At 61.0% G+C, this 53589-nt stretch carries 63 protein-coding genes and 6 tRNA genes (1 of these 69 only partly in view); 5 read left to right on the top strand and 64 right to left on the bottom strand.

What is annotated here, in order from left to right:
* Positions 1–28: 28 nt before the first annotated feature.
* Positions 29–1366, bottom strand: coding sequence for a trigger factor (tig, locus tag ABEA23_RS11500; protein WP_345478154.1), 1338 nt, complete (start codon positions 1364–1366; stop codon positions 29–31).
* Between the two features lie 80 nt (positions 1367–1446).
* Positions 1447–1520 (bottom strand) — tRNA-Pro (locus tag ABEA23_RS11495).
* 254 nt (positions 1521–1774) lie between these two features.
* Here ABEA23_RS11495 and ABEA23_RS11490 point away from each other — a divergent pair.
* Positions 1775–2035 carry a helix-turn-helix transcriptional regulator gene (locus ABEA23_RS11490; protein WP_345478153.1) on the top strand — a complete coding sequence of 87 codons (261 nt, stop codon included), beginning with the start codon at positions 1775–1777 and terminating at the stop codon, positions 2033–2035.
* 92 nt (positions 2036–2127) lie between these two features.
* Here ABEA23_RS11490 and ABEA23_RS11485 read toward each other — a convergent pair whose 3' ends face one another.
* The 3 genes from ABEA23_RS11485 to ABEA23_RS11475 all read right to left on the bottom strand — a co-directional run bounded on the left by ABEA23_RS11485 (position 2128) and on the right by ABEA23_RS11475 (position 5978).
* Positions 2128–2730 carry a hypothetical protein gene (locus ABEA23_RS11485; RefSeq protein ID WP_345478152.1) on the bottom strand — a complete coding sequence of 201 codons (603 nt, stop codon included), beginning with the start codon at positions 2728–2730 and terminating at the stop codon, positions 2128–2130.
* A 174-nt stretch (positions 2731–2904) separates the two neighbouring features.
* On the bottom strand, positions 2905–5202 hold the full coding sequence (locus ABEA23_RS11480) for a YqaJ viral recombinase family protein (RefSeq protein WP_345478151.1): 2298 nt from the start codon (positions 5200–5202) through the stop codon (positions 2905–2907).
* A 2-nt stretch (positions 5203–5204) separates the two neighbouring features.
* Complete coding sequence (locus ABEA23_RS11475) at positions 5205–5978, bottom strand: F0F1 ATP synthase subunit B family protein (RefSeq protein WP_345478150.1); 774 nt, start codon at positions 5976–5978, stop codon at positions 5205–5207.
* Between the two features lie 29 nt (positions 5979–6007).
* Here ABEA23_RS11475 and ABEA23_RS11470 point away from each other — a divergent pair, with 29 nt between their 5' ends.
* From ABEA23_RS11470 to ABEA23_RS11460, 3 genes are read left to right on the top strand one after another with little or no spacing between them, the layout of a single operon-like run.
* A complete protein-coding gene (locus ABEA23_RS11470; RefSeq protein ID WP_345478149.1) occupies positions 6008–7090 on the top strand; it encodes a DNA cytosine methyltransferase in 1083 nt (360 codons plus the stop codon).
* On the top strand, positions 7087–7980 hold the full coding sequence (locus tag ABEA23_RS11465) for a hypothetical protein (RefSeq protein WP_345478148.1): 894 nt from the start codon (positions 7087–7089) through the stop codon (positions 7978–7980). The genes ABEA23_RS11470 and ABEA23_RS11465 overlap by 4 nt, the downstream gene beginning before the upstream one ends.
* The gene (locus tag ABEA23_RS11460) at positions 7977–8510 is read left to right on the top strand and encodes a DNA N-6-adenine-methyltransferase (RefSeq protein WP_345478147.1); all 534 of its coding nucleotides are present in this window, start codon (positions 7977–7979) and stop codon (positions 8508–8510) included. Before ABEA23_RS11465 ends, ABEA23_RS11460 begins: the two co-directional genes overlap by 4 nt.
* 76 nt (positions 8511–8586) lie before the next feature.
* Here the strand turns inward: ABEA23_RS11460 and ABEA23_RS11455 are convergent, their stop codons facing one another.
* From ABEA23_RS11455 to ABEA23_RS11370, 18 genes are all read right to left on the bottom strand, one after another.
* Positions 8587–9177 (bottom strand): hypothetical protein, encoded by a 591-nt coding sequence (locus ABEA23_RS11455; RefSeq protein WP_345478146.1) that lies wholly within the window; start codon positions 9175–9177, stop codon positions 8587–8589.
* Positions 9170–9778 (bottom strand): hypothetical protein, encoded by a 609-nt coding sequence (locus tag ABEA23_RS11450; RefSeq protein WP_345478145.1) that lies wholly within the window; start codon positions 9776–9778, stop codon positions 9170–9172. The genes ABEA23_RS11455 and ABEA23_RS11450 overlap by 8 nt, the downstream gene beginning before the upstream one ends.
* Positions 9778–10317, bottom strand: a complete 540-nt coding sequence (locus tag ABEA23_RS11445) for a nuclease-related domain-containing protein (RefSeq protein ID WP_345478144.1) — start codon at positions 10315–10317, stop codon at positions 9778–9780. Before ABEA23_RS11445 ends, ABEA23_RS11450 begins: the two co-directional genes overlap by 1 nt.
* A 74-nt stretch (positions 10318–10391) precedes the next feature.
* Positions 10392–10661, bottom strand: a complete 270-nt coding sequence (gene nrdH, locus ABEA23_RS11440; RefSeq protein WP_345478143.1) for a glutaredoxin-like protein NrdH — start codon at positions 10659–10661, stop codon at positions 10392–10394.
* A gap of 93 nt (positions 10662–10754) precedes the next feature.
* Positions 10755–11075, bottom strand: a complete 321-nt coding sequence (locus ABEA23_RS11435) for a hypothetical protein (protein ID WP_345478141.1) — start codon at positions 11073–11075, stop codon at positions 10755–10757.
* Entirely contained in the window at positions 11072–12280 is a 1209-nt protein-coding gene (locus ABEA23_RS11430; protein WP_345478140.1) for a DNA cytosine methyltransferase, read from the bottom strand. Before ABEA23_RS11430 ends, ABEA23_RS11435 begins: the two co-directional genes overlap by 4 nt.
* A 56-nt stretch (positions 12281–12336) precedes the next feature.
* Positions 12337–13008 (bottom strand): DNA cytosine methyltransferase, encoded by a 672-nt coding sequence (locus tag ABEA23_RS11425; RefSeq protein WP_345478139.1) that lies wholly within the window; start codon positions 13006–13008, stop codon positions 12337–12339.
* Between the two features lie 130 nt (positions 13009–13138).
* Positions 13139–13212 (bottom strand) — tRNA-Arg (locus ABEA23_RS11420).
* 202 nt (positions 13213–13414) lie between these two features.
* Positions 13415–13488, bottom strand: a tRNA-Arg gene (locus ABEA23_RS11415).
* A 111-nt stretch (positions 13489–13599) separates the two neighbouring features.
* Positions 13600–14523, bottom strand: a complete 924-nt coding sequence (locus ABEA23_RS11410) for a hypothetical protein (protein ID WP_345478138.1) — start codon at positions 14521–14523, stop codon at positions 13600–13602.
* A 98-nt stretch (positions 14524–14621) separates the two neighbouring features.
* On the bottom strand, positions 14622–14768 hold the full coding sequence (locus ABEA23_RS11405; RefSeq protein ID WP_345478137.1) for a hypothetical protein: 147 nt from the start codon (positions 14766–14768) through the stop codon (positions 14622–14624).
* Between the two features lie 316 nt (positions 14769–15084).
* Positions 15085–15801: a hypothetical protein gene (locus ABEA23_RS11400; RefSeq protein WP_345478136.1), complete on the bottom strand. Its 717-nt coding sequence runs from the start codon at positions 15799–15801 to the stop codon at positions 15085–15087.
* 914 nt (positions 15802–16715) lie between these two features.
* On the bottom strand, positions 16716–16874 hold the full coding sequence (locus ABEA23_RS11395; protein ID WP_345478135.1) for a hypothetical protein: 159 nt from the start codon (positions 16872–16874) through the stop codon (positions 16716–16718).
* A 97-nt stretch (positions 16875–16971) separates the two neighbouring features.
* The gene (locus tag ABEA23_RS11390) at positions 16972–19053 is read right to left on the bottom strand and encodes a DEAD/DEAH box helicase (RefSeq protein ID WP_345478134.1); all 2082 of its coding nucleotides are present in this window, start codon (positions 19051–19053) and stop codon (positions 16972–16974) included.
* A complete protein-coding gene (locus tag ABEA23_RS11385; RefSeq protein ID WP_345478133.1) occupies positions 19050–19235 on the bottom strand; it encodes a hypothetical protein in 186 nt (61 codons plus the stop codon). Before ABEA23_RS11385 ends, ABEA23_RS11390 begins: the two co-directional genes overlap by 4 nt.
* The gene (locus ABEA23_RS11380; RefSeq protein ID WP_345478132.1) at positions 19235–19474 is read right to left on the bottom strand and encodes a hypothetical protein; all 240 of its coding nucleotides are present in this window, start codon (positions 19472–19474) and stop codon (positions 19235–19237) included. The genes ABEA23_RS11385 and ABEA23_RS11380 overlap by 1 nt, the downstream gene beginning before the upstream one ends.
* A 42-nt stretch (positions 19475–19516) precedes the next feature.
* Positions 19517–20314, bottom strand: coding sequence for a DOMON domain-containing protein (locus ABEA23_RS11375; RefSeq protein ID WP_345478131.1), 798 nt, complete (start codon positions 20312–20314; stop codon positions 19517–19519).
* Between the two features lie 23 nt (positions 20315–20337).
* Positions 20338–22056, bottom strand: coding sequence for a P-loop NTPase family protein (locus ABEA23_RS11370; RefSeq protein WP_345478129.1), 1719 nt, complete (start codon positions 22054–22056; stop codon positions 20338–20340).
* 141 nt (positions 22057–22197) lie between these two features.
* Here ABEA23_RS11370 and ABEA23_RS11365 point away from each other — a divergent pair, with 141 nt between their 5' ends.
* Positions 22198–23253 (top strand): hypothetical protein, encoded by a 1056-nt coding sequence (locus ABEA23_RS11365; protein ID WP_345478128.1) that lies wholly within the window; start codon positions 22198–22200, stop codon positions 23251–23253.
* A gap of 81 nt (positions 23254–23334) precedes the next feature.
* Here the strand turns inward: ABEA23_RS11365 and ABEA23_RS11360 are convergent, their stop codons facing one another.
* The 41 genes from ABEA23_RS11360 to ABEA23_RS11160 form a co-directional block, all read right to left on the bottom strand.
* Positions 23335–23775, bottom strand: a complete 441-nt coding sequence (locus ABEA23_RS11360; RefSeq protein WP_345478127.1) for a hypothetical protein — start codon at positions 23773–23775, stop codon at positions 23335–23337.
* 81 nt (positions 23776–23856) lie between these two features.
* A complete protein-coding gene (locus tag ABEA23_RS11355; protein ID WP_345478126.1) occupies positions 23857–24750 on the bottom strand; it encodes a hypothetical protein in 894 nt (297 codons plus the stop codon).
* Between the two features lie 60 nt (positions 24751–24810).
* The gene (locus ABEA23_RS11350) at positions 24811–25335 is read right to left on the bottom strand and encodes a hypothetical protein (protein ID WP_345478125.1); all 525 of its coding nucleotides are present in this window, start codon (positions 25333–25335) and stop codon (positions 24811–24813) included.
* Between the two features lie 10 nt (positions 25336–25345).
* Positions 25346–27913, bottom strand: coding sequence for a lytic transglycosylase domain-containing protein (locus ABEA23_RS11345; RefSeq protein WP_345478124.1), 2568 nt, complete (start codon positions 27911–27913; stop codon positions 25346–25348).
* An 8-nt stretch (positions 27914–27921) separates the two neighbouring features.
* Positions 27922–28365 (bottom strand): hypothetical protein, encoded by a 444-nt coding sequence (locus ABEA23_RS11340; RefSeq protein WP_345478122.1) that lies wholly within the window; start codon positions 28363–28365, stop codon positions 27922–27924.
* Positions 28366–28448: 83 nt separating this feature from the next.
* Positions 28449–28883, bottom strand: coding sequence for a hypothetical protein (locus ABEA23_RS11335; protein ID WP_345478121.1), 435 nt, complete (start codon positions 28881–28883; stop codon positions 28449–28451).
* 127 nt (positions 28884–29010) lie between these two features.
* Positions 29011–29343: a hypothetical protein gene (locus ABEA23_RS11330; RefSeq protein ID WP_345478120.1), complete on the bottom strand. Its 333-nt coding sequence runs from the start codon at positions 29341–29343 to the stop codon at positions 29011–29013.
* 24 nt (positions 29344–29367) lie between these two features.
* A complete protein-coding gene (locus ABEA23_RS11325) occupies positions 29368–30774 on the bottom strand; it encodes a hypothetical protein (RefSeq protein WP_345478119.1) in 1407 nt (468 codons plus the stop codon).
* Between the two features lie 62 nt (positions 30775–30836).
* Positions 30837–31775, bottom strand: a complete 939-nt coding sequence (locus tag ABEA23_RS11320) for a metallophosphoesterase family protein (protein WP_345478118.1) — start codon at positions 31773–31775, stop codon at positions 30837–30839.
* A gap of 65 nt (positions 31776–31840) precedes the next feature.
* A tRNA-OTHER gene (locus ABEA23_RS11315) sits at positions 31841–31908 on the bottom strand.
* Positions 31909–32062: 154 nt separating this feature from the next.
* Positions 32063–32136 (bottom strand) — tRNA-Thr (locus ABEA23_RS11310).
* An 81-nt stretch (positions 32137–32217) separates the two neighbouring features.
* Complete coding sequence (locus ABEA23_RS11305; RefSeq protein ID WP_345478117.1) at positions 32218–32688, bottom strand: hypothetical protein; 471 nt, start codon at positions 32686–32688, stop codon at positions 32218–32220.
* A gap of 32 nt (positions 32689–32720) precedes the next feature.
* On the bottom strand, positions 32721–32942 hold the full coding sequence (locus tag ABEA23_RS11300) for a hypothetical protein (protein ID WP_345478116.1): 222 nt from the start codon (positions 32940–32942) through the stop codon (positions 32721–32723).
* Positions 32939–33721, bottom strand: coding sequence for a PIN domain-containing protein (locus ABEA23_RS11295; protein ID WP_345478115.1), 783 nt, complete (start codon positions 33719–33721; stop codon positions 32939–32941). The genes ABEA23_RS11300 and ABEA23_RS11295 overlap by 4 nt, the downstream gene beginning before the upstream one ends.
* Entirely contained in the window at positions 33718–33939 is a 222-nt protein-coding gene (locus ABEA23_RS11290; RefSeq protein ID WP_345478114.1) for a helix-turn-helix domain-containing protein, read from the bottom strand. Before ABEA23_RS11290 ends, ABEA23_RS11295 begins: the two co-directional genes overlap by 4 nt.
* Before the next feature lie 24 nt (positions 33940–33963).
* Positions 33964–34047 (bottom strand) — tRNA-Tyr (locus ABEA23_RS11285).
* 149 nt (positions 34048–34196) lie between these two features.
* A complete protein-coding gene (locus ABEA23_RS11280; protein ID WP_345478113.1) occupies positions 34197–37499 on the bottom strand; it encodes an FtsK/SpoIIIE domain-containing protein in 3303 nt (1100 codons plus the stop codon).
* Complete coding sequence (locus tag ABEA23_RS11275; protein WP_345478112.1) at positions 37499–37927, bottom strand: hypothetical protein; 429 nt, start codon at positions 37925–37927, stop codon at positions 37499–37501. The genes ABEA23_RS11280 and ABEA23_RS11275 overlap by 1 nt, the downstream gene beginning before the upstream one ends.
* A gap of 43 nt (positions 37928–37970) precedes the next feature.
* Entirely contained in the window at positions 37971–38159 is a 189-nt protein-coding gene (locus ABEA23_RS11270) for a hypothetical protein (protein WP_345478111.1), read from the bottom strand.
* Positions 38160–38190: 31 nt separating this feature from the next.
* Positions 38191–38637, bottom strand: a complete 447-nt coding sequence (locus tag ABEA23_RS11265) for a hypothetical protein (protein ID WP_345478110.1) — start codon at positions 38635–38637, stop codon at positions 38191–38193.
* A 198-nt stretch (positions 38638–38835) separates the two neighbouring features.
* Positions 38836–39459 carry a hypothetical protein gene (locus ABEA23_RS11260; RefSeq protein WP_345478109.1) on the bottom strand — a complete coding sequence of 208 codons (624 nt, stop codon included), beginning with the start codon at positions 39457–39459 and terminating at the stop codon, positions 38836–38838.
* Between the two features lie 58 nt (positions 39460–39517).
* The gene (locus ABEA23_RS11255) at positions 39518–39817 is read right to left on the bottom strand and encodes a hypothetical protein (protein ID WP_345478108.1); all 300 of its coding nucleotides are present in this window, start codon (positions 39815–39817) and stop codon (positions 39518–39520) included.
* 41 nt (positions 39818–39858) lie between these two features.
* The gene (locus ABEA23_RS11250) at positions 39859–40530 is read right to left on the bottom strand and encodes a hypothetical protein (protein ID WP_345478107.1); all 672 of its coding nucleotides are present in this window, start codon (positions 40528–40530) and stop codon (positions 39859–39861) included.
* 286 nt (positions 40531–40816) lie between these two features.
* Positions 40817–41560, bottom strand: coding sequence for a PDDEXK family nuclease (locus ABEA23_RS11245; protein ID WP_345478106.1), 744 nt, complete (start codon positions 41558–41560; stop codon positions 40817–40819).
* Positions 41560–41946, bottom strand: coding sequence for a hypothetical protein (locus ABEA23_RS11240; protein WP_345478105.1), 387 nt, complete (start codon positions 41944–41946; stop codon positions 41560–41562). Before ABEA23_RS11240 ends, ABEA23_RS11245 begins: the two co-directional genes overlap by 1 nt.
* Before the next feature lie 254 nt (positions 41947–42200).
* Positions 42201–42596, bottom strand: coding sequence for a hypothetical protein (locus tag ABEA23_RS11235; RefSeq protein ID WP_345478104.1), 396 nt, complete (start codon positions 42594–42596; stop codon positions 42201–42203).
* Complete coding sequence (locus tag ABEA23_RS11230) at positions 42593–44656, bottom strand: ATP-binding protein (protein ID WP_345478103.1); 2064 nt, start codon at positions 44654–44656, stop codon at positions 42593–42595. The genes ABEA23_RS11235 and ABEA23_RS11230 overlap by 4 nt, the downstream gene beginning before the upstream one ends.
* A 126-nt stretch (positions 44657–44782) precedes the next feature.
* Positions 44783–45085 carry a hypothetical protein gene (locus tag ABEA23_RS11225; RefSeq protein ID WP_345478102.1) on the bottom strand — a complete coding sequence of 101 codons (303 nt, stop codon included), beginning with the start codon at positions 45083–45085 and terminating at the stop codon, positions 44783–44785.
* A 34-nt stretch (positions 45086–45119) separates the two neighbouring features.
* Positions 45120–45350 carry a hypothetical protein gene (locus tag ABEA23_RS11220; RefSeq protein WP_345478101.1) on the bottom strand — a complete coding sequence of 77 codons (231 nt, stop codon included), beginning with the start codon at positions 45348–45350 and terminating at the stop codon, positions 45120–45122.
* Positions 45351–45362: 12 nt separating this feature from the next.
* Entirely contained in the window at positions 45363–46043 is a 681-nt protein-coding gene (tmk, locus tag ABEA23_RS11215; RefSeq protein ID WP_345478100.1) for a dTMP kinase, read from the bottom strand.
* Positions 46044–46246: 203 nt separating this feature from the next.
* The gene (locus ABEA23_RS11210) at positions 46247–46558 is read right to left on the bottom strand and encodes a hypothetical protein (protein ID WP_345478099.1); all 312 of its coding nucleotides are present in this window, start codon (positions 46556–46558) and stop codon (positions 46247–46249) included.
* 117 nt (positions 46559–46675) lie between these two features.
* Entirely contained in the window at positions 46676–47764 is a 1089-nt protein-coding gene (locus tag ABEA23_RS11205; RefSeq protein WP_345478098.1) for a DUF2637 domain-containing protein, read from the bottom strand.
* Positions 47765–47791: 27 nt separating this feature from the next.
* Positions 47792–48166, bottom strand: coding sequence for a hypothetical protein (locus tag ABEA23_RS11200; protein WP_345478097.1), 375 nt, complete (start codon positions 48164–48166; stop codon positions 47792–47794).
* Complete coding sequence (locus ABEA23_RS11195) at positions 48163–49617, bottom strand: hypothetical protein (protein WP_345478096.1); 1455 nt, start codon at positions 49615–49617, stop codon at positions 48163–48165. Before ABEA23_RS11195 ends, ABEA23_RS11200 begins: the two co-directional genes overlap by 4 nt.
* 22 nt (positions 49618–49639) lie before the next feature.
* Positions 49640–50098: a hypothetical protein gene (locus ABEA23_RS11190; protein WP_345478095.1), complete on the bottom strand. Its 459-nt coding sequence runs from the start codon at positions 50096–50098 to the stop codon at positions 49640–49642.
* Complete coding sequence (locus tag ABEA23_RS11185; protein ID WP_345478094.1) at positions 50095–50778, bottom strand: hypothetical protein; 684 nt, start codon at positions 50776–50778, stop codon at positions 50095–50097. The genes ABEA23_RS11190 and ABEA23_RS11185 overlap by 4 nt, the downstream gene beginning before the upstream one ends.
* Positions 50775–51107, bottom strand: a complete 333-nt coding sequence (locus tag ABEA23_RS11180; protein WP_345478093.1) for a hypothetical protein — start codon at positions 51105–51107, stop codon at positions 50775–50777. The genes ABEA23_RS11185 and ABEA23_RS11180 overlap by 4 nt, the downstream gene beginning before the upstream one ends.
* Positions 51095–51964 (bottom strand): hypothetical protein, encoded by an 870-nt coding sequence (locus tag ABEA23_RS11175; protein ID WP_345478092.1) that lies wholly within the window; start codon positions 51962–51964, stop codon positions 51095–51097. The genes ABEA23_RS11180 and ABEA23_RS11175 overlap by 13 nt, the downstream gene beginning before the upstream one ends.
* A 45-nt stretch (positions 51965–52009) precedes the next feature.
* Positions 52010–52561 (bottom strand): hypothetical protein, encoded by a 552-nt coding sequence (locus ABEA23_RS11170; protein WP_345478090.1) that lies wholly within the window; start codon positions 52559–52561, stop codon positions 52010–52012.
* Between the two features lie 36 nt (positions 52562–52597).
* A complete protein-coding gene (locus ABEA23_RS11165) occupies positions 52598–53128 on the bottom strand; it encodes a hypothetical protein (protein WP_345478089.1) in 531 nt (176 codons plus the stop codon).
* Positions 53129–53159: 31 nt separating this feature from the next.
* Positions 53160–53589 carry the 3' portion of a hypothetical protein gene (locus ABEA23_RS11160; protein ID WP_345478088.1) on the bottom strand. It continues 5 nt past the right edge of the window, so only the last 430 of its 435 coding nucleotides appear in the window; the start codon falls outside the window, past its right edge; the stop codon is at positions 53160–53162.

Below are 53589 nucleotides of genomic sequence, written 5' to 3'. Positions count from 1 at the left end.
GGGGCATCGCGCAATGACTAGCGAGGAATTACTGCTCCTCGGACTCCGCAGCTTCCTCGGCGTCCTGCTCATCGGCAGGGGTCACGAAGGAGGTCAGGTCAACAGTGTTGCCCTCAGTGTCGGTGACCTTAGCCAGCTCCAGGACCTTCGCCAGTGCCTTACGGCGGCGAACCTCACCCATGATCATGGGGATCTGGCCGGCCTGATCCAGCATCTGGGCGAACTGGTTGGGCTCCATACCGTACTGCTGAGCAGTGGCAACCAGGTACTCGATGATTTCGCCCTGGTCGACGCCGATCTCTTCCTTGTCAGCGACCAGGTCCAGGATGACCTCGTTGCGGAAGGCCTCTTCGGTCTGCTCGCGGATCTCATCGCGGTGCTCGTCGGTGTCGTGATCGTCGCCCTCGGAGTGACCCTGGGAGCTGAAGTGCTGCTCCACCTGGGTATCGACGACGGATGCCGGAACCGGAACCTCCACCAGAGAGAGCAGCTTCTCCAGGACCTTGTCGCGGGCTTCAACGCCCTGCTCCTGGATCAGGTTCTCTTCTGCCTTCTTCTTCAGGTCTTCTTTGAGTTCATCAATGGTGTCGAACTCAGAGGCCAGCTGAGCGAACTCGTCGTCGGCCTCGGGCAGCTCGCGCTCCTTGACTGCAGTCAGGGTGACCTTCACAGAAGCTTCAGCGCCGGAGTGCTCGCCGCCCTTAAGGGTGGTCTCGAAGGTAGCGTCCTCGCCAGCGGAGAGACCTTCCAGGGCCTCGTCGATGCCATCGAGCATGGTGCCGGCGCCGACCTGGTAGGACAGCCCGGTAGCGGAATCCACCTCTTCGCCGTCGACGGTGGCCAGCAGGTCGATGGTCACGAAGTCATCAGTTGCGGCCGGGCGCTCCACCTCTTTGAGGGTGCCGAAGCGGCTGCGCAGAGCATCCAGTTCCTTCTGCACGGCATCATCGTCAGCTTCGCGAGCCTCAACCTCGACCTCAAGGCCAGCGTAATCAGGAAGTTCGACCTTTGGTCGGATGTCCAGCTCACCGGAGAATTTCAGAACACCTTCATTGGTCTTCACGTCCGGGATCTCTTCCATCTCAACCTCAGGGCGGGAGAGCGGGATCAGCTCAGCGTCAGCAAGACCGGCCTGGTAGAACTCCTGCAGACCGTCATTGATGGCCTGCTGGATCACGAATTCGCGACCGACCCGTTGGTCAATGATGGCGGCCGGAACCTTACCCTTGCGGAAGCCCGGGACCTGAACCTGCTGGGCAACGCTCTGGTAAGCGGCCTTAATCTTGGGCTCGAGCTCCTCGCTCGAGACCTCGACCGTGAGCTTGACTCGAGTCGGGTTCAGTTCTTCGACGGTGCTTTTGACCACGTGGGGGCTCCTGGAAGGTGTTCGGGGTTATTCGGATGCATCGCACCGGAGACATTCGCAGCCGATGCGATTCTTCACCGTCGGGACAACAGGATTTGAACCTGCGGCCTCCCGCTCCCAAAGCGGGCGCTCTACCAAGCTGAGCTATGTCCCGATCGCATTCACAGCAGCGATCCTGATTTCCTTGGATTCTCGCGGATATTCGCGGGTCTCTCCGGTCTTCAAGGCTACCGCCGTACCTACAGCGGAATAGCCTATAGGTTCACGCCCGTTCACGCCATTTCACCCCATTTCACCCAGAGCGAGTGTCATTAAAGTGTCACGATTTCACTCCACTTCACTGCATCTCACTGCGCTGATGTGACGCGGCTACCTGCGCCAAGGGGGCATGCGGCCGCAATAGGGACTATGACATCTACCACCACTGCCGGTTCAGCGACGAAGGGCACTCGCAAGCAGCTGACAAAAGATGACCTCCCCAGGCTGATGACGGCTGATGAGACAGCGCAGGCCCTCGGTATCTCGCGAGGGACCCTGTATAACTGGCGTGCTGCTGGCCGGGGACCTAAAGCAGTTCCGTGGAGCAACCGTCTGCATTTCCTGCCTGAGGATGTCCAGGCGTGGATGCAGGATGAGATGAAGAAGGCGCGTCGGATGGTGCGCCGCTGACCCAAGCACTATCCGGGCACCTTTCTGCACTGCGCAACGGATGGACTCTTCGGAACGAATGCCAGGAGAATTGTGCCGTGCGGGAGCTGGTTTTATCTCCGGATAATCGAGGCGGTGATGCTGTCAATATAGAGATCATGTGTAACGTTGGCAGGCTCACCAAAAGCGAGTCGCATCCAGGTCTCGCGACCGAAGTCACTGGGAACTCTGAAACGGAGAGTTACATCGGTCCACTCCGAATATTCCCTCCTCAGAATGTCTAAATAGTCATAGCGAGGGCTGCTGTGCAGTTTGCCGGCGGCGAGCCTGAAGTTTGCGCCGTTGCCATCACCAACTGTTCCTCGAACCCTCATGGTGGCAACAATGACATCACCAGCCTGCAGCTCCGACGGATTCAGCACTAACGGGCGAGCGATACGCAGCGGACCTCTCACATGCAGCGCTTTCCCGCTGGGCGTGTCTGCCGGCACAACGTCGAAGCTCTGCCCTCGTGCCCCCGGATCTGCCCCGCCGCCTCCATCGACCCAGTGGCAGATACTCCCGAACGAATCAGGGTCCTCGCAGGTGAAATCAGTGAGGAAGCTATCCGGGGTGATGCTCCATGTCTTGAACACGCTACCGGCCTGCGCCTCAGCGTTCCATGAAGCTTCGGTGGTGATCACGGGCAGGGTCACCACCGTGAGACAGGCGGTCATTGCAGCAACAGCTCTCACCCGGGGTGCTCGGTGAGGCTTGGCTGGTCGTTGGCGGAGGATCTGCGGGCTGGTCACATTTACTCCCCTATGTGCATGACGGCGGTCATCCACCGCAGGCCCTGTCAGTGTCGGTCACGTTCCGCCGCGACAGATCAGGGACGTTCTTCCGCGTGCTCAGATGGTCTGGAATTTCCGCGGGATGGATGCGTGGTAAACGTCAGGACGTTCAGCTTTGAGCCGCTCAGCATCCAGGGTGCGGCGCTCCACCTTTTTCATGGAGGAATAAGTCTTCATGAGGTTCTTCTCTGGGGTTTCCTTGTCCAGGGCCTTCAATATGGTGCCGCTGATCTTCTTCTGGGGCCGATTGCTCACCAGGATCTTGCCCTCGGTGTCAACGACCTTCTCAGCGGTGCCTGCCAGTGCTTTCAGCCTCTCCCGGGTCTCTTCGCGTTGTGCGCTGAGCTCCTCGACGCGCTCTGTGGCACTGCGGTGGACGGCAATGTCCTCACGAACACCGACAGCCTCATCCTCAGTGATGGTGCGGGTGCTGCCGGTGGGTGCTTTAGCAGCGTGGCGAGTCTCTAGGGCCAGATCAGCTGCGTCTGGTGCTGGACGGGTGCTGGAAACCCGGCAGTTCTCCAGGTAGTCCACACGCTCCGTCAGACGGCTGATAGCCTCCTCATCGCGTGCGACCTCCACGATGAAGCTCTTGCCCGATTCCACGTTCATTCCAATGCCGTAGCCATGCTGGCGACCGGTGACGGCCATGCACTGCTGGAGCTGCCACCAGGCGGTTTTCGGGATGGACCCTGCCTCCCAGTCCTCGGCCACCTTGGAGTGGTTGCGGAAGGACTTGATCTCCAGCACTCCCCCATCGGCGGTGAGCCGGTCTACGTTAGCCCGGAAGTAGTCGCGGCTCTTAGCGGCCATGGTGCCAGCACGACGCGTACGGATCCCGGTCTTGGCTTCGAACTCCTCAGCGATAAGAGGCTCCACTGCGTGTCCGACGGCGGTGTAGTGGTTGCCGGTGAAGCTCACTGGTGCGGCATCGGTCTTCTCGTCGTAGACGGTGGCAATTCCCCCGTAGCTGGAGTCTCCCATGATTTTTGCCGCGTCGGAGCCTCCGTAGCCCTTGGTGCGCTCGGCGTGCCAGCGGGGATCGTTGTGATCGACATCTGCCGGCAGGACAAGTCGAGCGTCGGGGCACCGCCGGTCACCCAGATCATCACCTGGCTTCTCTCCCTTGGGGGCACCGCGCAGTCGCTTGACTCCAGGGATCGGGTCAGCCAGTCTCGGTGTTCGGGGATCCAGAGTCCGCTGGGTCGCCGCCCACGCAGTGTCAGGATCATCCTCGACCAGCTTGTCAGCATCGATGACCGTGGAGTTGCCTTCGACTGTGCTGATGTAGTGCTCAACCAGGGACTCATCGAATGCCCTCAGGGAGGTCAACGAGGGTGAGGCCAGGCCCTTCTTCGTGGCCTTATGAGTGTTGGACACGAGCACCTGATCATCGCTGACCAGCCGCTCGGCCCCTCGGAGGGCGTATAGAAGCCTGGCCTGGGCGGCATCTCGTGCCTGCTCGACATCCTTAAGCTCAGCCTCCGTCGAAGCCAGTGCCTGCAGTAGCTGCGCAGTCTCTTCGGATTCATCCGGTGAGAGCTGCCGAGTTTCACCGCGAGGAAGCTTGTCGAACCAGATATCCTCCCGGCCCTCTGGCTCAGGGGCCTCCCCACGGTCATAGAGATCCCAGTAGTGCTCAATGCCGGTGCGCAGGCCATCGATGGCGTTGTCATCACGCTCGACGCGGATAGTGTGCATCTCGCCGGTGCCCACGTTGTAGCCGACTGCATAAGCATGGCCCTTGCCCGTCACCGCCATATCCTGCTGAGCCGCCCAGTACTGCTCAGAAGGCAGCTGGCCGGTGCGCCAGGTGTGCGCATCAGTGGAGCCACTGCGGTAGCACCGCACAGTGACGGTTCCCCCGTCGGAGGTGAAAGCATCCACATCCGCCAGCATTTCGGGAAGGTCTTTGGAGGCCAGTAGGCCAGCCCGACGGGTTGCCAGCCCCCGCTGTTCTTTGAACTTCTCCAGGGCCATCGGCTTGTAGACGTTCTGATCAATCCACGTTCGATGCCCGTGGACCTGGGAGTAATCACCCTTTCGCCCCAGAACTGCTCCGGGGCCTCCATAAGAGGTCATCCCCAGTAGCTGGGCAAGTTCAGAGGAGAGAACGCCGGTGCGTGCCACGTCTTCGACATTCTGCTGATCAGCGTCAACTGTCAGCACCTTCTCCGCGTCGGGGTGGGCGTAATAGTCCGGTGTGGTGACCTCAACGTCCAGGCCCCAAATATCGTCAGTGCCATCCATGAGGGTCACGGCGGATTCTCCTTGCGCACCGGTCCGGCCTTTCGCCTGCGAGGTGCCCTTGATCTTGTACTGATTGGTGCCGATGCCGCCGCCGGTCTTGGACATGGTCAGGACTCCTTCGGGCTGTAGATCGCGTAGGGCAGACCGCCCTGGGTGTGGGCTTGTGCGGTGAGGTAGTTCCCACGTGCATCGCGGTACATCACCTGCCCTGGCTGGATGCGTATGTACGCCGTGTGGGATCGCAGCGATCCTTGTGCTCTGACGTGGAACGCCAGGCTGTCCTCGCTGACATTGATGAGAGTGCGCGTGATGGGTTCGCGGGAGGGTCCGATGAGGAAGCGGACGTCGTGCTCTCCCCAGTTGGCGATCTCCTGTAGCGCCTCGCTACCGGGCACCACTGTCGAGCCCGCGCCGTAGCCCTGCGAAGCAAGAGCCTCCGAGATTCTCTGGTAGCTCTCACCCCAACTGATCGCTTTTGGGTGCGAAGAGGCGATACCACTGGCCAGCCGAAGGTTCTGTCTTTGCTTCAGCTGGGCGAGGTCAATTCCCGGGGCGACGCTTTGCTCCAGCTCCTGCTGGGCAGCACGAAGCTCGCGGTTCAAGTGGTTGCGCCCCTCAGCAGTCGCAGCAGCACGCTTCATGGCCTGTAGGTAAATCTGCTCGGCCTTATCGCGGGCATCACTGAGCCGCTGGTCATCAGGCAGATACTCCGCGCGCTCCACCGCATCTCGAAGGTCTGCACGTGCCACTGCATAGGCGAGCAGGGTCGCTTCGCTGTCTGGGTACAGCGGATTCCCTGTCGTGGCCACGGCCAACGGGGTGCTGGGTGTTCCAGCAGGTGTTTCCATACTGCTGTCTGTGGCCGGGGTTGAGCTGTCCATGGTCTCTATTGCGGCCGCAATAGCTGGGGGTGGATTACCTCTATAGACTCGGCGAACTGTTCTCCGGACCCGGCGGCCTTGGACTCGGTGCCTCATGGGCCAGCGCGAGGGTGGAAGGCGCAGCAATTGAGCACGCCTGGGCCAGTGACTACGACCTGGACACTTGTCAGACCTACTCGCGCAACGTCATCGGCGGTGAGGGAACCGAGTGGTCCTTCCTACCCCCGAGTGTCATCCATGCGGATATCCGCGAGTACGACATCTCCTCTCTGCCGCCCATCGATGCATTGGCTTTCGGCGCTCCATGCAACGATTTCAGCCAGATTGGTGAGAAGAAAGGGTTCCAAGGCGACTTCGGGCCGCTCTATTCATATGGCGTTCAAGTTCTGAAGTCTCACAAGCCCCGGTGGTTTCTCTTCGAGAACGTCGGCGGTATTCGTGGAGGAAACTTCGAACGCATCTGCGCCGATTTTGAGGCCGCTGGTTATCGTCTCTATCCGCACTATTACGATTTCTCCCTTTATGGTGTCCCGCAGAAGCGCAGGCGCGTCATTGTCGTGGGCATCCGCAATGACCTCGACGTTGAGTTCAAGGTCCCCGCACCTGTGGAGGCTGATATCTCGGTGCGGACCGCGCTCTGCGGGATCCCGGCAGACGCCGGCAACCATGAGCCCACCCGCACCAGTCCCACGACGGTGGCGCGATTGCGATGCATCAATCCGGGCCAGAACGCCTGGACGGCTGAGCTGCCTGAGCACCTTCGGATCAACACCAACACCAAGATCCCCTCGATGTATCGCCGCCTGGACCCGGAGAAGCCCAGCTATACGGTCACTGGCGGCGGTGGCGGGGGCTATCACATCTATCACTGGGACGAGCCTCGCCCCTTGACCAGCCGAGAACGGGCACGCCTGCAGTCTTTCCCCGATGACTTCGTCTTTGTCGGCGGTAAGGAGTCGGTGCGCAAGCAGATCGGCATGGCTGTGCCGCCGCGTGGAGCTGCGGTGATCTTTGAGGCAATACTGAAGTCCTTCACCGGCGAAGAGTACGCCTGGGTGGAGTCGAACATGCCTCGGGTCTCCCCCACCGCGCTCAAGGCGGTGGCGGCATGAGCTTTCACCACGAGAACGTCATCTGGCAGTCGCCGGACATGACCTGGAATCTAGGCTTCTACGAACGCATCCCGGGCAACACTACGGACCCGGACTACGACGCCGAGTGGGACGACGACTTCGACCACAATGCGTTCCAGTTTGTCTCCACGGGACACCCCACATCGGAAGCGGCACGGCGCTCCTGGAAGGGGTCCAACCCCGGAAGTAGCTGGGAAGTCCCCTACTGCGATGCGAAGGCCGATGAGATTGAGCGGCTTGAGGACCTCACCGCAAAGAAGTGTGAAGCAGAGAAGGGGCGCAAGCCAGACGGCACCATCTATCTGGGTGGTCGAACTGTCGGCTATCAGGGGCCACCGAAGTCCCGAACGCTGAAGTCAGTGAAACGTGAGCGTGATGCTGCGGTCGAAGCGTGGGCATCTGACCATGTTCGGGGATATATCCAGAACCTTCACAACATTGATACTCGGACGGCACTTGATGCGCGGATCGAGAAGATGTTGCCTCAGGCTACCGATGCTGACCGGGACGCATATGAGGCTGAGGACGCGGCCCATCGTCAGCGACTGTTGAAGCTGGTGGAGAGCGCTGAGCTTGATCGAGTAAAGCAAGCTCAGCACAACCGCAGATTCGGATTCTCACGCTCTGTGGGTGAGCGCATGGGTCGCCAGCGCCGGGCTGAGGAGGAGATTCGTGAGCTGATCACCGCTTCTGAGGCCTCGGCCAGGAAGCGCCAGAAGCAGCACAAGAAGTCCAAGAAGAGCGCTGAGTCCTCTCGCTCCTCCCGGGTGAAGGCTCGTCCCGCGGTGAAGTCCACTGGCTTCTGCGGGAAGCGAACTCGGTCTGGCGCACCGTGCCGCAATTCGTCGAACTGCCCGGTGCACGGATGAGCGCCGCACAGTCCCGCGTCACCGGCATGGGCGGTCATCACAGTGCTCGGGCGCAGAAGGATGAATGGCTGACTCCCCCGGAGATCACCCAGGCACTGGGGCCGTTTGACCTGGACCCTTGCTCCCCCATCAATCGGCCCTGGGCAACTGCGCAGAGGCACCTGACGATTGAAGATGACGGGCTTGCCAGCCAGTGGCTGCCGTGGGAGTTCGTCTGGTGTAACCCGCCCTATGGTCGGGAGACCTGGAAGTGGCTGGCGAAGCTGGCTGATCATCCTGCTGGCGGCATCGCCCTGATCTTTGCACGAACGGAGACCAGCGGCTTCTGCGCTGAGGTCTGGGATAAGGCTGATGCGATCTTCTTCTTCGATCAGCGGCTGTTCTTCCATCACGTCGATGGCACACGGGCCTCGGCCAACTGCGGTGCCCCGTCCTGCCTTGTCGCCTACGGAGCGGAGGCGGTCCGCCGGCTCAGCCGATATGAGCGTGCTGGCTCCCTGGTCACAAGGTGGCGCAGGGCAGCTGCGTGACGCTCACGATGAGTGTGTGCACGCGCTTCTCTAACTCGGGCTCACTGGTAATGAACTGCGGTGGCGGGCGCCGACCTTAGTCCTCCTGGTTGCCCTGGAGTGCTTGCCTGAGTTCAGCAATGAGTGTGTCGTATTCTGCCGTTGACTTGTTCTGGGAGTCTGCGGCGAGGGTTTCGGCGAGGTCTGCGACGCGCTGTTCACGGGCGGTGACATCGGCTTCGCGCTGCTGGAGCTCCTCTAGAGCTTGTGCCCATTCGGCTTCGGTCTCCTCAAGGTGCTGCTGCCGGCGTTGGAGCTCTTCGCCGTGTTCTTCCCACTGATGAATGTGGTCTTCCAGCTCTTGTTCTCGTTCACCAGCGCGTGCCTCACGCTCAGCGAGCCGATCGCTGAGTGCGGCTAGTCGCTGGAACTCCGTCTCGTTCTTTTCGGCCTCGGCCTCCACTGCGTCGAGCTGTTCCTGAAGTTCCGAGGCACGCTCCAGAACCTGTAGTGCGTGCTCCTGATCGGCCGAGGGTACTGGGCCGGCCTCTGGCTGCTCCTCACCCAGGTGGTGGTGACCTAGCGCGCCTAGAAAGCCGCCCACTGTGAGGGCGACCACGGTGACTACTACGAACCACGGCAGACTGACGCTGCGGTGCTTTGAGGCATCCTGTTGCGGCTCAGCCACGGCTGGTCCTGAACTGGGAGATGAGTGTGGCAATGAGCGCGCTCAGGTGGGTGGCGCCGAGAACCAGTACGGGTAGGTAGATGAAGCTATTCGGGTCCTCCAGGCTCAGCGTCACGCTTATCGGAGGGCTTCCCCACGGCAGGCTGAGGGCGAAGACTGTTCCGTCATCGCCTGCCAGTAGCCCTAGCGCTACAGCCAAGGTGCACATTGCAATGGCCGTGAAGCCGATTGCCTGCACCAGGAGGTTTTGCTCCTTGAGCAGAAGGCCAGCCAGGCGCAGCGCCTGGTGGTCGTCTGCCGTATATCGATAGGCGCGACCTGTGGCGCCAGTGCCGGTCGTTGGCCCCGCGATGGGGTTCACTGCTCTCCAGCAGGATCCGATTGCGACGGCGGAGGCGATCATGATGATGTTGAGCACTATCCGTGGAGCCGCCTCCCACCCGTCTCCGTAATCCGGGATCCCCAGCCGACTAAGTGTCCCGAGTGCTGCGCCTGCGCCGAGTGCGGTCAGGATCAGAAACGCGGTGTGTTGGTCTTTGAATCGCAGCTTCACCAGGATGAGTGCCATCAGGCAGATGGGCGGGATCAGGGCAGTGATCATCAGTACATCAGGTCTTTCAATTCGGATACGAGCCGGGGGTTGGGGGTGTCGTGCCGACGGATATGGTCTTCCACCAGCTCCGGTATGTGGCGTGCGCCGAAGATGGGAATTGTTTGGCGACCAAGTGAGGGGTGAATCATGACCTGCTGCTTGGCTGAGGAGGGCCAGACCACCAGCTTCGGCGTGACGGGTGCGTCCACGTGCTCGGCGAGCATCCGGCACATGCGGCCCAGACCCTCTCGGCGGTCATGGTCCACCGGTGTTAGACCTCGGCGCAGTGTGCTTCCCAGCAGGCAGTGATAGAAGCCGTCCCGCCAGACTTTTGAGTCGAGCACGAGGATGGAGTCGCCGGCGACAATGAGGTGGTCGAGGTTTGCGGAGAGTCCCGGGACGATGATGTCGTGAATGATCGCGGCATCGTGTGAGTACTTGGCCAAGACAGCGGCGGTTCGTCGCTCTCCCCCGGCGCCGTGTTCCCCGGTGCTTCCATATTTGGTGCCCAGCGATCCGCCGGGCCTTCCATAGACTCCAGTGCTCATAAGCTCTATTGCGGCCGCGAGAACGCCCCGTCGGCTCATTGCCATGGCGGGGCGTTCTGAGGGTGGAGCAGTGATCAGGCTGCGGCGAGCATGTTCTCGCGCTGAGCAGCTGCGGCAGCAATGATCTTGTCCGGGTCAAAGCCGGACCAGTGGTCGTTCTCGGTGACCACGACCGGAGCCTGTAAGTAACCCAATGACCGGATGTACTCCAGTGCCTCAGCGTCCTCGGTCACATCGACGACGGTGTACTGAGCGCCCTCTTTCTCCAGTTTCCGATAGGTGGCGTTGCACTGGACGCATGCGGGCTTGGTGTAAACGGTGATGCTAGGGACAAGTGAGCTCACAGATATGCCTTTCTTCATGTGGTGTGACGGTTGCTGGTCCCGCTGGTGCGGGTAGTACTCACTGTGGCCGGGAGGCCTGTGAGGGATGTAGGGCTACTTCTCGATGGCCAGCGGTCCGGCGAAGTCGCCCAGAGCGGCGTAGACAGCTTCGGGTTCGTCCTCACCTTCTGCCCACTTGAAGTGCTCCACTGAGGAGTTTCCTTCATCAAACTGGCGCGCCACTTCAAGCATGTGTGAGCCCTCCTCCCCTGCTGCGAAGCTCATGGTGAGCTGCTCCCCATCGGGGCGGATGAGCTTCAGGCGGTGCGGGAATCCGGTCTCCAGGGACACTTTGGTCTGGGATGCTTCCTCTTCGGTGAGGCGACTGAGAACCTCAGCGGCGATGGTCAGGATGCGGGCGTTGAGTGTCATCATGCTGCTTTCTCGGAGATGGCGGGAGCAGTGTAGAGGGGCCGACCGTCGAGGATCTCTGCGATCTCCTGATATCGCTCGATCCCCAAGAGATGGCCCAGAATATGGACGGCAAGACGCGGTGGCACTGCGTTGCCGCACTGCTCGAAGCGTTTGGTCTTGGTTCCAGTGAAGGGATAGTCCACCGGGAAGCTCTGCAGCACTGCGGCCTCCTCGATCGTCAGGCGTCGCAGTGGTGCATCCTCTAGGGGCGGCGGGGTTAATCCCGCGGAGAGCGCCCGGTGGTATTCCTTGATGAACTCCCCACCGCTCTCATCCACAATGTGACTGCGGTTGCCCCCAGCACTAGCAGTCATCACTGGTGCTAGCTTGCTGGGATCAGTGGGTCTTCCAGCGCCGTTGAAAAGCATGCCGGCGTACGGGGATGGACGCAGGACCGGGTTCTTCGCTGGGGTGATCTTTGCGCCAGGGTCGAAGTCGGTGTCCTTCCACTGGAAGCCAGGACTGGCGTTGGAACCTCCGTTGGCGCGCACAGTGGGCGCTGGGGCACTGGCCGGTCGCCCGGGGCGATCCCCGTGACGCTCAATCATCCCTTTGCCCCGCATGCCAACAGCTTCGATGTGCGAGTACCCCTCAGCACCGTCAGCGTAGGGGTCCTCGACTTGGAGATTTCCTGACCGCGAGCAGAATATTGTTGGAGCCGGATGGTCCTCTTCGCGCCTGGTGGAGTTGGCACGCGACCCGACGCGCAAGGCCCGCTTGGGAGTATCTTTCGCTGCTTCACCGCCGACCTTGTAGAGGTTTGCTTTGCCAGTGACGGCCATCGCTGGCTGGTGTCCTTCACGACGCTGGTAGTTCTCTCCGGTGGGCTTCTGATTGCCCTGGAGATAGGACTCTCCTTGTTCGGAGTCTTTGGCCGTCGCGGCGTTGGTCTGCATCTTTAGGGCATTGCGGCGTTCTTCTGTACTGAACCCTGCCGGGCCGATGGTGTCCTGGGATGAGGTGGAGGTCATCGTCGCTGCCGGGTGGGTCACAGGCCGCTGATATCGGGACTCATCCGGTTTCCCCCACCGGGTGGTGTTGTTGGTGTCGTGTACCAGCCCATCCACCCACCGCCCAGCGTCACGCTCGCGTTTGATGGACTTCCTGGCGCCGTTTCCGAAAGGCTCACTGCCTCCGTTGGAGCCTCCACCTCCAGTCACGGTCATGGTTGGGCGGTCTGTCATGCCCCATCCGAGGGCCTCTGCCATGGACACCCATTTCTTTACGCCCTCATCCAGCTTCTCCGGGCTGCGGGAGTAGTACTTGGAGTGCGTGGGGCTGGCAGTGTGGCCCGCTTGTCCAGGCTGGCAACCAGGATGGCTCGCTTGCGGGTCTGCGGCACACCATAGGCCTCAGCCTGCAGGAGCCCTACTTCGCCGCGATATCCGAGCTTCTCAAAGACCGCCAGCATGGCTTCCCAGACCGGCTTGACCGGGGGTACCTGTTCGAAGGCCAGGTGCCGGTAGGGTGTCCCTGCCTGATGCATCCGAAGCACCCAGACCAACGGGATGAGAACCAGGGCGGTACGGACGTCGTCGTAGCTATCGGGCTTGAAGTCCGCACCCTCGGCGATGGCCTGAACGTCTGCCAGTACTTGATCGAGGGCCTTTCGTCCTGCTCCCTTGCCCGCAGTAGAGAATGACTGACAGGAGGGACTCATGATCAGCAGTTCTGCTGAGAAGGGTGTGACGTTGAGGATGTCGTCCTCGATGGTCGCGTATCCGCAGGTGCGGCGCGTGGCGTTGGCTGCGTCGTCGTACTCAATGCCCTTCTCCTGGACGCCGAGGAGCTGTAATGCCAGCGACCAACCGCCTGGTCCTGCAAACCCGTCTGCGGCGGTGATCTGCCTAGGCGCGGGCGGGGGATATTCAGTTTCTATGGAAGCCAAAGTCATGCCGTCTACTGCGGCCGCATCAGCTCCGGTAGAGACGAGAGACGCGTTGAGACCCCGCCCGGTGTGCGCATCTTCCCCAGGACCCGCCGGGCTCTGCCCGATCTTTCCCATGCGCCCCGGGCGGGGCTCGTTCGCCAGGCAGGATTCGAACCTGCGACCCTCCGAGTAGGAGTCGGAAGCTCTGTCCAGCTGAGCTACTGGCGATTACCCAGCACAGGCTCGGATCAGATGGCAGTCCTCACGTTGCCGGCCCGGAGGCCACCGAGGCTCAACCCTCGGCTCGTGCTGGAGGCCCATCCGCATTCTCAGCGATCCCAATAACCTCGTCCCCCGGACTGCCATCCAGGCTGGAGTGAGATTGGGGACCTCAATGCGGTAATACGCAGTGCAGGGTCCTGACACCTCGTCCGCCAGGCAGGATTCGAACCCGCGGCCTGCCGAGTAGAAATCGGCAGCTCTATCCAGCTGAGCTACTGGCGGAGGGGTGGCGGTCAGTTTGTCCCCGCGTGGGCAGACCTTATGCCGCCGTGCAACTGTGGTGATGTACCCCTGTGACATCTCCTACTGCGGCCGCACGATCGCCTGAGGGGCCTAACCCCTGCTCGCGCGCAGCTCGTTGATCAATGAGCGGGACGCGGAGTTGAACATGGAACCGTCACCACGTCCGGCGTTCTCGGTGGCGTAGTTGATGCCCAGCTCATAGCCCTGACGGCGCAGTTCAGCATTCTCAGGACCAGGGAACTCCTCGTCGATCTGGTCATAGTAGTAATTCAGCGCTTGCTTCTCTCGTGAGCGGTCAGGGGCACCTTCGTACTCCAGTTCACTCACGCCCTTGGCGTAGGCGACTGCGCGATCAGCGATGGAGGCTGCGTCGGTGTTCCCGCGGCGCACTAGGTCCAGTGCATGCTCGAAGGCCGCGCTGTCCTCCAGGCTGTCAGGGTCGAGGTCATGATCATCCTCCAGGGAGGCTGTGATGTCCCTCATCGCCCGGCGGCGGTCAATGTCGTCTGGGAACTCATCATCGATGGTGTCAGTCCAGGAGTTGGGATAGCTATCCAGTCCGTCGAGGTCGTCAAGGACCGATCGCGCCTCAGCGATGGCTTCTTCGCTCTTGCCCTGAGCGCGCCAGGCCTCCGCCAAGGTCTCGCGCGGCCCCTTGGGTTGGGCCGCATCCAGCAGCTGGTCGCGTCGGGCCTCGGCCTCTTGGCGGGTCATGCCGTCGATCCTGTCGATGGGTTCCCCGGAGTTGTACGCCACGGCATCGATACGCCACCCTTTGACCTGATCGTTGACGTCATCCCTTTCGAAGAGCCGGTCCATCTCGGAGAAGTCCATGGTGACGTCGCGGAGTCGGTCCTCCCACTCATCGGGTTCTTCTTCCACAACGTCCCCGTCGATGTCATTGGTGTGACTAACGTAGAAGGACGCTCCGGTGTCGCCTTCGACCACTCGCAGCGATGCCACGTCGGCGTCTCGCATGTCTTCCAGCAGATTGTGGGCTGCCAGTGTTGTCACGAGCTGTTGCTTCTCTCCTGCGCGCTCGTAGTCCTGGGTTGCGGAGGTCGCAAGCTGTGCGGTCTTCGTCTCGCTCTCTTTGCGCCGCTGCTCAGCGTTTAGAGAATCCCCCTCTGGTCCCCCGCTGTGAGGTGTCTCGCCCAGAGTGATGGAGGATTCCCCCTGGTGCCGGTGGACTGCCGTGCCCTGGAGGTGCCTTTGATCTTGTGCTGGTTGGTGCCGATGCCACCGCCTGTTTTGCTCATGGTGGTGACTGTGGCCGGGGCACCGGCGATGCGAGGGCTTATTCGGGCCGAAAAGATCTGCGCTTCACTTCGCCCTGGAGACGCTCGCCATTGGGACCCTCAACCTCAATCCAGACGGTGATCTACCCACCTACCCCCTACTGGTGATCCGCGATCGCTTCGTGGTCATTTCGCCGTCGAGAATAGCGATCACCACAGGCATGTCCCGCACAGCCAGCAGCCAAGATTATCTGCCGTTTGGAGCAGATTAAACATACGGAGGGGTGCTCACCGCCAAGCTGGTGAGCACCCCTCCGTATGCTAGAAGCCCCGACGCTTAGTCACCAATGACATCTGGGTATTGGTCCAGGTCGAAGTAAGGGAACGTGAACTCACGCCCATCACTCGAAGTCATCTCGAAGAGAGAAGGGTCTCCGTTACGCGCCATGGTGGAAGAGGGTCGGTCGTCTGCAACGATGATCTCACCAGTGGCGAGACTAGAAGACGATGCACGAGATTCAGCGCTCTCGGATGATGGCATGAAATATGCCCTCTCATCACCGCCATCAGCTGATTGAAAGCGAACTGACAATCCACGCTCTTTGACAGTATCGGGAGAAGCGCAGGTGGTGACTGCATAGCCGGGCTCGATCTTGGAGGTACCGTTCAGGCAAACTTCCCCTGAGCTCGACTCAAACGTTGACCAGGAATAGTGGTCATCATTGCCACGCGCAGTGCTCACCGCATCGAAAGTACTGGGATCGAGTAGCAGTTCATCGTGCTCAGCAGCAGTTTCCGCCGAGACGGTATCGTCTATATCGGATGCAAGGGCGCTGGAAGCGACCCGGATGATGCAGTCCATATCGCTGACAAGATCATTGCGAGCAGTGTTGTTTACCCAGTAACAACCTCCTCGTCCTGCTTGTGCGGGAACGGTGCTATATTGCACCTGTTGTCCAGTCGGACTTGAAGCGTGACCTATCCCGTTGTTGTTGCGGTCAAGGCTTACGATGTGGAACGTATAGAAACCCATACCATGGGTGTCTAAACTCATAGCCCCGTACCCACCATAAGTGAGATTATAGATCCTGCTGTTAGACACTGCACGAGGCGCTACAGGGCCTGCTAAGTGATATCGGACGTTAGTGATACTAGATGCCGCTTGGCTGCTTTGATCGTCGTTCTGGTCAGGATTAGTTGCCAGAGGACCGGCTAGAGATAGAGCGCCTACGCTAGCGAGAGTCAGAAAATTGGTTCCAATAGACATCGTGATCAGCTATCCTATCCTTGTTTAGCATATATATTTTTGCTTATTTCTATGAAATCGCTGTCAGCAGGATCTCCGGGATTGAGTTGGTAGGTTATGTCGCCAACCCCACCCCATGCAGGAGAGTTCTCGAAGGTACAGAAACTGAACCATGACGCACTGTCCTCGGCGCTATTCTCAGCCAGGCAGACCTCCCTAGAGTCTGCACCTCTGGCTATATAGAGCGCGCTCGAAAACTCAGTTTCAATGTGTCGCGTCGAAGAGGGATCGATGTTTAGCTGTTGGGCTATGTCACTAGGGATTGAGTCATCAGGGCCCTGTTCGGACGAAAAGTAGACTTCATAGGGGCTCATGCCGGAACAGCCCGTCGACAGTAAACAGACCCCTAATAACGCGCCTATCGAAACTGTATGTGACTTGAGTCTCAAGTGCGGCATGAACGCTAATCTATATCTAGATATCTAGCGAGTCAAGGAATACAGTCAATTTATAAACCGTAACATCCTGATAACAATACTTGTCCCGTCTGCCGGATCGTTTTAGAATCGCGCGTTGGAGTTCCCGGAACCTCACTGTCGCAGCCGATTATCTTGCCCTGGCGGTTCATAATCCCGGCTATCTCGGCGCGAATCTGTCGTGATCCAGGCGGTCATGAACAACGGCACTGTTGGGGAGCGCTGCGCGTAGGCCTGGACACCTGCTTAGTCAGCTCTTAGCGAGTTCCCCCTCTGGTCCCCCGCTGTGAGGGTCTCGCCCAGAGTGATGGAGGATTCCCCGCTGATGCCGGCGGACTGCCGTGCCCTGGAGGTGCCTTCGATCTTGTGCTGGTTGGTGCCGATGCCACCACCTGTTTTGCTCATGGTGGTGGCTGTGGTCGGGGAACTCGCGATACGAGGTGGTTCAGGCGGACCGAAAGGAGCTGCGCTTCACTTCACTGCGGACGCAGCACTGCCGGGTTCAGTCTTTGAGCTGCTTCTTTGCGACGTTGCGGGCTTCGAAAAGCAGATCCAGCACGAGTTCTTCGGCGGTGACCTCGGTTTCCATGGCCTGGCCGGCCTCGGTGCTGCTGTCCAGTTGCTCCAAGGTATCAATCTTGCGCGCCAGCACATTCTGTATCTGGTCATCGAGGGTTCCTGTGGCAACCAGGTAGGTGACCTCGACAAGCTCGGTCTGGCCCTGCCTATCCGCCCTGTCCATTGCCTGGCTCATGAGCGCTGGTGTCCAGTCCTGTTCGACGAAGACCACCCGGTGCGAGCGGGTGAGGGTGATGCCCACGCCTGCGGCGACGATGGAGGCGACCAGGACATCGATCTGTCCGTCCTGGAAGTCATCCACGATCGCTCCACGTTTGGAGGCTGGCACGCTGCCGTCGATGACATCAACGATGAGCCCCTCATCCTCAATGGCATCGGCCAGGGCATCGACCACCTCGGTGTGGTGGGCGAAGACGATCAGCGGCGAGTCTGGGTCCTGAGTCATCATTTGGGCGATCAGATCCACAGCAGCCTCGACCTTCGCCAGGCCTGCCGCGCGACGCATGGGCGAGAGCAGACCCACACCCGATTGTTCAGCATATGAGACAAGGTCCTCGTCAGGGGCGGAGGCAAGCTCCGACGAGCCGCCCCACTTCTCGATAACGTTGTCAATGATCTCACCATGTGAGACTCTGTAGGATTTCAGGTCCACATCGACCCAGCGCCAATCGTGGATCTTCCCCTTCAGGTGCGGAAGAAGCTCGGCCTTGGATTTCCGTACCCACAGTTCGCTCATGATCTCGCCCAGCTCCTCCAGGCGCTTCTTATTGGGCTTGAACTGGCCGAACTTGTTCCTCTTGGTGTAGCGGTCCAGGAACTGACCGTAGGAGCCGAAATGGGTCTCCAGCTGACCTGTGATCGCCAGCAGGTTTGCCATCTCCCCCGGGTGGGCGAGCATGGGGGTGCCGGTGACGGCGAAACGGCGGCCCATAGGCAGGCTGCGCGCCAGACGACGCACCGCCTGGGACCGTTGAGAGTCCCAGGTCCGGAAGCGGTGGGCCTCATCGACGATCAGGCAGTCCGGCTCAAAGTCTGCGATGACAGACTCCACGGCCTCTGTGCCCAGCAACGAGTCCGGGACGATGAGCGCACCGGCCTCCAATCCTTCCAAATAGTTCTCCGGTATCTTGCGACCGGCCTGAATGCGACGGATATAAGGGCCGTGCTCGAACGCCTTGGATTGCGACCGTGGGGTGGTCTGTCCGGGTGCCACGTGGCGCAGATAGGGTTCGATCGACTTCGCCGTCTCTTTCACCCAGTTGGTGGTCACCAGCGGCGGCACTACCAGCAGAATCCTGCTGGCACCGGCCACAGCGGCGGCAGCGAGCGAAAGCGTTGATTTGCCAGCACCCATGTCGTGGCAGATGCAGAAACGACCCGCAGCCACCGCGTAGGCAGAAGTCTTCTGGAAGGCGCGCAGCTGGAAACCTTCAACCCCAAAGGATTCAGGAATCTCCCCGTAGACTTCTGCTGCCTCGGCCAGCAGGTCGTCTTCGCCGAGTGAGTCGGCCAGGTCGGCGACAAGGTCCTCATCCTGCACTTCGAAGAGTCCGGGGTTCTCATAGTGATCCCAGGCTTCCTCTGGGGCGATAATCAGATCATCATCGTCGGCTTCACACAGGTCGGCAGTGTCGACGATGAAGCAGCGGCGCGTCTTATCCCAGATCGCGCCGTAGCCGATGATCTTCTCGACCTCCTCAGTGCCGGCGAACCGAGGGTAAACGGCCCACTGCCCAGGACCGTCGGCTTCGATGACGGGAAAGAACAGGTCGGAGAGGTCAGGCTCGCCCGGCAGCTGGATACCCAGCTCATCGAGCACATCATTGGGGTGCTTTGCGATACCTGTGCCTGTGATTAGCCAGGTCTTCGTCTTCGGCTCCCACTGCCTGCCGGGGAGCTTCTTCACCGCATCCAGGAGCTTGGTGCCCCGCAGTGTCTTCTCTCCCAGGTTGAAGGAAAGCTCTACCGCTGGCACCCGCTCATCCGGCAGGAACGATGCTTTCAATCGGTCGTCCTTCGACCTGCGCTCCTGTACTGGGGGTGCAGCACGATCAGGGATGAGCCAGCTGCAGCAGAGAACATCAGAGCGAAGGCCAGTGTTCTCAGGTCCTCCCAACCGATAAGTATGAACAGACCTGCTGCAAAGACCAGAAGCAGGACGGCGACAAAAAGGTCGAGGGCGCGCATTAGATCATCACCAGCTCTCGCACAGTCTCAGCACGGTCGTGCTCGCCTTCTGCCTGGTGGTCTCGGGTGCATTCGACCGTCACAGCGGACTCAGGTGCTTCCTCGCACTGATCAGGGCTGTGAAAAATGCTCCATTCCATGACGAGAAGGTCTCGCTCACACAGTGCGTCACCTTCATCGAAGACACTTGTCTGCTGTGCTGGTTCTCCGCAGAGGTCGCAGGTTGCGATGGTCGCCATGTCGAGGTCCCTTCTCGTTCGCGGTTCGTGATTGCCTAAGGCTCATTGCGGCCGCGCGTACATTGGGATGAATCCGCCGATTAGATAGCCGTCCTCCGGGGCAGCAGTGCTGAGATATCGACCTTCAGCTGCGCCCAAGTGGGCTAGTCGCACAATCTCAATCCGTCCGTTAATTGGGTCGGGCTTCCCATTGGCGAACCGGAAGCGGAGCCGGAATCCTGCCTGTGGGCGATCGTGTACCTGGGCGAACAGGCCCAGTGAGCGCGCCAGCTCGGCGACGTCCCACACCAGGTCTGAAGAGAAGGCCCAGCCTTTGAGCGGGGAAACGCGAGGGGCCTGCGTGAGGATTCCGCGCAGCAGGGCATCGCGCTGTTTGACGGTAGCTCTCAGATACTCCTCTGGGATGCTGGGGCGCTCGTCTATGATGAGCATCCGCCCGGCTTCAGTGATCTCCCCCAGCGTGACCCCTTGAAGCTTGCGCCCCGGAACTGCCCGGGTGAGGCCTATCGAGTAACGAGGCAGCTTCCTCTCCTCGTCACCACCACGGGTGAGCATGGCCTCTGCTAGATCGTGGATGCTCAGGGTGCGCTCACGCATTTCCACCAGGTCGTAAACGGTCCAGCGACTGGTGCCTGAGACCATTAGTCGCTGAGCATCTGCCAGCTCCATCTCGTAGACCTCAGCGTCGCGCTCGGGTTCTACCTCGATGACGGTCGTGGCGGCACCTTGCCTGCCAAAGAGCGTGGTTCCCACCTCCACCTCCCCCAGTGTTGTCCATCCATCAGGGGTGGGGATGGCGGTGGAAAGTAGGGGGTTCTCAGCAAGCAGGTGGTTAGACATGGCCCTCACTGCGGCCGCGTTCCTCACAGCTCCAGGGCCTCGGCTTGAGCCTTGGCCAGGTGGCCAGCGGGTCCGGAGAAGACGGGCTCAGCGGCTGGCTTTCCTGCGATCTCCTCGCTCTTGGTCCAGTCTGTGCCGCCAGGGTTGGGGTCCCGGGTGTCCATGCCGTCATCGCCGATGGTGTCGTAGAGCATCTTCGCGGTGGGCAGCACCGCGGTCTCACTGCGAGTAGGAATCTGCAGGTGCTCCAGCCAGGCTCGGTAGGTCTCGGTGGTAGCGAAGAACGACTTGAAGACTGTGGGCGGGGTGGCCTCCAGCTCCGCAGCTCCCACGCCACGAGAGGCCTTAGCGTCTTCACGCACATGCTGCGGGACCTCAGGTACGCCGTCGGCGTTGGAGAAGATGTTCTCGCGGTTGCGCCTGGTGGGCTTGGCACCCATGAGGATCTTGTGGCCCAGGTTGGTGCGAAGATCGGTACCGATGCCGGTGGCCTGGGTGGCGATCTGGGTCGAGATCAGCAGATGGATTCCCACGAACCGGAGCTCGGCGGCGATCTTGGTGATCGCGGCAATCAGCAGCTCTTTAGAGAAGTTCTCCTGCTCGGCTTCGTCTTTGAGGTCCAGAAGCTTCTGCGGGGAGTCTTTGGTGGTCTTGGGCACTTTCCTCAGGCTGAACAGCGCTGTGACCTCGTCGACCACAACAACGATAGGGGTCAGTCCCTGGCCTGCCGGCAGGTCGCGCCACGACTGGACGCCACGAGCACGCAGGTATTCGCCTCGCTCATTGCCGATCTTGCGGATGTACTCAGCGACTGTGGCGGCATGCTCCACAGAGGTACATCCCCAGCCGTGCTCCATCACCCAGGGCTTGCACCACATGAAGTCCACACTCTTGGCCGGGGTGTCGATGATGGCCACGTCCCACCCTCGTGCCAGCAGATAGGAGAGGTAGGCGTTGATGGTGACGCTTTTACCCGACATCGAGATACCGCCGATTTGGGTGTGCGGTGCTGCGCCAAGGTCCAAATAGAGTTGCTGGTGGTCGTCCCCTGGATCCGGCAGTGTCATCCCCAGCGGCACTTTGAAGTGCTCAGGATTGGTGTGGTCGAAGGGATCGATGTCGTAGTCGATTGGTGTGGGGTAGGACGCGTCGAAGGATTTCAGCTCAGCAGGAATGATGGCACCGCGGCGAGCCTTCACATCCACGTCCTTGTACCAGCCCGGTTCACCGACAACAAACGAGGCCACCTCGTCCAGACCGTCGTCGTGCTTAGAGGGCACATAGCTGGTCGGCAGGGTGAAGTCGTAGCCGCCGTCGGCTCGCTTGGCGACTTGGAGATCCCAGGGTTCGCAGCGTAGAGCGTTCGCTAGCGCATCGCGGGCCTTGACGACGTCTGCATCGAGCTTGGAGATGATGGCTCGGCCTCGCCAGGGTTCGAAGCTGGTGAGCACGAATCCTGGGTAAGTGTCGGCGTATTTGGCCGCGTACTTCTTAGCTTCGGTGGGCCGAACGTCGGAAAGCAGCTTGATGGACTTGGCCTTCTGGCCGGCATGTGAGGCGATAACGCTCGTGGTGGTCTTGCGAGTGAGGATCACCTCGCGGTCATCGGCGTTGAACGCCTCGATGGAGAAGCCTTCCCCATAGCTGGCCGCGACTTTCTGCAGGACCTTCTGCCGATGCTTGTCGTTCTCCGGGTCGAAGCTCTCCGGGACTTTCACTGTGGCGCGCTCGATACCTGACACCTGGGACCTTTCTTCTGTCTTGTCATTGCCTCCTCCCATGTGCAGTCAGTTCGAAGCTCACCGATTGGTATCCCCTGCTCCGGTCGGGGTGCGGCCGCAGTCCCTGATGTCAACACCGACAACAGGGAAAGGACCCACCACATGTCACGTCACACCGCCCTTGCTCTCGCCGCCTTGGTGGCGTTGGGAGCCACTGCCTGCTCATCGGCTTCGGCCCAGACCACGGAGGCAAGCCCCTCCCCCTCGCAGACGATCCTCGTCGAGGAGACCTATGACGACGACTATGAGAAGGGCACTGAAGCCGAAGAACTCGACCAGGACGAGACTGAATCCTCTGAGGTGAAGGATGAGGATTCCGCGGATGCCGAGGAAGAGGCAGATGTGGAGGAGGACGACGACGCTGATGTCGTTGCAATCCTGGAGTTCGACGAGCTGGACGAGAAGCTCGCCACCATGATCACTGATGCATCAACCCGTGAACCCGGCTACTCCGGTGACACTCAGACTTATTATCAGATCGTGCTCGACAACCCCGCACTCGTCGATGAGCACGGCAATGTCAACGCTGCGGCCTTCGAGAATCACCTCGGCTGGATCTCCGCTGTAGAAGCACAGCGCAAGGCCGAGCGCGAAGCCGCTGCCGCTGCCGCAGAACAGGCTCAGCGTGCCGCCCAGCAGGCCCCGACACAGCAGACCCAGTCCCAGCAGGCCCAGAAGGTGCCAGCGCCCACCAATACCGGCAGCCAGCAGTCCGCTCCGGCTCCGGCTCCGGCTCCGGCTCCTCAGGCATCGTTTAGCCGCCAGGCCACCGAGTCCGTCGCGCGCAACGTCTGCGGCGCATCTGTTCAGTGGGTTGACCTCGGTGCTTACCGCCTAGGTGAGTACCAGTGGGGGTCTACGAGCATGAAGATCAACGGTTACCGCCAGGGCATGTCTCAGATGCACATGAACTATGTTGCCGCCCATGAGTGTGCGCACGCTCTCCAGCACCGAGCATTCAGCGGAGACTTCGCAGCTGCACAGAACCGCATGAACGAGATTCACGGCACCTCCGGCACTATGGGCCTAGAGCACAACGCCGACTGCATCGCCATCGCCCTGGGATACTCGCCCGAGCCAGGCCGCCCCGGTGGCTACGGATGCCCGGCAGGAGGTAGCGCCGCGGCTCAGTCCATCATCAGCGGCCAGCGCCCCTGATCAATCCAGTCAGGCTCCCCTACTAGCCTGGCATACAGCAGAAGACCCCGGCCCGAAAGCTGGGGTCTTCTGCTGTATGCCCTAGTAATCCAGGACTGCTGCAAGTAGGCCTGCCACCATGAGTCCGATCAAAGCGAAGGCCAGGAAGTTGGTGCGCAGCCACATGTACCAGCGCATAGGATCTTGGCGTTCCTCTCCCTGGGGCAGAGCGGCCAGCTTGAGATCCTCTGGGTCGAATTTGCGGCGTTTCTCACGAGCCTTTCGACGACGACCACGCTTGCGCGGCGTTTTCGCGTTCGTCGCGGCTGGTTCTTGCTGTGACTCAATGTCCCGGGGCTGCGTTCTCGCCTGCAGTGTCAGCTCGACTGCTTCGGGAGCCTCGTCGAAGGACTCTGCGATCACATCAATGATCTGTTGACGTAGCTGGGGAAGCGTGGGTGCGGTCAGTGTGATCCCGATAGCGCTCAGGTCAGCTTCCCAGCCGTGGTCCATCTGGACGGCGGAAACAGTGTATTCACCCATGGAGACCAATTGCGGCCGCATCCTCATGCACGAGACCCCCGCCGCGCCAATATCGATGCGGCGGGGGCTCGTGCTGGCTTGCTAGAAGAGTGGTGATCCGTTGCTGGCGATGTCGCGGCGCTCCACGGTGACATCGCCGATGAGCATCTTCTCGAAGTCGCCTCCGGAGAACTTGATCTCGTAGAAGTGATCCGGCTGCACCAGCTGGCAGCCCGGTTCACCATCGACCCAGCGGTACTGGGCGAGGATGCGGGTGTAGCCGTCTGGGCCGGTGGAACGTCCGCGCTCATCCACCAGAATCTCCGTGGACCCTGGCTGCACCTGTACCTCGGGACGCGCCTTGCATTCCGCAGCGCTGGACCAGGAAGCGTCACTGGCGGGCACAGGACGGTCGGCAATGCCGAACCGAGCTGAATCGGAGAGCAAGTGCGAGGCGCGCACGGTCGCTTGATCCCGGTTAAAGTCCGTGGCCGGGTAGTGCGTGGCGATGATGCGCCCTGCTTCAAGCTCCACCTTGTGGAGTCGGTCCACTGCTTCGGAGGCGGCTTCCTGCGAGCTCAGCTGTCCAGGAGCCATGCCCTCGGGGTGGTCGAACTCTTTAGCCAGCTGCTTCGAGGCCTCTTCTGCTCTTTCCATCGCTTCCTCAGCGCTAGAAGGCGCGTCGGTGTCCAGCACTTCGAAGCCCACTTCCTCATCGATGTCAGTGGAGATGGGTAGCGCTTCATCGTCGTACCCGTACCAGCCCTCCTCGGTGGAGTCAGGTGCTCCGGGTGATGGCTGGTCAGTAGTCTCGGTGGCACTTGGTGTTGGTGTTGCCGTGGACTCCTCAGCTTCGGGGGTCGCAGTGCTGCCATCCAACTGGGGGTCGACGACGATCTCTCCGCCTACCGGTGGTTCATCCTGTGATCCGCAGGCGCTGAGGGTCAGTGCCAGTGAGGTCGTGAGGATGACGGTGGTCAGTGCCTGCGTCTTCATGATTGCTCCTTTCGGGTGAATCTCAGTATGTGAGACTCATTGCGGCCGCATCGTGAGACGCTAGGCCATACAGGTCGCGCAGCTACAAGTCACGGAGTGGTCCAACCGCGAGAGCTGCAGCTCACCGTCGACCTCTACTGTCTCAATAAATACCACTGCACTGTGGTCCTCTTGAACCCCACAAGCTGCTGTACCGCTCCATGTGAGCAAGACCGCATGATCATCAGCGACCTCCACATTAGCGGCGTCGAACCCCTCGCTGGCTAATGCGAGGTCTAGCCCATACTCACCGACATTCCATCGCTGCTGACGCTGATTCCGCAGGTCCTCGGTGAAGAGGTGCTCGATACTGCGCTCGGCCTCTGAGGCGCTGCCGCTGCGCAAGGTGGCACTGACTAGTTGCTGGACGGCATCAAGACGGAACTGCTCTGTTTCGCTGAGGGCAGGCGCTGTTGTGTCCGTAGCAGTGGGTACCGCCACGGGATCAGCTCCTGCCGCCTGATACTGAGCAGTCTCCGGGTGAGCACAAGATGAGAGTAGTAGCGCTGTGACCGCCACTGTGGTCAGAGCCAGGTGTTTGCGCATGATGACTTCCTTACCGCCTGTTGAAGCTGACGTGGACGTGGTCACGGTGTGCTGCCGAATGGTCGCCGCCGCCTGGCCACCATGTGGTGCCGAAACCGGCGTGGTGGTACGGCCCCCATTCGCTGAACGGCTTGCCAGCCTCGCTGGCCGAAGCCATCCGCTCGAAGAAGATGACGTAATTGACGTTGAGTTCTTGGGCGTGAGCGAGGTAGAACTCAGCTACGGCCACAGCCTCGGCTGGCGGCTGTCCCACTCCCAGGTGGGAGCTAGAGATATCCAGTGCTCCACCCCAGTGATGGTCGGAGCTACCAGAACCCGAGCGTAGACCGTGCCATGAGGCGAAGTTGCCGCCGTGGTCAGGATGGAACGCGCCGACTCCGCACCGGAATCCTGGTAGCGCTGCACCATCCAGTCCAGACTCCACCGACCTCCCGGTGCCGTAGTCCTGGATGTCGGGGCGTGCATCACAGGTGATGCCGTCCAGGTCCGGGACATTGACTAGATCAGATCGGATTCCACAGGATCCGGTGACCAAGCTGACATTGCCAGCCATCTTCGGGATGACCACCACATAGTGCTCCGTCTCCTCGAAAGGCGGGACTCCCCCGTACTGCAGAACCGCGCCCGGCCCGGCGTTGTAGGCGGCCAGGGTGAGGACTACCACTTCCTCATCACTGGAGGCGAGATGCCTGACGGTATCGGCCAGTGCTCGCATGTATCGACCCTGCGCTGCGATGGCGTGCTGGGGGTTGAAAGGATCGCCACCGTTGCCATACGCCGCCCAAGTGGCGGGCATGAACTGGGCCAGGCCCTGGGCGCCTGCCGCTGATTTCGCCTGTGGATTCCACGAGCTCTCCTGCTGCAGCTGCGCGGCCAAGAGCTCAACCGGGAAGCCGGACTCCACTGCGGCGGCTTCCAGATACGGCTTGTATTCACTCGGTATTTCCAGTCCGCCCGAGCCGGTCCCGCCTGCTGGCACGGTGGTGGGTTCTGGCTTACACACCTCAGTGCGAGCTTCACCTAGTGACCAGGACAGGGCTAGATCGAAGACGTACTCGGGGGCCTGCTCACTAGCGGCTGTAGGCACTGATTCAATGGCCTTCACCCAGCGCTCGCGAACTCTCTTGCGAATATCCTCGCCAGTCTCAGTCTCGCTGCGGGAGGCATCGTTGGGGTTGAGGAAGCCGTAACCGGCATCAATGTTCTGCGGCAGTGAGGATCCTGAGAACGAGGAAGCCTCCGCCTGGGCCAGTCTGTTCGCCACGATTCCCAGCTGCGAGCCTGGGGCGTTGATGTCCTTCCGAAGCAGCATCTCACCCTCGTAACCGTGAGTGGAGGCGTTGATTGCCGTGCCGGAACCCTGGTTAGAGCCGACTGGGCCGGTGGAGTCACCAGCGTGGAAGCTGACGTGGACATGGTCACGGTGGGCGGCGGTGTCACTGCCGGCGCCGTTGGCGTAGACCTCTCCCCCATACGGTCCCCATGTGCCGGTGTTCGCTCGCCATACCTTCTCCCACCAGATGATGTAGTCGACGTTCATCTCAGCGGCGTGGGTGACAAACCACTCGGCTACCTCATCTCCGAACGCGCGCCCCTCGGCGGTTCGGTAATCCATCGATGAACCTGTTCCCACGAAGGAGAGGTCCAGCGCGTCGCCTCTTACGTGGTCAGATGCGTCACCGATGTCGGAGTCGTTGACGTGGCGGGCACCGTGGTATCCCGAGACCTTTGCGCCCCACATTTCGTCCGCACAGCGCACTCCGTGGGCCGCGTTGTCGTTGAGGCCGTCCTCGATGGGTGCCGGGTGGTAGTACTTCCAGCCTTTAGTCGATCCTGAACCGGCAGACCAGTTGGGTATGTGCGGAACCGGCGCGCAGGTCAGCTCCCCAGGCGGAACCGTGCCAACACCACCTCCGGAGGGTCCATCCGATCCTGAGGTTCCCCCTCCGGATCCTAGAGTCCCGCCCTGGCGAAGCTCTTCATTGGCGAGGGCGATTGCCTGCAGTACGAGATGGTTTGCTCCAGCGTCTCGTGCTGTCTGCTGGTACTGGGCGACGTTAGTGGGAATATCACCACCAACACCTGGGCCTGCAACCTCCATAATGTCTTCGTGGGCATTGAGTGCAGCACGTTCAGCAGTACCCTGAATCTCCATCTGACGCGGGTTAAACAGTGCCGCCTGGAACACGGTGCTGGCAAGAACGGCTGCCAGTAGGGCGAGGACCAGGACTATCGCGGTGATGACAAGCGCTAGGGTCTTCTTTGCTGTCTCAGTTTTGGCCAGCCCCACCGCCGCGCCTTTAGCAGCGCCAGCAACAGCGCCGACACCAGCGACTGTGGCACCCTGAGCGGCCCCCTTGGCTATCTCTGAGGCAACAGTGGTGGTATCACGTGCGGCCTGACCAACTGCTGCTGCTGCACCGTTTACAAGAACCTCTGCGGCGGCGCCAGAGGCTGCATCACCCACGCGGTTCTTCACCGCGTCGCCTGTCTTGGACAGCGATGTCTTACGGGAGAGTTCCAGGGCGCGCTGAGCGTTGTCCTTAGGCGTGCTTGAAGAGAGGTTCTGGGCGGCCACTACTCACCCTAGGAGTTCATTGCAGAGTGGAAGTTGAATGTGGTGAAGGGGTCCTCGGGTTCGGGATCGAATGTCTGCACCGGAACTGACGCGGGGACCAGACGCATCCAGTGATCTCCGACGCTGACAGGACGTCCACATTGGTGAAACACTTCCCCGGACCGGGCTGACTTTTGCTTCTCTGTCAGGTGCTGCCAGGTGCGTAGCTGTAGGCCTCGCCGTGATCGCGACTCGAAGATCCAGAGGGCGGTGAAGATGATGATGGGAAGGGCCAGAATGGCCCAGGCCTTCAGGATGGGTGTGAGGATGAGCATGACCAGGAGTCCGGGCACCCCGGAGAAGATCAGGATCATCAGGACTCGACGGCGCATCTCGATAAAGCCGATGACTGCGGTGCGCTCGGTCTGGGAGGTCTGGCCGGTGAGATGCGTGAGCATGTAGAGGTTGTTCATCGGACCTCCTGAATGGTGAGTGAGAGTCTGGATACAGGCGCTGGTGCAGGGAGCCAGCGCCTGTATTAACCGGAGGCGGGACTCTAGAGCCCCAGCCCGGGCAGGATGCCACCACCGCCGACGTCGTAGAACGCGCCAGTGCCGCTGGAGTTCCTGATGGCTCCGCGGAAGAGTCGCAGAACGATGTTCACGACCCAGTCCACGATCCGCAGGGCCAGCGGAAGGATGATGTTCGGTGCAAGGAGCACCAGACCGATCACGCCGGCACCGACGATCCCGGTAGCCCCGTTGCCCCAGCCAGTGCCGCGACGGTGCTGCCAGAAGTAGCCAATGAGCGCGGCAAGGATCAGCAGGATGCCGATCGAGTTCATGATGAGGTTCAGCGAGTCGCCGCCGATGCCTCGAACAATCGCGTTCCAAACCCTGGACCACGCGTCGGAGAAGTTCGTCCGCTGGTTAATCGACGCAGCCACGGTGGTAGTGAATGTGCTGAAAGACCCGTACAGCAGCTGGTTCATATCCCTTTCCTTTCAAGGTGCAGGCCGCCTCCGGCACTGCGATGCGAGTGGTTGATTCACAAGCCGAAGGCAGGGTCCCCGGGCTCTTCGTTTCACCCCATGTGCATATGACTCATGGAGGAAAAATTCAGGAAGCGATGGCGTCCTCTACTGCGATGTCGGCGGCGGTGCGCTTTCCAGACCGTTCATCGACAAGCCCGCTGTGACGGGCGATCGTGCGCAGGAGAGGTGACGAGGATGCAGCCGCGCGCCGGGCGGCAAGCTCGTCACCGCGGTGAATGAAGCTGATCAGCTTCTCCGCTGCTTCCTCGTTGGTGGCTACTGGCGTGTTGGAGCGGGTGAAGTCGGCAAGAACCACCTTCGACTCCCCGTTGGCGCTTCCCAGGCCGCGTGCCTTGGAGGTGCCTCGGATTCGGTGCTGGTTCGTGCCGACGCCGCCGCCGGTTTTGTTTCGCTTCATAGTGGTGACTGTGGCCGGGGATGTTCAGGCCCGTGCTGCGGTTGCGGCATCGGCGGCTAATCCCCACAGCCGGTGAGCGGCCTGCTCGCCAGGCGCGGCCTTGATGGTCTCAACTACTGTCTGCTGATCCCGGATGGAGAGTGTGTCCCCACCGAAAGGTTCCAGCAGCGCGGCAGTGTGAGTGCCGTCCTCTCCGTTCTCCCAGTCCGCGCATGCTTGGAGTACTCGTGACTCGATCGCGGTCTCCGCCTGGGTGCGCTGCTGAGGGGACAGGCGTGCTGCGCGCGGTCGCACCGGGGCACCGCCAGAGGCAATATGAAAAGCTGTGGCCGCCTGGTCGACGGTCAGTGCTTTCCCGGATTCCATGGCCTCAAGTGCTGCAATAGTGCTGTCACTAGCGGACTCGTCGAACTCCACGCCCAATGCAGGTGAGCGCTCCATGAAGCTGTTGTCTGCGTCATCAGACCCCCAAGGCTCCTCAAACCTTGACTGGTGGGTCATGGCGTAGTGCTCACGGTGCAGGCGCGGGGAGGGTGCGGGGGACTTCACGTTCGGGTAGTACTCGGTCCAGTTCTCCCGAATCTCTTCCATGATCTGGTCCTCCTCCTTAGAGGTGGGCTCACGCCCCTCCATCTCCACGAAGGCATCCCGATTCTGCCGGTAGATCTTCATTGCGGAGTCAGTGGTGAAGGACCAACGTTCCTTAGTGGAGCGCACCGCATATCCGGAGTTCGACATGGTTCCCAGCGCCGCACCCACATTGCGAATGCGGGATTCCCGGCCAGCCTTCACATCATTAGCCATGGACCGGACCAGGTCTGTGAGCACCTCGGAATGAAAGTCCTCTTCGTCGATGTGGACTGATGCGTTCAGGCGCTGCTTGGAGAAGCCCTGAGCTGCTAGACGCTGGGAGGCGGCCAGTAGAGACTGCCCGCTTCGATGCTCGGCGTGCCGACGAGTCAGACTCTTGAACATCTCCTCCATCCCGGCTGTGCGGGTTGCCCAGGAGGCTGCAGCACGCACCTCGGCTTCGCTGAGCTCGCGTGGGCGCCCATCACTGTCCTGGTGGTCTCCCGCGGTGTGCTCGACGTAGGAGTCGACCAGCTCTTCCCTGTTCATCGCCACGAAGCGGCCAGCCTCAGCGTCGAACTTCTTGGTGGCCTGGTCCATGCCGCGATCGCGCAACGTAGTGCGGATCTCGGAGTCAGTCATCTCTTGGGCAACGGCGCGAGCGCGCATCGTCGGGCGCGCCCCAGTCATCTCCTTGAGCCGTCGCTGAAAGGCTTCCTCTGAAGGCTTGCTTCGAGGGTCAGTGCCCTGTTCGTCAAGGGCTATCGTGGACTCTCCAGCTGCAGTAATGGTGCTGCGAGCCTGGGAGGTGCCCTTGATCTTGTGCTGGTTGGTGCCGCGTCCGCCGCCAGTTTTGCTCATGGTGCGTACTGTGGCCGGGGGCGCATTCATACCCCGATGGAGTGCCGTACGAGCTGAGATGCTCAGCTGCTTAGGTGAATCACCGCCAAGGCTCCCGGCTGGTCCTCCATGTTCATGCATAGACCGTTGATTCCGGGGCCTAGCTGGTAGCGCCGTGACTCGTGGTAGTGCCCGTGGACGATCAGTCCGGGAGTGGTGATCCTTACGGCCTGACTGATCATTCTTCGGCCTTGGCCGGCCTCCCATTCGATGATCGAGGGCAGGGGGAAACGGCGGCTGGGCAGTGGTGCCCGTGCTGGCGCGTCATGGGTGAGCAGAACATCAACGTCCCCGTGCGTTTGCATGTGGGACTCAGTGTTGCGCTCCAGGCGGTCAATGTCGCCTTGGGTGATTCGCTCCCCTGCCCACCAGGACCGTCCTGGCACGCGCTGTAGACGGTCGATGGAGGGTGCTCCACCCAGTGCAGCGAATCCGGTCGTACCCCAGTGCCAGACACTGCCGCGGCGCAGGTGGTAGACCCAGGGCCGAAGCACTCCAACTTCTGCGTGCTCTCCACACTCTCGCATTGCACTGTCCAGTTGGTCGAAGTCCTCGTGGTTGCCGTCAATGAAGTACAGCGGGATTCCTGTCTCCTTTGCGAAGAACTCAAGGGCTGCGAGGAACCGTGCCCCCGCGGGTCCAGGCCAGACTCCCAGGTCGCCCACATGCACCAGCACATCAGCCCCAGCATCACGGGCCTGTAGGAAGCGCGCGGCGGCGACGTGAGTATTGGAGTGCCAGTCACCTGCTAGAGCGATGGTGGCGACAGATTTCTTTCCCGGAAGTACCGATGGTGTCTCGTAGTCGATGTGACTCTTTACCCGGATGAGCACATCAATCCGTTCAGTCTCCCCATCCCACGACGCGTCGAACTTGGCCAGTAGTGAGGCTTTCTCTTCCTCCACCTGATGGACGTCATCCTTGAAGCTGAGGGTTTGCAGTAGCTTCTCTGCTCTACCCATGGTTGCTGTCCTCCTGAGGTGGATGTGGCTGAAGTTCTGGAAACTTGTCGTGTGCGCCTTTACTGTGCCTCCAGCAGGGTTCGAACCTGCGTCTTGCCGATTCTCTGCTGCTCTACCAGCTGAGCTATAGAGGGTGGACTGCAGGCAGATCGCCAGGGGTGCCAGCGGTGATCATTGCACTGGCTGGGGAATCGAACCCTTTACCTGCAGCTGCTGAGGAGTGTGCCAACTGATGGGTGAGGGGATCAGGTCTCGTCCCTGCGGATTCGAACCGCTCTCCTGCAGCGAGCCCCCTGCGAGATTCGAACTCGCAACCTACTGATTACAAATCAGCCGCTCTGCCAATTGAAGCTAAGGGGGCGGGACCGCCGTTGATGTGCATACGCGGGCTCAACGGCGAAGGCCTCGATACGCCCTGTACCGATGGGTACAAGGCTCGTTCTCAGTGACGGTGTGCGCCGATGCCGGCAGCCGTATTCTCTTCGGCCTCAGAGGTGTTCAGCCAGGCAACAAGACCATCGGCCAGCCCAGGATTGATGGAGATCATCTGGTCCTGGTATCCACCGACGAAGACAACATCTCCGTGCAGTGTGATTTCTCGGCATCCGGGAGCGTGGGAGTGCATGATCGCAGTGGCAGCGATGTTGGGCTTGACGCTGTGCTGGTAGGTACTGGGACCGGTGGATCCAGCATGTGACCCAGCGACCAGAGCCAAGTCTGGAGCCAGCTCAATCACCAGAAGGCGGCTCTCCCCGGGCATGAGGTAGTGCTCCGGGAGGTATCGGGGGTCCGGATTGAGGGTAGCTATTTCCAGGTCAGCGAAGGGGCGGCGGTCAGCGGTATCGTCCTGGGTCGCCCATGAGGGGCGTGTCACCAGGGCTGTTACCTGCTGTCCGGGGGTCTGTGCGTTCATGGGTGTTATTGCGGCCGCACCCCGGCACTTGCCTATTCGGATGCTCGTCGGGTGCGAACGATCGACTGAGCACCACCGCGGGTGATCCCCAGGTGTTTGCCGATGGTGGCGTAGCTGGCTCCTGCAGCATGTGCCTCCACGATCGCCTCGCGCCGCTTGTCGTATGCCTCAGCGGCAGCCTTTTCCAGCCTTTTAGCTTCCTCACCGAGTCTCAATGCCCGATCCAAGTGGTGGGAATAGTCGGCGTCACTCATGCCCTCTTGCTTCCTGGTCGCCCCCTCCAGTGTCCAGAGGTGAGCGTGCCGTCACGTTTAGTGTATGGATTCACCCATATCTGCCCTGACCCTGCAGTGCTCAGGGCCAAAGCGATCACTCCGGCCTGACCCAGTGAGGGTTTGGGGCGCCCTTGTCTGTTGCGTCGCGGTACATAGTCCTCCGGCGCGTAACCGTCACCGGTAAGACGTTCCCTCCCGACCGTGGCGCGCAGTGCGTGTTCGACTGCGGACACAGGGCTATGGGCTGTGCTGGCGTCAAGTTTGTCCAGCACCACATACTCAGCCGAGTGGCTCTGAGTGCGAATGGCTTGTTCGTGGGCGAACGCGAGTGCCTCAGGGTTCTCTTTGCTGATGAGATGCAGGAGTTCCCCTGTTCGCATCAGCTTTACATCATGCTCGCCCATCCACTCCCGGTCAAAATCCGAGACGTTCTCTGTCACAAGCAGGCTGGCGCGGGCTGAGAGCGCTGCGGCGAGGACGTGGATGTCTTTAGCGTCTGTGGCGCTCTCCTGCGCTACCAACACATCGCGTTGATCAACCTCTACCATCGCCTGCGGCATGTATCGCACAAGCCCGCGCTGCAGTGCTTGCGCGTCCACCGAAGTGAAGCCGAACTGCTGCTGGAGGTTGGTTCTCATCTCGTCGAGGATGCGCGGCGACCAGTGAAGGCTGTAAGCCTGCCTGCCCGCTGAATACACCACATAGTCGCGCAGGGTTCGCGAGACTAGGAGGTTGGCATCAACGACGATGCGCCTCATCGTCGGTCGCCATACCTATTGGATATCTCGGCGATCTGGTCAATGAGACCCTCTTCGCTCTCACGACTGCGCGCTTGCCGCAGTTCCTCCACGGAGTGCGCATCTATAAGTGAGGGGCTGGCTTCTTTGAGGTCACCCTCGGAGACCCACCATTTCACGGTCGCCTCGGAGGCGCCCAACGCACTGGCTGCTTCGGCCACCGTCATCGTCTTCTGCACTAAGCATCGACCTCTTTCCATCAGTCCAGGCGAGGGGATTCGAACCCACTGAAGTCTAATGACGACTGATTTACAGTCAGCCTGCTTTGTCCACTTGCATACGCCTGAATGTGTAGCTGTAGGCTATCACCTTACATCAGGGTGAGGCGAGAACTTCCAACTCACCAAATACTGCGGCCGCACCCCTTGATAAGGTGTTTTAGTGCCCCGGCTATCCCACTGGGGAAGGTTGGTTGGCCGGGGCACACCAGGGGCGCTCAGTCAGCGAAGTCCCAGTCATCGATCTCCAGCTCACCCAACTCTTGAGTCATAGGCTCCACGTCATCGGTGTCATCAATGACCTGCACTGCCGGGGAATCATCGTATTGACGCACCTGCGCCCTCCAGTCAGGACGTTCCTCCTCGGGCCAGGGGCTGACTCGGCGGTTGAGTTCCTCACGCAAGCCGCCCTGCCCGCGCGGGTCGTACCAGGACTGGATGGCCTGGGAGATCGGGGAGGTCACGGGCTCCCAGAGCCCGCGTCCCGGAGGAATAGAGTCGCCGAGGTCCGGAGCGTCGTACGGGTTGCGCAGGGCCGACTGGCGGTCCCCCAGCGTGGCACTTCCAAGAAGCCCACGCCCCAGGTTACTGCGAAGATCCGATGACCCTGGGATCGCATCAAGCGTCTTGGCCGTGAGTTTCTGAGTCGCCAGCACCAGGGTCACTTCGGCGGAACGGGCCTCGCGCGCGATTTTTCCGGCAAGAAAGCCGATTGTTTGCTTCTCCGCGTTGATCCGTACGATCTCTTCGCGTTCAGCCGAGGCCTCTGGGTCATCTGTCTTCTCCGGCGGCTTTTCCTGCATCATGAGCGAAGTGAACTCATCGAGGAAGATAATGGCGCGCGGCGGACGGACGTCACCGGGCAATTCAGAAAGCTTGGAGACCTTGTACTGGGTGATCAGCCCCTTTCGCCTGGTGACCTCAGCGTAGACATGTCGCATCATGCCCGCGGCCTCATAGACATCACCGGTCATGCCGGCAATGTGGTCCTCGGTGAAATAGAAGTCAGCACCACCCTTGGAGGGGTCTGCGATATACACTTCCCAGCCGCGAATTAGCGCACCGTACATCAAGAACTGGAGCAGGACGGATTTACCGCCACCGGAGGTACCAGCGATCAAAGCATGGGGGGTCTCACTGGGATCGTATTCGATGACCCGACCATAGATATCCACAGCGAAGGGTAGGGCCTCGGAAGAGTCGATGGCGGCATAGTCCGGCAGTGCGGGGAATGGCATGGGGTCCTGCTCGGAGACCACCAACTCGATCTGGTCAGGCTTACCGGAAGCGGCAGGCTGTGGCAGCACAAAACCCATTCCCGAGTTGGCTGAGAGTTTTGGGCGCCGGGCGGTGAAGGCCTCCAGCGCCAGGCCGGTGCCACGCAGAGAGAAGGTGAGGACATTGATCTTGTCGTTGTCCGCCACAGGCTGAGAGTCCAGCAGTCTCGGAAGCAGGCCCGACTCCGGCGTGATCCCGGAGTCAGCAAAGACGCGTTCCCACTTCAGGGCATCAAGCCGTTTCCGAGCCTTCGTCTGAAGCAGTGTGGTCGGGTTATCCGGATCAGCACCGAAGATGATGGTCAGTCCAGCTTCGTGCTTGTCGATCTGCAAGAACTCCGTGCCAATGGCTGAGCGCAGGTGGCGCTCCTTCTTCCTGACTTCGGCCAGCGTGATGCCACCATGCAGCTTAAAGTCTGCACTCCACAGGTGCTGCATCGACCGCGGGATAGTCAGCGGAGTGGCGGAAACCAGCTCTGGACGCGGTAACTTCGCATGAAAAAAGGCCTGATTGACGATGTGCTGTAGGACCCAGCGGCAGGCTGCTGAGCGGTTCGGAGGGAGACGCTTAGGGTCAGTGGGCACCGGCTGATCTGACCAGCGCACCACAAAAGCCTGCTTGTAGCGTTCTCCTGGCGCTCCACCGGGCTGCTGGTATCCGGAGAGCGAGACGAAATGCGCCTGGTCCATTGCGGTGGCCAGTTTCGACTCGTGCGGGAAAAAATCATCCTCCACGGTGAACCCTTTGCGCATGACGAATGGCAGCTCATGAATGACGACACCCCCGGGCAGTTCCTCCTGGGAGGCGACTCTCCACTGAGGGGTGGGAGCTGCTGTATCTTTGCGCAGCATTTCCGAGAATCTCTCGTTCCACATGTCCTCGTCAGCGAACTGCTGGATTGCTGTCGCGTCCACGGGGGAATCATCGGCATACTCAGCGTTCTCAAAGTCACCGATGTAGAGCTGACCCTTACGCCCGTTGGCGCGCTGATCTACAACAGCGTCGACTCCTAGCCGTTCAGCGGTGGCCGGCGCCTGGGACTTCACTGCAGAGGCATCACCGGTGAAGTCCACAGCGATGACCCGGCGCTCACCTGTGGTGATCACAGTCCAGTCGGTCATCATGCATCGCTGCATGAGCGCGGTGGTGATCCATGCGAAGAGTGCGCGCAGCTGCGCCTCAACGATCTCATCCGAGGTGGAGGAATCGGCGATGGATGGCACCTGGTCCGGGGCGGGCAGTTCGATCACGCTAAAGCGCATCAGGTCGACTGTCCCGGGCATCGGATTGCCTTGAGAGTCCAGCCGGTTCACCGGAGCGATGGCCGCATCAGCGGCACCGCCGAGAGCCGCGACCATTTGGTCCTCCTTCAAGAAGAAGGACTCGGCGTTCTCCCTGGCAGAAGTGCAGGAGAGGTCGTGCACGATCACAGGGTTCTCCGGATCGCCAAGCTCCTCGATATCCGTCAAGCGCGGAGCTGGGTCCTTCTTCATGGACCTGAAGCGCTCATCCCAGTCACGGCGCGCATTAAGGACTTGTCGCCACTTCCCCAGAGCTTGTTGTCTGGCAGCCGGGTATGTGCCTAGCATTGCCCCGGTGACGAGAGCCAGCAGAGAGACGAGGATCCCCGGCACATTCGTATAGGGGTATGCCGCCGGTGCCAGGAACAAGCCCAGGACAGCTCCCAGTGCCCCCGGGGCGATGATGGCATGTGGTGCGCGCTTGGCCTTCTTCACAGCGTCACTCACACGGGTGCCGGGGCAAATGTCGCTGAGATCGAGGGTGCACCGTCTTGCCCAGACCAGTGCCCAGATGATCACCACTGTGGATAGGCCGTTGAGCAGGGAGAACAGCGGCCACAGGGTGGCTTCGGAGGCCTCGTCGATGGGCTCAGCCACCATCGCGACGTGCCCTTGCGGCCAGTGCCACATGGCTACACCAGCCAGCAGTGCTGCGAAGAACGCATACAGGGGTGGCCAGCCAGGGAGCCATCCACGAGTGGGAAAGACCAGGCTGGCGGCTAAGGTTCGATAGAACTTGTGCTTGGCTTGAGCTGCGGCGGTCTCAGGCAGGTCTCGCTCGGATGCTCTGAACTGCGGTTGGGGGTGCTGGATGCCGGCCAGCAGGAGTGCGAGCCACAGTAGAACCATGCCGGGTAGGCCGAACATGAGTCCACCAATGCCGAGTCCAGCGCCAATGGTGATGAGAGGGACACCAACGTCCCGGGGTTGTGCAGCGGCCATCAGCTGAGAATCTCCTGGGCCAGTGCTGCGACGCGGACCTCATCCGATGTCAGCTCGGTCAGAGCGTCGATGAGATACTGCGGCAGACCTAGTGAGGGTTGGCCCTCGGGACTGTAGAAGGCTGCGTCCCCAAGGATCACCGCCTGGGATAGATGCGGGTATGACTTCTCAATGCCGTGGGCGCGCGCGATGATCGTTGCTGGCAGATTCGGCGGGATGACTTCCTGCGATGGGGATGCTGATGCTATCTGGCCCGCATGCATCACCAAATCCTCAGCCAGTGGAACGATGACCGGCGCACCGGAGAAGATCAGGTTCTCGCGGAACGTGAGGTCGAGCTTGCGTCGATCGTCAGGTACGCGGTCAATGTAGATCCGGAAAGAAAAGCTTGGGCATTCCTGAGTTCCGGACCATCGTGACTCGGTCATCAGAACCGCTGCTTTAGGCGCGGTGTTGAAAGGCCACATCAGTTCAGCCCTCCCCCGCTGGCATGTGGTGGCGTCCCGCTGTGGCCCGGTAGAGATTCAGGAATACCAGTAGGGCCAGGACCTGGGTGATCGCCAGTACTGCCAGTAGGCTCAGCACCAGCGGCGCCACAAGAACCAGGAGTGCGATGACATCGAGGGCCGCAAGGTGATAGTCACCGATGGAGAAACTCATGGCTCCTACTGCGGCCGCACCGCCGCTTCCGCTACCGACCCCGGAACAGTCGCATAAACCCCCGCTTTCGGGGACGGTGTCGCCCATTGTCCTCGCGGTACATCGCTAGCCGTTCGGCCAAGGCTTCTGCTCGCTCCTGCTCAAAGACTTTGATGCGGCGCTGCATCTCCTCATCCCTCTCGGTTCGGCGAATCCAACTGGAAATCTCTCCGCCGGCGACCTCGGCATTGGGACTCAGGTAGTGAAGCCTGTTGATGGCTGCCGGCAGGTCGTCCTCCAGCACCTGCGTCTGGTGCTGAATGGCGAGCACGACGGCCTGGGAGATGACATGCGATTGCGCGTGATCGACGGTGGGTGGAGAACTCTTGGCATAGGCCTCGGCCAGGCTCATCTCCCTGGCTCGCACCAGCGGGGTGAACTTTGTGACATAGAAGTTGATCAGCTCGGAGTACGCAGGGTCTTTCAGATTCGTGTTCATATGCTCATGATGGGCCTCTGATCAGGGGAAATCCACCGACAAGCACGTCCAAGCAACTCTTCTGTGGAGTGCTCGTATCGTTCTCTACTCGTTTATGAACACAAAACGATATGCTGTGAATTTAGTCACATCCCGCAGATTCGGGGCTCATTTAGCCCGTTCGCCTGCGGTCCTCTTTGGCGCTCCTAGAGAGATGCTCTAATCAGTCAGGAGCTTGTCTCGGGCGGACTCTGCTTCCTGTCGAGTCGGGTAGTCAGGATGGGGAGCATCGGCGGTGATCACGGCAGTGGTCTCAGAGTGTGTCTGGTCCCAGGTGTCGAGGATTTCCTGCTCACTGAAGTGGTCATAGAGCACGTTCTCGTACTCTTCCGGATCGAAATCATCGTCATAGAGGGCCTTGCCGCTGGTGTCCTCGGCTCCATCCACGTAGTAGCTCAGGTCTAGGTCTCCGTCGCGGCGTCGGGAGCGGATGATGATCTTGCTCAGCCCATCGGACTTCATGCGATCAGCGACGTCGTGGGCAATCAGCGCGTGGAGGACCTTCCTGCGGTGATTCAGCGCCTCCTCGGCACGCTCCACCAGTGCTGCCAGTTGCGTAGTTTTGGCCTGGCTTGCGGCGCGCTCATCGTTCTTCGCCTTGCGCCGGCGTGCCAGCTCATCCACTTCGAGATCTGCCCGTGCCAGGGGTGCGGTGACGTCGTTCGTTGAGTCACCGCTCAGCTCCACGGCTGACTCCCCCGCGGTACCGCCACCCCTCTTCGCCTGAGAAGTGCCTTTGATCTTGTGCTGGTTGGTGCCGCGTCCGCCGCCGGTTTTACTCATGGTGATGACTGTGGCCGGGCCTTAGATCGGCTTGACTCCCCAGACTCGTGCGAAACAGTCATAGGGACTTGCCGGCTGATTCCCATCGCTGTTGGACATCGCGTTCCTTCTCCCGGGCCTGGTCTTTGGGGATGCCGAGGGCTGTCAGCACGTCTTCGTTGTACTCCTTGGCCTTCCCGTACGCTACGGCCTTGCCTGCGTGAAACGACATCAGCATTCCCAGCAGCGTGCCCAGTGCCACAAGAGCAGCGACAATGACCGCTCCGAGAAGATCCCAGAGGTGATATGCGGCAATAAATCCGAGTCCGAAAGTCCAGGCCATGGGAATTAGTACATACGTCAGCTTGTCCTTGAGCATCGCGCCTCCTGTTACGTGTTGAGATTGACGGGCCTTGGGTCTTAGCTGGGTTCAGGTGTCTCGGCTTCGTCGAACTCGTCCCAGCCTTCGGCGCCGCAGCGCTTGCACATCCACTGACGCATGGTTTCGTCCTCGTATGTGATCACCTGGTCGTGGTCGAACGTCATGCCGCATGCCCATTCCTCCTCATCCTCATCGTCGTCATCACCGTCGAATCCGGAGTGCTCAGGGGTTGTGGCGGGCTCCGGGGCGGGAGGGTTCAGTGCGCTCTCTAGCCGCTGATCCAGGGCACGGGTCCATTCCGATGTCAGGGGGATGCGTTCCTCTGTGAAGCCGGGGGCTTCCATGTCGCTTCTGGCAGTGGTGAGCTTGATGTGGGGTCCACCCATGTCATCGGGCCAGTCGGCTCTCACTTCGAGGTCTGCGCTGGCACTGGTGCCGGCGTGATGTGTGGCCGTCACGTTGACCACGCCGTCCTCAGGATGAGCAGTGGCCTGGATGTCGCTGACTCCGGGATCTTGGTCCAGTTTCTTGCGGACTGCGTTCACTGCATCGGTGGCTACCGAATAACCCTTGTCCTGTCCGTAGTACTGCGGTTTGGCAGCCAGCACCACCGAAGACTCGCTGCCTGCGGCATCGCTAGTTATCTTCGCCTGAGAGGTGCCTTTGATCTTGTGCTGGTTGGTGCCGCGTCCGCCGCCTGTTTTGCTCATACTTCCTCCTGTGGCCGGGTGCTGTTGCTCAGGATCGCCGTGGGCCTACTGCGTTGCTAGTAATACGAGCCAAGCAGCAACGCCGGCTACTGGGACGCAGGTGAAGAAGACGGCAGGGAAGATGAAGTAGGCGGAATCGTATCTCTCGTCAGCGAGTAACTGAATCACCAGGATCAGTCCCCGGACGCCGAGGGCGATGAGTAAGCAGGCTTGCATCCACATGGTTACGAGGTTCTTGGCTCTGCCTGGTGTGGTGTCATGCTGATCATTGCGGTCGCGCGTGAGGTTAGATTTTCGAGTAGTTCTTGGGCCAGGAGCGAGGAGGCAGGGGTCGTCCTGCTCGCCGGCGGATCATCAGCTCGGCGGCGTCTCGGTGCTTGGTCACGTCGAATCGGTTGTTGACGATCGGAATGCGCGCTGCGGTCCGATAGGCGAAGTCCACAATGGGGTCCGGGGGTTGGCGTGCCTGTGGGGGCTTCAGCAGGTGGTTGCCGACCTCATCGGTGGCATGGGATCGAGTGACTTTTCGGGCGTCGAAGTGCATGATCGCGTCGGTGACGCGCTGCAGCATCCAGCCCTCATCTGTGCGCGCGAAGATCGTGTGAGCGGTGGCTGCGACGTTGGGGTCTTTAGTGCGGATCAGCATGGTGTGCATGGGGGTGCAGCCATCCTTTGGTGGTTTGACTTCTCCCCCGATGAGCACGAACCGTGACTCCTCATAGGGGTGTTCGCGCTGTGGCAGGGGGTTCTGGCCGGCCACGGAGAGCACGGCTTTTCGCAGTGCATCTGAGCGGCGAAAGAACGGGACACCTTTGACTTCCAGCCAGATGTGCAGTTCTGGAAGATAGAAGTCGGGCTTGTACCAGAGCTTATCGGCTAGCTGATAGTGAGAGGGTTCGAAGTCCCAGTTCACTCCAAGGAGATCCAGGAGCAACGCCCATCGTGCCTCCAGCCCGGAGACGAATATTCGCCCTGAGTAGGAGACCTCTTTTCCGGTGGGGATGGGGACTCCGCGGACCATGCGTGCCATCAGTGGTCCTTATCGACGAAACCCTCGCCGAACACTGGCGTGCCGCTGTTGGTGAACTTCCGGATTGCTTCTGGGTAGCGGTGAGGCTGCATTGCTGCCCGGAATCGTTCTGCTTGCGGCCATGTGCGCACTGCGGTGTAGGTAGTGTCGACTCCGGTGACGCTGCGGACTATGGGCAGGGTGAGGGATCGCAGGGAGGGCACTACCAGGGCGAGCACGTTTGAGCGCTTGACCTTGGCGGTGCGCGGGCGCAGTAGCAGTGTTGGTTCAGTGATTTCCGGGTCCACCACGATGATCCGCTGGTTCAAGTTCTCGGTGCTCGCATAGGCAGCGGCGAGAAAGTGGTCGAGCTCGCGAAGCTCCCGGGGATAACGGGTGATGCTCATGGTCTGCATGTCCTCTACTGCGGCCGCGACATCGCAGGTCGGCGCACGAGGCCTAGTCCGCGGAGGATTCACCCTTCGGCAGGAAGCCGCGAGCTGTGGTGTCCCCCTGGTGGCACGGGCACGAGCACGGCCCCACACTGCCAGTGGTGATGGGACAGGGTCCACGTTGCGCCTCTGCGCCGCTGTCAGGGTCAGGCTGTGGGTCGTGCTGGCCAGCCAGGCACCACCCCAGGGGCGTACTGGGTGCAGTCTGCTCACTCATCAGCTAGAACCTTCGGCTTGATCGTGTACCGGGTGGGCTTCAGGTACTTCCCTGGGCACCCGTTACGGAGGAAGCAGGTTTTCTTGTCCATTGCCTTGGACGAGGACTGGTCGTAGAGCACCCAGTTCCCGCACTCGGCACACACCGCGACGGCGACCTTGACGGGGGCGCGGCGCTGATGCTCCAGCAGTGGCCCCCAGGACTCAAGATCCTCCAGGGCGACGGGGATGTCAGGTGCTTCAAAGCGCTTCAAGACCGTCTGCGCCATCTTCGGGTTGCGCAGAGCTGTCAGCGCCTGAGCCCAGCTCTCAGCCTTGGTTAGGGTGAGGATGAGGATCCCCGCGCCTGCGATGTCGGCCTTCTGCTGTGGTGTCATATTGATGCTCACGATGCGTCCTCCAGGCTCCAGCTCAGGAGGAACCCGGCAATGACCGCGGCCCTATCAGCAGGTGCCAGACCTGAGCTGAGAGCGCCGCGCAGTCGCTCAACTTTCTCCGGCCAGACAGCAGAATTACTTGTCCGATTCAGGATGCGGTACGAGGTCAACCACGTTTCCGGGTCCAAACCCGACTCAGCAACCTTCTTGGTCACCGATGCCATCGTCGAACCCGAGAGCACCTTCTTGGCCAGCTTCCTGGACTTCTCAAAGTCTGCAGATACTGCCAGCTTGAAGCTCTCGCCGGTTTTGTGAACCTCTTCTGCGAGTTTCTGGATCTCGTTGGCGGCACGTTCCACTGACCATGGGAGCCTCTTGAAGTCTCGTGGAGCATGTCCGTCATAGTGAGACCAGGCCTTCAGCACAGCGGACTCTAAAGCGGTAAGGGGCTTCTCCAGCAATCCGATGTAGCCAGTGAGCGCTTCACGCAGTGACACGATGGGTAGTCCGATACGTGACTGCGCCGCCTTGCTGCTGTGCTGTGGGGATAGCATCACCACGGCTAAGGAGGTTCCATGCACCGTCCTCAGCGCAGTCTTATACGTTGACCGGACGCCCCCGCCGGAGTCCGCCTGGATAATCGTGATGGAACTGTACTTTTCTCGGATCGTCTCGGGGGTGTACACGTGCTCGGAACCGCCGAGGTCCAGGACCCGGTAGTGAACCTCACGCGCCGTACTGGCATTCCGAGGCAGGGAACGCACCGGCTGGTAGGAGCTAAGCTGCTCTGCGCTCAGCACAGGGAACCCGGCAGCAGCAATGGTCGGAAGATCACTGACGGGAGCGGCTACCAGGAGAGCTGGTTCTTGAGCACCAGACGTGAAATCGCTGTGGTCCCAGAGCCAGCGGCGTACTTTGGGTGAGGACGTGCTGGTGTGCTCCACGAAGGCCAGCCGATCCAGTGACGTGCGCCTGATTCTATCGACTGCGGACCCGGGACTCGACACGGAACCCAGTCTCTTCCGCTTGGAGTCGCTGTCTATGGTCGTGGCAGCGTAGCGGCGGCTGCGGTACGCGGTGTCTATCATGAGTTCCGCGATGTGCTTCCACACACTGGTGGGCATTGCCGTGCCAGGGTGACGGTGACTCATGACGTTGTAAAGGGTCTGCCAGGGATTCTCGCCGAGGAACCTCTGCTCTGCTTCATCCAGCCAGTTGCTTTTAATGTACTCCAGCAGCGCCTCGGCGTTGGTGGTGGAGTCAATGATGGATTCACGTGTCGGGGAGATTCGCACGAGACTCATGGGGACCTCGACGGCGAAACCGGGTGTCAAGTGCTTGGTCAGTATTGTGTTGACCCCATCGGGGATGGCGTATGACATCCGCCCCATGATGACGCGGTTGCCGTCGAAGGTGTCCTTGATGAGTCGGCTCACCACGGCGTACCCGCCCTCGGGCAGGGGTGAGCGGGGATCTTCAGGGGTCTTGCCGTTGACTTTGACGGCTCCACCGGTGAAGCACAGTGCACGTTCAGCCAGGCGGTCCCAGTCCACGCTGGGGTCAGCGGGCAGTGTCACCGTGGTACCAGAGGGTGCTGTCGTTTCCTCGGTGGTGAATTCGGCGATGTGTGGGCCATCGTCTTTCATGATCGCCACCAGCCGGGTTGCGACCCCGTCCCTGGTTGTCTCAACGGTGATCACATCGGCAATGGCGAAGCCCGACTTGGAGCCAATGCCGTAATGCCCGATGGCGCTATTGGTGGAGCGTTTAGAGGAAGAGACGTAGGTGGCGAAGCGCTGCCGGGCGACTTCTGGGGTCATGCCGATGCCGTGATCGACGATCCTCAACTGCGGGTTCAGGTGGGTGGGCAGGTATACCTCGACTGGACGTGTGGTCCCTGCCTCCACGTGTGCGTCGATGCCGTTGGCGGTGTACTCCCGCAGTGCGGCCTCATGATGATTGGTGTAGAGGCTGGAGAGGATTTCGGCCAGCACTCCCCCTTCATCCGGGGCGACCCCCATTCGTTCGGTGTCGAGGGTGGTCTCGGTGGTGACGGTGGCGGTGGCCTGCATGGATTCTCCTTGGTGCGTCGTGGTTGCACCGGCTACTGCGGCCGCACTGTCGCCTTGTCAGCCCGCGTGGTCTCGCAACCGAGCCAGGAGGTGGGGATTGTTCATATGCGCTCGTCCTTTACCGAGCTAGTGCGCCAATGACTCATCCGCTGTCTTTTGTGCTTCCAGGACTGCTTCGACGGCTTTCCGTGCGGTGTCAGCTGTGACCTTATGGCGTTCCAGGCGTGCCTCATAGAGGCCTGGACCTCGGTAGGCTACATCGATCCAGCCCTCGCGCACCCAGATGGATGCTTCTCGTTCATCAGGGTTGGTGTAGAGAAACCTGCGGTAGGGGAAGAGGCGGCGCAACGATGCCGCAATGTTCCTGGCGATGCGCCGGTCCTCAGCCTCAGTGGTCTCTAGAGTGTTGCTCGTGCTGTGAGCCGACATGGGGTGCTCCTCTGTGCTGGGGTGGGGTGTCACCTCACACTGCGGCCGCTCCCTGGTCTTCGGGGTCCCACAGTACGGTCAGGGGCAGGGAGAGGAATCCCCATTCCACTGGCTGTCGGGATCCCAGTAGGACGCAGCGTTCCTGGTCGTAGCGGCAGGCGATGGTGCCGCTGGCTGAACGAACCACTGTGCCGATAGCTGCGGCTTCCCTGTCCTTCTCCTCGGTGATAACCCGGTACTTGGGGCGTTCCTGAGCGGTTGTCATGGGCGATCCTTCTTAGCCGAGGTCCAGGTGGTCAGTGTCCGGGGACAGAAACTGGGAAGCGAGGTGGATCCACACTTGGTGGTGGATTTCGGTGGGGTGGCGGGTGCCGTCTAGCACGAGAAAGCGCTGGGGGTTGGAGGCCGCCAGTTGGAGGAACTCTTGGCGAACGCTTTCATGGAACTCAGTACCTGCGCTCTCCATACGGTCCTCACCGCCACGGTTATTGCGTCGATGGGCGGAGACCTCTGGTGGTACATCCAAAAGTAGGGTCAGGTCGGGTGTCATGCCCTGGGCACCCAGGCGACACGCACTATCTACGACGTCGCTGGGGAGACTGCGGCCAGCTCCCTGATAGGCCCGGGTGGAGTCCTCGAAGCGGTCGCAGAGCACCCAGTGTCCCTGGTCGAGGGCGGGTCGGATGACCTCATCTACATGGTTGGCGCGGTCGGCGGCAAAGAGCAGCAGCTCTGCTTGAGGCCCAATCCGGGCATCGGATGAGTCCAATAGGAGTGAGCGGATGCGCTTGCCGGTCTGCGTTCCGCCTGGCTCGCGAGTGGTGACCACCTGCAGGAGGTCGCCGTTGGATTGCCGGGTTTTCCGAAGTCGGGTGGCGAGGGCGTTGAGCTGGGTGGTTTTGCCCGCTCCATCTGGGCCTTCAAAGGTGATGAAAATACCGCGTCCTGCTGGTGTCACAGTGTGCCTTTCAGGTCCGGCGCCGGTCGGTACACCGATGATTGCGGCCGCAGTGTCTGCGTTGAGGAGGACATCGTCCCGCGGCACATGCTCGCGGCTGCCTCAGTTGACACCTGAGGGACAAGCAGCGCCCCCGGGTCACCTGGGGATTGCTAGTGCTCCCGCGTCACCCAGGGGAGAGACCGTCTGAGCCGTGATGGTCCTCAGCGGTATTCACCCACGGGCCTGAAAGTCGTGGTGATTGCCTGCATGCGCTGCCACCGCCGCCGAGTGAACGCGGGGTCTTCCCGCTCTTTGGCCCACAATCCCTCGACAGGAGTTTCCATCAGTGTGTCGGGGCGGTCCTCGGCCCGGGCTGCCTCCCGGAACGTGAACCCCATCCGGTGGGTGATGGCCTGGGCTAAGCCTTTGAGGTAGCGGCGGGTGTCAGCATCGATACTGCCGAAGTTCTCCTTATGTGCAGCCACCATCTCCTGATGAATGATCTGCACGATCTGGTCCTGCTCCTGGGTCATGCCGGCAAGTGTAGAACCCGGTGCTTGAGGCGTGAGACGGTGCAGGCCCCATGAGCGACCTCAGGTGAGGCTGCCTATCTCATGGGGCCTGCTGGATTATTAGCCTGGTGGCTTGTTCTAGGCCTGGGTGAGGAAGATCTCCGGGCGCTGGTCTCGTAATGCCACCAGGCGGCGATAGCCGGTCTTCTCTACGCACCCGAAGTGATGGGCGATGTCGTGCTTGGTGGTGTCCAGTCCCTGTTTGGTGCGGGAGCTGATGAACTCTGCGACCTCATCCATGGGGGCAGGATTCTGTCGCTGAACAGGCTCAGGCTCGGGAGCAGGCTGGGTGAGCTGAGACAGCTGTGCGGGGTCCGTAATGAGACCCTCACGCATAGCGTTGATGGTCAACTCATGCTTCACCCGCGCGACCTCCAGCTTGGCGTGGTGCTCCTCTCGACGCATCTGGCGCTCCTGCTGCTCCATGGCCTGCTGGTGTTCTCGCTCCTCCCGCTCAGATTCCAGCTTCTCCCGGCGCAGAACCATCTCCTGCTGGCGTCGCATGTCTCGATACCGCGAGTTCGGATCCTCCACGGCCACGGAGGCAAGCTGCTCGGTGGCGGCGAAGACTGCGAACGGGACCATGCCAGCAATGGTGGCACCGACGATGGACTGCCATTGGACGTCCTGCGGGTAGGAGAGGGCGTGGGAGACGTTGGCGACGATGGAGAGGCAGGTGAAAATGGCCAGCATCATCCAGGATTTCCAGATCGATTCACCGCGGGCGCGATGGATGAGGACTGAACCGGCATAGACGAGGATGGCCAGGTCGATGAAGGTCGGCACCGCCCAGTGCATCCACCAGGGCAGGCCGAGCCACGCGGCGACCTCCATGAGAGCGACAAAGGAGATCGCGAAGGCGACCAGTCCCGCGATGATCACTCCAATGGTGATCGCCAGGATGAAGGCCCGGGAGTCCGGATTGATGCGGTGGCTGACCGAAGCGGGGGCCTGGACTGGTGTAGGCTTCTGGCGGTCGCTGGATGTCCGCATCTTGTGATCCACCTCCTCGGTGCCCTCGGATGAGTCCTGTCTGTCCGGGGGCACCACTGGGTTCTGCTCAGACATACGCTGGTTGGACTGAGGCCTGGACACGGTCCTGGCCTGGTCCTGGTCTGTGTCCAGGTCGAGTCGAACAGTGGGGTCCGTGATGATCTGTGAACTCATAGTCGGTACTGCGGCCGCAGCTCAGCCTCACAGTCCACGCAGCTCACGAAGAGCGTCTCTCGTGGCGTGCTGACGGCGCCGTAGGCTCTCCAGCTGCTCCGTGGTGGCCTCCGCGCGCTGCTGTGCGGCGAAGACGTGCTCGCTGTGTCTCCGATACGTGTCCACTAGAAGCTGGTGCTCAGCGGCGTTCATTGCGCCCAGCTCTTGCAGGTTCAGCTCGCCGCCGTGGCCGAGAGCATGCTGCTGTGCCAGCTCTCGCGCCCTGTCTTTAATGAGCCGTCGGCGTTTGGTTGAGGCCGGGGTGGGGTCCCGATCTTTCATGCCGTGCCAGACGATGATGAGGATCAGGCCCACCACGACGCAGGCGCCCAGGATGATCAAGCCTCCTGCCAGTGCCCTCATCGCCGGGTCCCTCGCCGGGAGAGTTCTTCAATGACCAGTTGTCCTAAGTCGGCCAGCTGCTCATCAGTGAGCTCATCAACCTCCGGGAGACCCCGCCCTGCCGGACGGCGTGGCTCACTTTCAGTGTCCTCGTCCTTGCCGATCACATTCGTTGTGCGTAGATCCTCAATGTGCCACTGGTCCTCGGTGTCCAGGGTGACCCGGTAGGCGACGTTGGTGCGCTGGCCAATGCTGGCGACCCAGGCGCCATCGGGACCTGGGGTGATCTCCTGGACGGTCAGTCCTGAGGCCCAGTTGACCTGATCGAACTGGGAGCGAATGTTCTGCTCCATCACCGCATTGGACTCACGCGCCGGATCCAGCACCCGCAGGCTCACCGTGGGGTGCTCGCCCGCTGCGACTTCTCCGGCATCCACCGTCAGCAGCCGCTCCACCGCGGTGGAGGTCGAGACTCGCGTCAGCGGCGTCACGTGCGCCATACCGCCGCCGACGTAGGCGAGCTGGTGGTTCCCGGGGTTCTCACTGTTGGGATCGCCCTCTTCTCCCCCGGCTGTCTCAAAGCCTGTCTGACCCAGCATTACCGAGATGAACCCGGTACGGTCCCGGTAGCCCATCGCCGCCTCGATTCGCTCGGCGTAGGACTGGCTGATGACCGGGCCAGGAAGCTCTCCGGACTTCACGTCCTCGCGGATCTCCACCTCCCCGGTGTGGCCGTCATAGATCGCAACGCCGGCAGGAACGTGATGGAGGTTGAGTATGCCTGAGTACCGCGTCAGGGGCATCACCACATAGGGCTTGTCGTCCTCGCAGTAGGTCCAGGCATCGGAGGCGGAGAACATCGCGGTCCTGGACTTCCGTGCCACCGCGCGCTCCAGCGAGTGGTGAAGGAGTCCTCCCACCCAGCGCTGAGCATCCTCGCTGAAGCGGCACTGACTGGTGGTGGCTCTTCCGTCCAGGTCGAACTCCTGCTCGATGACCGCCAAGTAGCCGGGGGTGATGAATCCTCGGCCCGTCACAGGGGGCGTGTAGGTGTTGGCCTCCGCTAGGTACTTGGTCGATCGGCGGTCCCCGTTGATGCCGCTGGTGGCGGAGTCAGCGGACCTGTCGGCCACGGTGTAGGGTGCGCGTTCACTGAAGCTCGCCTGGTCTTCCAGCTCCTGGGGCAGGTCGGCGTAGAAGGTCGAGGCGTTCCAGCCGCGCAGCAGTAGCACCCCGATGAAGAGGGCGGCACCGCCGATGACTCCCGCAGTGCTGAAACCGTGGTGGTTGGCGACTGAACCTGCCAGCAGACCGAGGCCGGCCACGACCACCAGCAGCAGGACCGGAAACCACATCACGGTGAACACGACGTATGCGCGGTGCGCCGCCAGCGGGTCCAGGACGAGGAGAAGACCTAGTGCCGCGGCTGCGACCAGGACGAAGGCGCCGAAGCAGGAGAGGTTCTTAGCCATGATGCTCTTTCTGATGTGAGGCTTAGAAGCCTGATTCGATCTGCAGCGGCGCCACAGCTCCGGAGGTGTACGCCTGCTCGATCTGGGGCTGGATCTCCTCAGCGACGGTTCGGCCCGAGGGCAGCAGAGTGTGAGGCATGAACTCGGTCTCGAAACTCACGATGCCGGACTCCACTGCCTCAAGCTTGGCTTTCACTAGGAGGGCCAGGGCGCGCCAGCGCTGACGGACCGCCTTGGCCTGCTCAGTTTCTGCAGCTGCTTTTGTCCGGCTGCGGCCAGTGGGAGTCCGGGTGAAATCGGCGAGCTGAGGCAGGTCTAGTACAAAGCGCACGCGGCGGCCACCAGCCTGAAACTCGATCATTGCCTTCTCCCGTGTGGAGGCGTAGGCGAACCCGTCGGCTCCATAGCGCTCCAGGGTCTTCTCAATCTCACCGCGGGATCGCTCAGCGGGAACTTGTGTGTCTTTGGCGTACTGGCTCATGCAGCGACCTTCCATTCCTTGTAGGTGCGGATGCCGGTGAGGATGGCTGCCAAGCACCACTCGAAGTGGTAGTCGTACTTGGTCCAGTCGGCTTCCCAGCAGTCCGTGTAGTGATCGGCTGCGGGACCGCTGTGCTCCTGGAGTGCGGTGATGCAGTCATCGCGGCTCTCCATGTTCAGGAATGCGTAGGTGTCGAGGATCGCCTCGCGGATGCTCTGCCAGGCTGCGGTGACCTCTGAGGTGTCCTCGTGGTCTCGGGACCAGTGCCAGAAGGTCTGCAGTAGCCATAGCTTGAAGGTGTCAGCATCGTGCTTGCGTACCTCGTCCCCGCCGCCAGTGGTGCCGTTCTGCAGCTTCTCTGCCCAGTAGCTGGAATTGACCCGCCTGGTGAAGAACTCGAACATGTCGTCGATGCGGCGGAAAGTGTAGGTGCCCATGTCGCCAGTGATGGTGAGGCCACCGGTCCAGGTGATCAGGTCGAACCAGTGGAACCTCGCCCCCTCGGCGGGACGGAAATGAAGGTGCCGGTTGAGGCCGACGTCGTGCAGCACATGCATGACGTGGTTGTCGGTGTCGCGGGTGAAGGCGCTGAGTAGGCCTGCATCCCCACCGTTGTCGCGGTTTTCGCAGTACTTCACATCGGACTCACGCAGTCGGTGAAGAGGCGCGCTCGTGTTCATGCCGGTGCTCCCTTCTTGTGACCGGTGATGTCCAGCGGGAGATTGTTGCGGTGGCTGATCTCCCAGTTACCGGATTCAAGGTCAGCGATCGCCTCGTCGACTGCGGGGTCTGGGCCTTCAGTGGTGAGGATCCCCAGTCCTCCGCCGATGATGTTCATGGCACCGCGGATGCCGGCGAACTCATCGATGATGGTGTAGACGGCCTGGCCGAATATTGAGGCGGTAGCCAGCGCGTAGCGTCCGTCTTTGGTCACCGCGCGGACTAGCCAGCCGGTGCGCTTGCCGTCGAATTGCAGTCGGTCGCCGGGTTCGATGCTCAGCTGTGCCATGCGTAGCAGTCCTGATCCTCATCCGGGCTGAATGCCACTGGAGCGTCCACTGTGGATGTCGCTGAGGCTGAGGCCGGTTCAATATCGGTGACGTAGTACTGCCAAACCCGCATCTTCTGGCCGTTGCTGTCGTGGGGAACCATGACGACTGCGGTGGGGTTGACCAGCACTGTCAGCAGCCGTGAGCCGAAGCCCTCCGCGAACTCGCGGCTGCCCACGTGTAGGCCGACACCGCAATGGTTAGTGGGGTCAGCGTCAACCTCGGAGCGGGGGAACTCCACCCAGGTGCCTACATCATTGGGAAGTTGCGACTGGGTGTATTGCTCGGTGATCAGTGCGCCATCCACCTGTCGGTGGACTATGCCCTTGCCTGCGCGGTAGCTGAGTCCCTCATCGTTGACACCCTTATAGGCGACGATCAGACCATCACGAGTAAGGGTGAGCTTGCGATCACTAATCCAGCGGAATAGTGCCTTCCGGGCCTGCTGGGAGGGGTTCTGGGCCAGGTGAATCATGAAGCGGGCGTATGCCTCCCATGACTCATCCCCGGCATGGAGACGATCCAGGATGATGCGCGTCAGTGGCTTGTCAATGACGTCACCGTCGAAGCACAGTTGCCCTCCAATGAGCGAGAACCGTGTGGAGACCTCGCGCAAGCGCAGGGCAATCGCGGATGTCAGATCGTGCATGGTACGCAGATCCTCTTCGATGCTCGGCATGTGCTGCGCGGAACCCAAGAGGAGTTCGACTGCTTCATCGGTGTGAGGATGATCCGGTGAGAACACCAGAGGGCCGTTGGAGAAGTACACCGTGAGAGTCGTGCCACGGTCGTTTCGGGAGATTGAATAGTCCACCATGACTCCTACTGCGGCCGCAGTCCGAAAGTCAGCAGTTGCTATTACTCATGGCAGGACGATCTTCAGGCGAATGATCTCCTCATCAGCGGGGTGCTGGGACAATGTCAGCCGCGCCGCTGGGTGAAAGTCGTCTCCCACCCAAAGGGGAAGCACCTGAGAAACGGGCGTACGTAGTTGCTTCCCGCTGGCAGGCCTGATGATGTCCATGTACTCGCGTTCCCTCGCGGGCCTGTGGGGCCTGCCCCCGATGTCCTCGACTGCGAGCGTCACATCATGCTGTACGAGTTCCCGGTCTACCTGCTCGACGTACTCTCTGTAAGCTCGGCGATCATCCGGTGTCACGCCCCGCGTGTGAACCTCCGCAACCCATAAGACCATGCCTAGAGTCAGCCCCAGCATGATGGAAATTCCCATGATCACTTTTGATCGGGTATCAGTCTCAGAATCGAGCGCTAGCAAGTAGTAGAGCCCCGGGAGGATGATGAGAGCGAAGGCGACGAGGCCCAGAGTGAGTACCCAGAAAGTCTCAGGGACGGGTGGAACAGGTAGCTCCATCGTGATGTCCGCTGCTGCAATAGTGAGAAAAGACAGGGTCATGGCGACAACTGCGGCCGCAGTGCCTGCATTTGCGCATCAGCCCTCTTCGCCGAGTGCAATCCGCAACACGATGACATCATCATCCTCATCGTGGAACGAGAAGCGGAACTCGGCATCGCGATGCAGATCCTCGCCCATCCACACGGGCACTTCCTGGACGCTCGGCACCTGAGCGCCGGAGATCGTGGAAACCAGCCCATGAGCGTCACTACGCACATACCCTGTACCGCTGGAGTTCTCTCTGGCTAGGGCGATGTCATGAGATGAAAGCTGTTCACTCACCTGGGCGGAGAACTCCTGCTGTTCCCGCACTATAGAAGGTGCGAGCGTACTCCCGAGCAGAATCAGCATCGTGCCTGCAGTGACCGCACCGAAGATGCCACCCAGAACCAGCCCGAGAACCGGTCGACCAGTGCCGCCAACTACCGCAATGGTGATCACAGCAATGAGAATAAAGATGCTGACCGGAAACACGACGCTGATCAGAAACAGGATGCTCTGGTTTGGGGAACTGGGCAGCTCGATGACGATATCGGTTGCTGCAACGGTGAGAGAAGACAGGGTCATAAGCGGCACTGCGGCCGCAGTAACCTCGTGCCTATCCCCCGGCGTACCGTGTCGGCACCGTTGACCTGCTGCTGAGGCGGACACTGGTGCCCAGCGCCTCAGCGATGGTGCTGAGACTCTTATCCTCATGGCTTCGCACGCGGGCGAGAAACATTGGCCGGTGCCCCTGCACGATCAGATGCGCCGCTGGCGCTAAGAACTGGCTCCTGCGGACGCGGATCTCCACCACGTCCTCCGGGACGAACTCCGCAACGTCTTGATTGAAGGAGCCCAGCCGGCGTGACTCCCATGCCACCGCCGGCCACACGCCACCGACCGGGGTCTCCAAGCGTATAACGCGGAAGAAGCACAGCGTGAAGACAAGAAGCCCCAGGCTGAGGAAGAACAGCACCACCCGGTGCACCTCCAGCCCCTGGCCTGCGCTCTGGCGTACCAGCAGTAGCACCCCTTGAGACATCATC

The organism is Nesterenkonia rhizosphaerae (assembly GCF_039544555.1).
In the GTDB taxonomy this organism is placed as follows: Bacteria; Actinomycetota; Actinomycetes; order Actinomycetales; family Micrococcaceae; genus Nesterenkonia; species Nesterenkonia rhizosphaerae.
This window is presented reverse-complemented; position numbering and strand designations above follow the sequence as displayed.

What these genes read in the sequence shown, in the direction of transcription:
- ABEA23_RS11490 (WP_345478153.1), top strand. Translation starts at nt 1,775, where the DNA reads ATGACATCTACCACCACTGCCGGTTCAGCGACGAAGGGCACTCGCAAG.
- ABEA23_RS11485 (WP_345478152.1), bottom strand. Translation starts at nt 2,730, where the DNA reads ATGACCGCCTGTCTCACGGTGGTGACCCTGCCCGTGATCACCACCGAA.
- ABEA23_RS11480 (WP_345478151.1), bottom strand. Translation starts at nt 5,202, where the DNA reads ATGTCCAAGACCGGCGGCGGCATCGGCACCAATCAGTACAAGATCAAG.
- ABEA23_RS11475 (WP_345478150.1), bottom strand. Translation starts at nt 5,978, where the DNA reads ATGGACAGCTCAACCCCGGCCACAGACAGCAGTATGGAAACACCTGCT.
- ABEA23_RS11465 (WP_345478148.1), top strand. Translation starts at nt 7,087, where the DNA reads ATGAGCTTTCACCACGAGAACGTCATCTGGCAGTCGCCGGACATGACC.
- ABEA23_RS11460 (WP_345478147.1), top strand. Translation starts at nt 7,977, where the DNA reads ATGAGCGCCGCACAGTCCCGCGTCACCGGCATGGGCGGTCATCACAGT.
- ABEA23_RS11450 (WP_345478145.1), bottom strand. Translation starts at nt 9,778, where the DNA reads ATGATCACTGCCCTGATCCCGCCCATCTGCCTGATGGCACTCATCCTG.
- ABEA23_RS11445 (WP_345478144.1), bottom strand. Translation starts at nt 10,317, where the DNA reads ATGAGCACTGGAGTCTATGGAAGGCCCGGCGGATCGCTGGGCACCAAA.
- ABEA23_RS11435 (WP_345478141.1), bottom strand. Translation starts at nt 11,075, where the DNA reads ATGATGACACTCAACGCCCGCATCCTGACCATCGCCGCTGAGGTTCTC.
- ABEA23_RS11430 (WP_345478140.1), bottom strand. Translation starts at nt 12,280, where the DNA reads ATGACCGTGACTGGAGGTGGAGGCTCCAACGGAGGCAGTGAGCCTTTC.
- ABEA23_RS11425 (WP_345478139.1), bottom strand. Translation starts at nt 13,008, where the DNA reads ATGACTTTGGCTTCCATAGAAACTGAATATCCCCCGCCCGCGCCTAGG.
- ABEA23_RS11405 (WP_345478137.1), bottom strand. Translation starts at nt 14,768, where the DNA reads ATGAGCAAAACAGGCGGTGGCATCGGCACCAACCAGCACAAGATCAAA.
- ABEA23_RS11400 (WP_345478136.1), bottom strand. Translation starts at nt 15,801, where the DNA reads ATGAGTTTAGACACCCATGGTATGGGTTTCTATACGTTCCACATCGTA.
- ABEA23_RS11395 (WP_345478135.1), bottom strand. Translation starts at nt 16,874, where the DNA reads ATGAGCAAAACAGGTGGTGGCATCGGCACCAACCAGCACAAGATCGAA.
- ABEA23_RS11385 (WP_345478133.1), bottom strand. Translation starts at nt 19,235, where the DNA reads ATGCGCGCCCTCGACCTTTTTGTCGCCGTCCTGCTTCTGGTCTTTGCA.
- ABEA23_RS11380 (WP_345478132.1), bottom strand. Translation starts at nt 19,474, where the DNA reads ATGGCGACCATCGCAACCTGCGACCTCTGCGGAGAACCAGCACAGCAG.
- ABEA23_RS11375 (WP_345478131.1), bottom strand. Translation starts at nt 20,314, where the DNA reads ATGTCTAACCACCTGCTTGCTGAGAACCCCCTACTTTCCACCGCCATC.
- ABEA23_RS11365 (WP_345478128.1), top strand. Translation starts at nt 22,198, where the DNA reads ATGTCACGTCACACCGCCCTTGCTCTCGCCGCCTTGGTGGCGTTGGGA.
- ABEA23_RS11360 (WP_345478127.1), bottom strand. Translation starts at nt 23,775, where the DNA reads ATGGGTGAATACACTGTTTCCGCCGTCCAGATGGACCACGGCTGGGAA.
- ABEA23_RS11355 (WP_345478126.1), bottom strand. Translation starts at nt 24,750, where the DNA reads ATGAAGACGCAGGCACTGACCACCGTCATCCTCACGACCTCACTGGCA.
- ABEA23_RS11350 (WP_345478125.1), bottom strand. Translation starts at nt 25,335, where the DNA reads ATGCGCAAACACCTGGCTCTGACCACAGTGGCGGTCACAGCGCTACTA.
- ABEA23_RS11340 (WP_345478122.1), bottom strand. Translation starts at nt 28,365, where the DNA reads ATGAACAACCTCTACATGCTCACGCATCTCACCGGCCAGACCTCCCAG.
- ABEA23_RS11335 (WP_345478121.1), bottom strand. Translation starts at nt 28,883, where the DNA reads ATGAACCAGCTGCTGTACGGGTCTTTCAGCACATTCACTACCACCGTG.
- ABEA23_RS11330 (WP_345478120.1), bottom strand. Translation starts at nt 29,343, where the DNA reads ATGAAGCGAAACAAAACCGGCGGCGGCGTCGGCACGAACCAGCACCGA.
- ABEA23_RS11325 (WP_345478119.1), bottom strand. Translation starts at nt 30,774, where the DNA reads ATGAGCAAAACTGGCGGCGGACGCGGCACCAACCAGCACAAGATCAAG.
- ABEA23_RS11320 (WP_345478118.1), bottom strand. Translation starts at nt 31,775, where the DNA reads ATGGGTAGAGCAGAGAAGCTACTGCAAACCCTCAGCTTCAAGGATGAC.
- ABEA23_RS11305 (WP_345478117.1), bottom strand. Translation starts at nt 32,688, where the DNA reads ATGAACGCACAGACCCCCGGACAGCAGGTAACAGCCCTGGTGACACGC.
- ABEA23_RS11300 (WP_345478116.1), bottom strand. Translation starts at nt 32,942, where the DNA reads ATGAGTGACGCCGACTATTCCCACCACTTGGATCGGGCATTGAGACTC.
- ABEA23_RS11295 (WP_345478115.1), bottom strand. Translation starts at nt 33,721, where the DNA reads ATGAGGCGCATCGTCGTTGATGCCAACCTCCTAGTCTCGCGAACCCTG.
- ABEA23_RS11280 (WP_345478113.1), bottom strand. Translation starts at nt 37,499, where the DNA reads ATGGCCGCTGCACAACCCCGGGACGTTGGTGTCCCTCTCATCACCATT.
- ABEA23_RS11275 (WP_345478112.1), bottom strand. Translation starts at nt 37,927, where the DNA reads ATGACCGAGTCACGATGGTCCGGAACTCAGGAATGCCCAAGCTTTTCT.
- ABEA23_RS11270 (WP_345478111.1), bottom strand. Translation starts at nt 38,159, where the DNA reads ATGAGTTTCTCCATCGGTGACTATCACCTTGCGGCCCTCGATGTCATC.
- ABEA23_RS11265 (WP_345478110.1), bottom strand. Translation starts at nt 38,637, where the DNA reads ATGAACACGAATCTGAAAGACCCTGCGTACTCCGAGCTGATCAACTTC.
- ABEA23_RS11260 (WP_345478109.1), bottom strand. Translation starts at nt 39,459, where the DNA reads ATGAGTAAAACCGGCGGCGGACGCGGCACCAACCAGCACAAGATCAAA.
- ABEA23_RS11255 (WP_345478108.1), bottom strand. Translation starts at nt 39,817, where the DNA reads ATGCTCAAGGACAAGCTGACGTATGTACTAATTCCCATGGCCTGGACT.
- ABEA23_RS11250 (WP_345478107.1), bottom strand. Translation starts at nt 40,530, where the DNA reads ATGAGCAAAACAGGCGGCGGACGCGGCACCAACCAGCACAAGATCAAA.
- ABEA23_RS11245 (WP_345478106.1), bottom strand. Translation starts at nt 41,560, where the DNA reads ATGGCACGCATGGTCCGCGGAGTCCCCATCCCCACCGGAAAAGAGGTC.
- ABEA23_RS11240 (WP_345478105.1), bottom strand. Translation starts at nt 41,946, where the DNA reads ATGAGCATCACCCGTTATCCCCGGGAGCTTCGCGAGCTCGACCACTTT.
- ABEA23_RS11230 (WP_345478103.1), bottom strand. Translation starts at nt 44,656, where the DNA reads ATGCAGGCCACCGCCACCGTCACCACCGAGACCACCCTCGACACCGAA.
- ABEA23_RS11225 (WP_345478102.1), bottom strand. Translation starts at nt 45,085, where the DNA reads ATGTCGGCTCACAGCACGAGCAACACTCTAGAGACCACTGAGGCTGAG.
- ABEA23_RS11220 (WP_345478101.1), bottom strand. Translation starts at nt 45,350, where the DNA reads ATGACAACCGCTCAGGAACGCCCCAAGTACCGGGTTATCACCGAGGAG.
- ABEA23_RS11210 (WP_345478099.1), bottom strand. Translation starts at nt 46,558, where the DNA reads ATGACCCAGGAGCAGGACCAGATCGTGCAGATCATTCATCAGGAGATG.
- ABEA23_RS11205 (WP_345478098.1), bottom strand. Translation starts at nt 47,764, where the DNA reads ATGAGTTCACAGATCATCACGGACCCCACTGTTCGACTCGACCTGGAC.
- ABEA23_RS11200 (WP_345478097.1), bottom strand. Translation starts at nt 48,166, where the DNA reads ATGAGGGCACTGGCAGGAGGCTTGATCATCCTGGGCGCCTGCGTCGTG.
- ABEA23_RS11195 (WP_345478096.1), bottom strand. Translation starts at nt 49,617, where the DNA reads ATGGCTAAGAACCTCTCCTGCTTCGGCGCCTTCGTCCTGGTCGCAGCC.
- ABEA23_RS11190 (WP_345478095.1), bottom strand. Translation starts at nt 50,098, where the DNA reads ATGAGCCAGTACGCCAAAGACACACAAGTTCCCGCTGAGCGATCCCGC.
- ABEA23_RS11185 (WP_345478094.1), bottom strand. Translation starts at nt 50,778, where the DNA reads ATGAACACGAGCGCGCCTCTTCACCGACTGCGTGAGTCCGATGTGAAG.
- ABEA23_RS11180 (WP_345478093.1), bottom strand. Translation starts at nt 51,107, where the DNA reads ATGGCACAGCTGAGCATCGAACCCGGCGACCGACTGCAATTCGACGGC.
- ABEA23_RS11175 (WP_345478092.1), bottom strand. Translation starts at nt 51,964, where the DNA reads ATGGTGGACTATTCAATCTCCCGAAACGACCGTGGCACGACTCTCACG.
- ABEA23_RS11170 (WP_345478090.1), bottom strand. Translation starts at nt 52,561, where the DNA reads ATGACCCTGTCTTTTCTCACTATTGCAGCAGCGGACATCACGATGGAG.
- ABEA23_RS11165 (WP_345478089.1), bottom strand. Translation starts at nt 53,128, where the DNA reads ATGACCCTGTCTTCTCTCACCGTTGCAGCAACCGATATCGTCATCGAG.